The 57,671-nt window shown below is 55.3% G+C and carries 58 protein-coding genes (2 of these 58 only partly in view); 11 read left to right on the top strand and 47 right to left on the bottom strand.

What is annotated here, in order from left to right; translation table 11 throughout:
* The 7 genes from menC to BM373_RS01345 form a co-directional block, all read right to left on the bottom strand.
* Positions 1-143, bottom strand: the beginning of a protein-coding gene (menC, locus tag BM373_RS01375; RefSeq protein WP_090458576.1) for an o-succinylbenzoate synthase. It extends 823 nt beyond the left edge of the window; the window shows 143 of its 966 coding nt (coding positions 1-143); its start codon is at positions 141-143; the stop codon falls past the left edge of the window.
* Entirely contained in the window at positions 143-1,000 is an 858-nt protein-coding gene (gene menB, locus BM373_RS01370; RefSeq protein WP_090458573.1) for a 1,4-dihydroxy-2-naphthoyl-CoA synthase, read from the bottom strand. Before menB ends, menC begins: the two co-directional genes overlap by 1 nt.
* Positions 997-1,776, bottom strand: coding sequence for a 2-succinyl-6-hydroxy-2,4-cyclohexadiene-1-carboxylate synthase (gene menH, locus BM373_RS01365; protein WP_090458571.1), 780 nt, complete (start codon positions 1,774-1,776; stop codon positions 997-999). Before menH ends, menB begins: the two co-directional genes overlap by 4 nt.
* Positions 1,773-3,443, bottom strand: a complete 1,671-nt coding sequence (gene menD, locus BM373_RS01360) for a 2-succinyl-5-enolpyruvyl-6-hydroxy-3-cyclohexene-1-carboxylic-acid synthase (protein ID WP_090458569.1) — start codon at positions 3,441-3,443, stop codon at positions 1,773-1,775. The genes menH and menD overlap by 4 nt, the downstream gene beginning before the upstream one ends.
* Before the next feature lie 88 nt (positions 3,444-3,531).
* Positions 3,532-4,827, bottom strand: a complete 1,296-nt coding sequence (menF, locus tag BM373_RS01355; protein WP_090458566.1) for an isochorismate synthase MenF — start codon at positions 4,825-4,827, stop codon at positions 3,532-3,534.
* A gap of 107 nt (positions 4,828-4,934) precedes the next feature.
* Positions 4,935-5,237 carry a stress response protein ElaB gene (gene elaB / locus BM373_RS01350; protein WP_090458563.1) on the bottom strand — a complete coding sequence of 101 codons (303 nt, stop codon included), beginning with the start codon at positions 5,235-5,237 and terminating at the stop codon, positions 4,935-4,937.
* A 53-nt stretch (positions 5,238-5,290) separates the two neighbouring features.
* Entirely contained in the window at positions 5,291-5,752 is a 462-nt protein-coding gene (locus BM373_RS01345) for a GNAT family N-acetyltransferase (RefSeq protein WP_090458561.1), read from the bottom strand.
* A gap of 73 nt (positions 5,753-5,825) precedes the next feature.
* On the opposite strand from BM373_RS01345, the gene rbn reads away from it, so the two are divergent.
* On the top strand, positions 5,826-6,743 hold the full coding sequence (gene rbn / locus BM373_RS01340) for a ribonuclease BN (RefSeq protein WP_090458560.1): 918 nt from the start codon (positions 5,826-5,828) through the stop codon (positions 6,741-6,743).
* Between the two features lie 75 nt (positions 6,744-6,818).
* On the top strand, positions 6,819-7,826 hold the full coding sequence (locus BM373_RS01335; RefSeq protein ID WP_090459942.1) for a chemotaxis protein: 1,008 nt from the start codon (positions 6,819-6,821) through the stop codon (positions 7,824-7,826).
* A gap of 93 nt (positions 7,827-7,919) precedes the next feature.
* Here BM373_RS01335 and nuoN read toward each other — a convergent pair whose 3' ends face one another.
* The 14 genes from nuoN to lrhA form a co-directional block, all read right to left on the bottom strand.
* Positions 7,920-9,377, bottom strand: a complete 1,458-nt coding sequence (nuoN, locus tag BM373_RS01330; RefSeq protein WP_090458558.1) for an NADH-quinone oxidoreductase subunit NuoN — start codon at positions 9,375-9,377, stop codon at positions 7,920-7,922.
* 6 nt (positions 9,378-9,383) lie between these two features.
* Complete coding sequence (nuoM, locus tag BM373_RS01325) at positions 9,384-10,913, bottom strand: NADH-quinone oxidoreductase subunit M (RefSeq protein ID WP_090458556.1); 1,530 nt, start codon at positions 10,911-10,913, stop codon at positions 9,384-9,386.
* 197 nt (positions 10,914-11,110) lie between these two features.
* Positions 11,111-12,952: an NADH-quinone oxidoreductase subunit L gene (gene nuoL / locus BM373_RS01320; RefSeq protein ID WP_090458553.1), complete on the bottom strand. Its 1,842-nt coding sequence runs from the start codon at positions 12,950-12,952 to the stop codon at positions 11,111-11,113.
* A complete protein-coding gene (gene nuoK / locus BM373_RS01315) occupies positions 12,949-13,251 on the bottom strand; it encodes an NADH-quinone oxidoreductase subunit NuoK (protein WP_090458551.1) in 303 nt (100 codons plus the stop codon). Before nuoK ends, nuoL begins: the two co-directional genes overlap by 4 nt.
* Positions 13,248-13,799 carry an NADH-quinone oxidoreductase subunit J gene (gene nuoJ / locus BM373_RS01310; protein WP_090458550.1) on the bottom strand — a complete coding sequence of 184 codons (552 nt, stop codon included), beginning with the start codon at positions 13,797-13,799 and terminating at the stop codon, positions 13,248-13,250. The genes nuoK and nuoJ overlap by 4 nt, the downstream gene beginning before the upstream one ends.
* An 11-nt stretch (positions 13,800-13,810) precedes the next feature.
* Positions 13,811-14,353, bottom strand: a complete 543-nt coding sequence (gene nuoI / locus BM373_RS01305; RefSeq protein WP_090458548.1) for an NADH-quinone oxidoreductase subunit NuoI — start codon at positions 14,351-14,353, stop codon at positions 13,811-13,813.
* Positions 14,354-14,367: 14 nt separating this feature from the next.
* The gene (nuoH, locus tag BM373_RS01300) at positions 14,368-15,345 is read right to left on the bottom strand and encodes an NADH-quinone oxidoreductase subunit NuoH (protein WP_090458545.1); all 978 of its coding nucleotides are present in this window, start codon (positions 15,343-15,345) and stop codon (positions 14,368-14,370) included.
* Complete coding sequence (nuoG, locus tag BM373_RS01295) at positions 15,342-18,068, bottom strand: NADH-quinone oxidoreductase subunit NuoG (RefSeq protein WP_143102608.1); 2,727 nt, start codon at positions 18,066-18,068, stop codon at positions 15,342-15,344. Before nuoG ends, nuoH begins: the two co-directional genes overlap by 4 nt.
* Before the next feature lie 156 nt (positions 18,069-18,224).
* Positions 18,225-19,562 carry an NADH-quinone oxidoreductase subunit NuoF gene (gene nuoF / locus BM373_RS01290; RefSeq protein ID WP_090458539.1) on the bottom strand — a complete coding sequence of 446 codons (1,338 nt, stop codon included), beginning with the start codon at positions 19,560-19,562 and terminating at the stop codon, positions 18,225-18,227.
* The gene (gene nuoE / locus BM373_RS01285; protein ID WP_090458537.1) at positions 19,559-20,059 is read right to left on the bottom strand and encodes an NADH-quinone oxidoreductase subunit NuoE; all 501 of its coding nucleotides are present in this window, start codon (positions 20,057-20,059) and stop codon (positions 19,559-19,561) included. Before nuoE ends, nuoF begins: the two co-directional genes overlap by 4 nt.
* A 2-nt stretch (positions 20,060-20,061) precedes the next feature.
* Entirely contained in the window at positions 20,062-21,864 is a 1,803-nt protein-coding gene (gene nuoC, locus BM373_RS01280) for an NADH-quinone oxidoreductase subunit C/D (protein ID WP_090458535.1), read from the bottom strand.
* Between the two features lie 87 nt (positions 21,865-21,951).
* Positions 21,952-22,626, bottom strand: coding sequence for an NADH-quinone oxidoreductase subunit NuoB (nuoB, locus tag BM373_RS01275; RefSeq protein WP_090458534.1), 675 nt, complete (start codon positions 22,624-22,626; stop codon positions 21,952-21,954).
* 15 nt (positions 22,627-22,641) lie between these two features.
* Positions 22,642-23,085, bottom strand: coding sequence for an NADH-quinone oxidoreductase subunit NuoA (gene nuoA / locus BM373_RS01270; protein ID WP_090458531.1), 444 nt, complete (start codon positions 23,083-23,085; stop codon positions 22,642-22,644).
* 627 nt (positions 23,086-23,712) lie between these two features.
* Entirely contained in the window at positions 23,713-24,651 is a 939-nt protein-coding gene (lrhA, locus tag BM373_RS01260) for a transcriptional regulator LrhA (RefSeq protein ID WP_090458527.1), read from the bottom strand.
* Positions 24,652-25,580: 929 nt separating this feature from the next.
* On the opposite strand from lrhA, the gene alaA reads away from it, so the two are divergent.
* Both alaA and yfbR read left to right on the top strand, forming a co-directional pair.
* A complete protein-coding gene (gene alaA, locus BM373_RS01255; protein ID WP_090458523.1) occupies positions 25,581-26,795 on the top strand; it encodes an alanine transaminase AlaA in 1,215 nt (404 codons plus the stop codon).
* Positions 26,796-26,875: 80 nt separating this feature from the next.
* Positions 26,876-27,475 (top strand): 5'-deoxynucleotidase, encoded by a 600-nt coding sequence (gene yfbR / locus BM373_RS01250; protein WP_090458521.1) that lies wholly within the window; start codon positions 26,876-26,878, stop codon positions 27,473-27,475.
* Positions 27,476-27,561: 86 nt separating this feature from the next.
* Here the strand turns inward: yfbR and BM373_RS01245 are convergent, their stop codons facing one another.
* The 4 genes from BM373_RS01245 to yfbV form a co-directional block, all read right to left on the bottom strand.
* Positions 27,562-29,394 (bottom strand): SLC13 family permease, encoded by a 1,833-nt coding sequence (locus BM373_RS01245; protein WP_090458519.1) that lies wholly within the window; start codon positions 29,392-29,394, stop codon positions 27,562-27,564.
* A 77-nt stretch (positions 29,395-29,471) separates the two neighbouring features.
* Positions 29,472-30,149, bottom strand: coding sequence for a sugar phosphatase (locus BM373_RS01240; protein ID WP_090458517.1), 678 nt, complete (start codon positions 30,147-30,149; stop codon positions 29,472-29,474).
* Positions 30,142-30,636 carry a YfbU family protein gene (locus tag BM373_RS01235; protein WP_090458515.1) on the bottom strand — a complete coding sequence of 165 codons (495 nt, stop codon included), beginning with the start codon at positions 30,634-30,636 and terminating at the stop codon, positions 30,142-30,144. Before BM373_RS01235 ends, BM373_RS01240 begins: the two co-directional genes overlap by 8 nt.
* A gap of 81 nt (positions 30,637-30,717) precedes the next feature.
* A complete protein-coding gene (gene yfbV / locus BM373_RS01230; protein WP_090458513.1) occupies positions 30,718-31,173 on the bottom strand; it encodes a terminus macrodomain insulation protein YfbV in 456 nt (151 codons plus the stop codon).
* Between the two features lie 339 nt (positions 31,174-31,512).
* On the opposite strand from yfbV, the gene ackA reads away from it, so the two are divergent.
* Together ackA and pta are read left to right on the top strand one after the other, a co-directional pair.
* Positions 31,513-32,715, top strand: a complete 1,203-nt coding sequence (gene ackA, locus BM373_RS01225; protein ID WP_090458510.1) for an acetate kinase — start codon at positions 31,513-31,515, stop codon at positions 32,713-32,715.
* Between the two features lie 75 nt (positions 32,716-32,790).
* On the top strand, positions 32,791-34,932 hold the full coding sequence (gene pta, locus BM373_RS01220) for a phosphate acetyltransferase (protein ID WP_090458508.1): 2,142 nt from the start codon (positions 32,791-32,793) through the stop codon (positions 34,930-34,932).
* Positions 34,933-35,019: 87 nt separating this feature from the next.
* Here the strand turns inward: pta and BM373_RS01215 are convergent, their stop codons facing one another.
* From BM373_RS01215 to BM373_RS01195, 5 genes are all read right to left on the bottom strand, one after another.
* Positions 35,020-35,973, bottom strand: coding sequence for a transketolase family protein (locus BM373_RS01215; protein ID WP_090458506.1), 954 nt, complete (start codon positions 35,971-35,973; stop codon positions 35,020-35,022).
* The gene (locus tag BM373_RS01210; protein WP_090458504.1) at positions 35,966-36,799 is read right to left on the bottom strand and encodes a transketolase; all 834 of its coding nucleotides are present in this window, start codon (positions 36,797-36,799) and stop codon (positions 35,966-35,968) included. Before BM373_RS01210 ends, BM373_RS01215 begins: the two co-directional genes overlap by 8 nt.
* Positions 36,796-38,187, bottom strand: coding sequence for a PTS ascorbate transporter subunit IIC (locus tag BM373_RS01205; protein WP_090458502.1), 1,392 nt, complete (start codon positions 38,185-38,187; stop codon positions 36,796-36,798). The genes BM373_RS01210 and BM373_RS01205 overlap by 4 nt, the downstream gene beginning before the upstream one ends.
* A 22-nt stretch (positions 38,188-38,209) precedes the next feature.
* Positions 38,210-38,482, bottom strand: coding sequence for a PTS sugar transporter subunit IIB (locus BM373_RS01200; RefSeq protein WP_090458499.1), 273 nt, complete (start codon positions 38,480-38,482; stop codon positions 38,210-38,212).
* A gap of 80 nt (positions 38,483-38,562) precedes the next feature.
* Entirely contained in the window at positions 38,563-39,006 is a 444-nt protein-coding gene (locus tag BM373_RS01195) for a PTS sugar transporter subunit IIA (RefSeq protein WP_090458498.1), read from the bottom strand.
* A 250-nt stretch (positions 39,007-39,256) separates the two neighbouring features.
* Here BM373_RS01195 and BM373_RS01185 point away from each other — a divergent pair, with 250 nt between their 5' ends.
* Entirely contained in the window at positions 39,257-40,276 is a 1,020-nt protein-coding gene (locus tag BM373_RS01185) for a LacI family DNA-binding transcriptional regulator (protein ID WP_090458493.1), read from the top strand.
* Here the strand turns inward: BM373_RS01185 and yfcD are convergent, their stop codons facing one another.
* Positions 40,277-40,822, bottom strand: coding sequence for an NUDIX hydrolase YfcD (yfcD, locus tag BM373_RS01180; RefSeq protein ID WP_090458490.1), 546 nt, complete (start codon positions 40,820-40,822; stop codon positions 40,277-40,279).
* A 196-nt stretch (positions 40,823-41,018) separates the two neighbouring features.
* Positions 41,019-41,657 (bottom strand): glutathione transferase, encoded by a 639-nt coding sequence (gene yfcF, locus BM373_RS01175; protein WP_090458487.1) that lies wholly within the window; start codon positions 41,655-41,657, stop codon positions 41,019-41,021.
* Positions 41,658-41,791: 134 nt separating this feature from the next.
* Between yfcF and yfcG the strand changes: the two genes are divergently transcribed.
* From yfcG to BM373_RS01155, 4 genes are all read left to right on the top strand, one after another.
* On the top strand, positions 41,792-42,421 hold the full coding sequence (gene yfcG / locus BM373_RS01170) for a GSH-dependent disulfide bond oxidoreductase (RefSeq protein WP_090458485.1): 630 nt from the start codon (positions 41,792-41,794) through the stop codon (positions 42,419-42,421).
* 51 nt (positions 42,422-42,472) lie between these two features.
* Positions 42,473-42,835 (top strand): dihydroneopterin triphosphate 2'-epimerase, encoded by a 363-nt coding sequence (folX, locus tag BM373_RS01165; RefSeq protein WP_090458483.1) that lies wholly within the window; start codon positions 42,473-42,475, stop codon positions 42,833-42,835.
* An 18-nt stretch (positions 42,836-42,853) separates the two neighbouring features.
* Complete coding sequence (locus BM373_RS01160; RefSeq protein WP_090458481.1) at positions 42,854-43,747, top strand: TIGR01777 family oxidoreductase; 894 nt, start codon at positions 42,854-42,856, stop codon at positions 43,745-43,747.
* 76 nt (positions 43,748-43,823) lie between these two features.
* Positions 43,824-44,357 carry a GNAT family N-acetyltransferase gene (locus BM373_RS01155; RefSeq protein WP_090459940.1) on the top strand — a complete coding sequence of 178 codons (534 nt, stop codon included), beginning with the start codon at positions 43,824-43,826 and terminating at the stop codon, positions 44,355-44,357.
* A gap of 119 nt (positions 44,358-44,476) precedes the next feature.
* On the opposite strand, the gene hisP is transcribed toward BM373_RS01155, so the two are convergent.
* From hisP to pdxB, 15 genes are all read right to left on the bottom strand, one after another.
* On the bottom strand, positions 44,477-45,250 hold the full coding sequence (gene hisP / locus BM373_RS01150; protein ID WP_090458480.1) for a histidine ABC transporter ATP-binding protein HisP: 774 nt from the start codon (positions 45,248-45,250) through the stop codon (positions 44,477-44,479).
* A 7-nt stretch (positions 45,251-45,257) separates the two neighbouring features.
* Complete coding sequence (gene hisM, locus BM373_RS01145; RefSeq protein ID WP_090458478.1) at positions 45,258-45,974, bottom strand: histidine ABC transporter permease HisM; 717 nt, start codon at positions 45,972-45,974, stop codon at positions 45,258-45,260.
* Complete coding sequence (locus BM373_RS01140) at positions 45,971-46,657, bottom strand: histidine ABC transporter permease HisQ (RefSeq protein ID WP_090458477.1); 687 nt, start codon at positions 46,655-46,657, stop codon at positions 45,971-45,973. The genes hisM and BM373_RS01140 overlap by 4 nt, the downstream gene beginning before the upstream one ends.
* 78 nt (positions 46,658-46,735) lie before the next feature.
* Complete coding sequence (hisJ, locus tag BM373_RS01135) at positions 46,736-47,518, bottom strand: histidine ABC transporter substrate-binding protein HisJ (RefSeq protein WP_090458475.1); 783 nt, start codon at positions 47,516-47,518, stop codon at positions 46,736-46,738.
* 228 nt (positions 47,519-47,746) lie between these two features.
* Positions 47,747-48,529 (bottom strand): lysine/arginine/ornithine ABC transporter substrate-binding protein ArgT, encoded by a 783-nt coding sequence (gene argT, locus BM373_RS01130; protein WP_090458472.1) that lies wholly within the window; start codon positions 48,527-48,529, stop codon positions 47,747-47,749.
* A gap of 275 nt (positions 48,530-48,804) precedes the next feature.
* Positions 48,805-49,386: a UbiX family flavin prenyltransferase gene (locus BM373_RS01125; protein WP_090458470.1), complete on the bottom strand. Its 582-nt coding sequence runs from the start codon at positions 49,384-49,386 to the stop codon at positions 48,805-48,807.
* Between the two features lie 210 nt (positions 49,387-49,596).
* A complete protein-coding gene (purF, locus tag BM373_RS01120) occupies positions 49,597-51,114 on the bottom strand; it encodes an amidophosphoribosyltransferase (protein ID WP_090458467.1) in 1,518 nt (505 codons plus the stop codon).
* Between the two features lie 33 nt (positions 51,115-51,147).
* A complete protein-coding gene (gene cvpA / locus BM373_RS01115) occupies positions 51,148-51,636 on the bottom strand; it encodes a colicin V production protein (RefSeq protein WP_072569236.1) in 489 nt (162 codons plus the stop codon).
* Between the two features lie 325 nt (positions 51,637-51,961).
* Positions 51,962-52,609: a cell division protein DedD gene (gene dedD / locus BM373_RS01110; protein ID WP_090458464.1), complete on the bottom strand. Its 648-nt coding sequence runs from the start codon at positions 52,607-52,609 to the stop codon at positions 51,962-51,964.
* Complete coding sequence (folC, locus tag BM373_RS01105; RefSeq protein ID WP_090458461.1) at positions 52,599-53,867, bottom strand: bifunctional tetrahydrofolate synthase/dihydrofolate synthase; 1,269 nt, start codon at positions 53,865-53,867, stop codon at positions 52,599-52,601. Before folC ends, dedD begins: the two co-directional genes overlap by 11 nt.
* A 66-nt stretch (positions 53,868-53,933) precedes the next feature.
* Positions 53,934-54,848: an acetyl-CoA carboxylase, carboxyltransferase subunit beta gene (gene accD, locus BM373_RS01100; RefSeq protein WP_090458459.1), complete on the bottom strand. Its 915-nt coding sequence runs from the start codon at positions 54,846-54,848 to the stop codon at positions 53,934-53,936.
* Between the two features lie 103 nt (positions 54,849-54,951).
* The gene (locus tag BM373_RS01095) at positions 54,952-55,611 is read right to left on the bottom strand and encodes a DedA family protein (RefSeq protein WP_090458457.1); all 660 of its coding nucleotides are present in this window, start codon (positions 55,609-55,611) and stop codon (positions 54,952-54,954) included.
* A 25-nt stretch (positions 55,612-55,636) separates the two neighbouring features.
* Positions 55,637-56,449 (bottom strand): tRNA pseudouridine(38-40) synthase TruA, encoded by an 813-nt coding sequence (gene truA, locus BM373_RS01090; RefSeq protein ID WP_090458455.1) that lies wholly within the window; start codon positions 56,447-56,449, stop codon positions 55,637-55,639.
* Entirely contained in the window at positions 56,449-57,462 is a 1,014-nt protein-coding gene (locus tag BM373_RS01085) for an aspartate-semialdehyde dehydrogenase (protein ID WP_090458453.1), read from the bottom strand. The genes truA and BM373_RS01085 overlap by 1 nt, the downstream gene beginning before the upstream one ends.
* Positions 57,463-57,528: 66 nt before the next feature.
* Positions 57,529-57,671 carry the 3' end of a 4-phosphoerythronate dehydrogenase PdxB gene (pdxB, locus tag BM373_RS01080; RefSeq protein WP_090458451.1) on the bottom strand. 994 nt of this gene lie beyond the right edge of the window, so only the last 143 of its 1,137 coding nucleotides appear in the window; the start codon falls outside the window, past its right edge — the gene reads right to left on this strand; the stop codon is at positions 57,529-57,531.

Below are 57,671 nucleotides of genomic sequence, written 5' to 3'. Positions count from 1 at the left end.
AGTGGGGAAATTTCCCCAAAGCCTTCGCGATCGCCTTCCTGTAAGTGAACCAGCAGGCCGTCGCGGGTTTTAAGTCGCTGATTACGCAGCACCACCCCCGCGTCCATGGGGATTTGCCAGCGGTACACCTGCGCCCGACGCATTACGGATTCCGTTTGAATTTGCTGAAGTCAGGCTGGCGTTTCTGGTTGAAGGCGTTGCGGCCTTCCTGCCCTTCTTCGGTCATGTAGAACAGCATGGTGGCGTTGCCCGCCAGTTCCTGCAATCCGGCCTGGCCGTCGCAGTCGGCGTTGAGTGCGGCTTTCAGGCAGCGCAGCGCCATCGGGCTGTTTTGCAGCATTTCACGGCACCAGCGCACGGTCTCTTTTTCGAGATCGGCCACCGGCACAACGGTGTTGACCAGGCCCATATCCAGCGCGGCTTTGGCGTCGTACTGGCGGCACAGGAACCAGATTTCACGCGCTTTTTTCTGCCCGACGATACGCGCCATGTAGGATGCGCCCCAGCCGCCATCAAAAGAGCCGACTTTTGGCCCGGTCTGACCGAAGATGGCGTTTTCCGCTGCAATGGTCAGGTCGCACATCATGTGCAGTACATGACCGCCGCCGATGGAATACCCCGCGACCATCGCCACGACCGGTTTCGGACAGGTGCGGATCTGACGCTGGAAATCGAGCACGTTGAGATGGTGAACGCCGGAGTCATCCTGGTAACCGCCGTAGTCGCCGCGCACTTTCTGGTCGCCGCCTGCGCAGAACGCCTGCTCCCCTTCCCCGGTGAGGATAATCACGCCGATGTTGTCATCGTAGCGGGCGTCAGCCAGCGCCTGGATCATCTCTTTGACGGTGACAGGACGAAACGCGTTACGCACCTGCGGGCGATTAATGGTGATTTTGGCAATCCCATCGACAGATTTTTGATAACGGATATCGCTGTAGCCTTCGGAGCAGTCAAGCCATTCAACCGGGGCGTAAAGCATTGTTTCATCAGGGTAGATCATAAGGGTTCCTTGGGTCGGTAACGCAGAATTTGTGCCAGAGCATCGACAACGCCTGCGGGGTTTTCCCGGTGCGCGTTATGTCCGGCGTGTTGAATCACATGGCAGGGCATATCAAGCTCTTGGGCTATCGCCATGAACTTGCTGTCGCGCTCGCCACATAAGTAATGAAAAGGGACATTGCTGTCGCGAAGAGAAGGACGGAAATCCTCTTGCCTGGCGAGGGATGTCGCCAGAAGTATTTGCGCCAGCGCTTCACCGTTGTTTTTTTGGCGCAGTGTCACCAGCGCTTGCCGCTGCTCTGCACTCAGGCTGGCAAATACCGGCTGTTGATACCAGTCGGTAAAAACCTGATCCAGCGGTTCGTTACGAAAGCGCCCGGCCCAGCGTGAGTCAGCGCGCCAGCGGGCAGCGGCTGCTATGGGATCCTGTAACCCGGGATGTGCACCTTCGACAATCACCCCTTTCAGTCCCGTATGACGAAAGTTACAGGCGTACTGCATGGCGACTCTGCCTCCCATCGAATAGCCCACCAGCCAGTAATCAGGGACGTCGTAACTCTCCAGAGAGTCCGCCAGTGAGCCAGCGAGCGCAGAGAAGATCTCCGCGCGTATTGCGACCGATCCGCCGTGGCCGGGTAAATTAAGGTACAACCGGGAGAACGCCGGGAACTGCTCGCCCACTTCCTGCCATTCCCGGCAATCGCCGGCAAAACCGTGCAGAAAAACTAACCACGGGCGGCCTGGTTCGCCGTGTTTCACAACGGCGTTGAGTTTCATAGCTGGCTCACCTGCGCCAGAAGCTGCTGGAGCGTTTGCGCGCCGTCAGTGTCATTAACCACCAGTTCAATAAGCGTCGCCTGAGTGGTGTGCCATGCCCCTGCGAGTGCCTCTTCAAGCGCCAGCCAGTCTTCCGGGCGATGGTAGTTCAGGCCAAACATCGCCGCCGCATGGTCAAAATGGACGTTCTGCGGCATCTGGTAAAAACGCTCGCGCTCGCTTTGCGGCGTCGGCAGCAGGGAGAAAATCTGCCCGCCGTTGTTGTTTACCACGATCAGCACAAAGGGTGCGGGCACCTGGCGCAGCAACGCCAGCGCGTTAAGATCGTACAGCGCTGACAGATCGCCAACGATGGCCAGCGTCGGCTTCGCGCTGCCCCGTTGCACGCCCGCGGCGGTGGAAAGCAGGCCGTCGATCCCGCTGGCCCCCCGGTTGCTGTATACCGGATAGCCCGCCGGCAACTGGCCTAATGCATCCACCAGACGCACCACCAGGCTGTTGCCTAAAAAGAGTTGCCCCTGCTCCGGCAGGTATTCTGCCAGCCGGTGCGCCAGTTGCGCTTCGCCAAAGGTTTCACGCATGGCCGCCACCGCCTGCCACGCCTGCTGTGAGATGTCAGGAATGGCGGTACACCAGGGCTGACGCGGCTGGGCCGGGTGCTGTTCCAGCCAGTCGGCTACCGTCGAGACAAGCCGGCGTCCGCGATGATGCGCCGGGTCCAGCCGCCCTTGCAGGTTATCCACCAGCCAGTACTCCTCCGGCTCGCAGGTGGCCTGCCACTGCAACAGGCGTTTACCGGTCAGGCTGCTGCCGAGCTGAATGACTATTTGCGCCTGCGCCAGCTCGGTGACCGTACGGGCATTCCCCAGCCAGAGATCGGCGCACGGCAGCGGCTGCCCGGTTTGCGACAGCACGTCGCCAATCAGCGGCCAGCCGAGGGTTTGCGCCCATTCCGCGACCCGTTTGCCTTCGTCGGCGCTCATTCGTCCGGCGACGATCACCCCGCGCTTTTGCCGCCAGAAAAACCAGTCGCGCTGGGTTTCACTCATCAGGCGCGAACTCTCACGCAGCCAGGGTTTATCGCTTTGCCACCAGTCGCCAAGCGTCTGCTGCCAGCTAAGCCCGGTATCATCGAGTTCGCCATACAGCGGTTCAGCAAACGGGCAGTTGATATGCACCGCGCCGCTGTGCAGCGATCCCAGCATATTATCGAGCGTGCTCACCAGCCAGCGGGCGGGAATATCCTGCGTCGGACGCGGTAATGACAACGTTTGAGAGGGGTGTGAGGCAAACATGCCGGGCTGACGGATGGCCTGATTCGCGCCGCAGTCAATCAGTTCCGGCGGGCGGTCAGCGGTTAACAGGATCAGTTTTTCGCCCGTCAGACCCGCTTCAATCAACGCCGGATAGAGGTTTGCCACCGCCGTGCCGGAGGTGACAATCACCGCCACCGGGGCCTGGCTGACCTTCGCCAGCCCAAGGGCGAGGTGCCCAAGGCCGCGCTCATCAAAATGAGTGTGATGCACAAAGGCGCGGTTTTCGGCCGCCGCCAGCGTCAACGGCGTGGAGCGCGAACCCGGTGCGATGCAAACGTGGCTGACACCATGGCGGCTTAAGGCCTCAAGAATGACCTCTGCCCAGCGTCGGTTGAATGAGCTTACTGACATGAGTTTGTCCGGTATCAATATTGCGACACAGTATAAAGAATACGGAACGATGGATTTTTGATATGAATCGGTAATGCGTGAGTCTGTATTAATCCATCAGGAGTAATGAGCGCAATCCGGCGGCTTTGTTTTCGATCTCCTGCCACTCTTCTCCGGCATCAGAGCCGCGAACGATCCCCGCCCCGGCATACAGGCGCACCACGTTTTGGTTAACCCGCGCCGATCTGAGCGACACGCAAAATTCGCTTTGCTGCAAAGAGAGATACCCTGCCGACCCGGCGTACCATTCACGGGCAAAAGGTTCATGCTGGTGGATGAAATGCTGGGCTTTATCGCGCGGCAGTCCGGCGACAGCAGCGGTAGGCTGAAGCTGTCTGAGACAGGTTTCGTCGTCGGCATCTCGCAGTTGCGTCCAGATGCAGCGGCGCAAATGCTGCACTTTCCGCAGTCGCACCACCTGCGGGGGAAGGACATCAACCAGCGCCACGTGGGCCTGTAAACGCTGGCAGATATCCTCCACCACCAGCATATTTTCGCGCTGATTTTTGTCATCTTTCATCAGCCAGTCGCCGAGGGCGCGGGCGCGATCGTCGCAGGCGTCGTTTGCCACCGTTCCCGCCAGCGCTTCGGTGCGCAAATCCAGCCCCCGCCGCCGCCATAACCGCTCCGGCGTCGATCCGAGAAAGGCCTGTTTCGCGTCGAAGGCCATAAAGAAATGAAAACAGTGATGATTCAGCCGACGGCTGGCCGCCATCAGCGCGGCGGCATTCACCGGTTGGGCAAAGGTGTAATCGGTGGCGCGCGCCAGCACGACTTTATCAAGCAGCCCTTGTTCAATGGACTCAAGCGCCTGCTGGATTAACTTCTGCCAGCCCTGTTGATCGGGGGAATGCTGTTGCTGGATTAACACCGGATGCAGCCGGGCAGCAGGTGTGGGCGGCATGAGCGAAGCCAGAGAATGTCGCGCGTTCAGAGCGTCATCGCGCAACGACTCCGCGCTCCACAAATAAACGCGCAAGGTGGCGACACTGCCCGCCCGTCGCCATTCCAGACGCGGTAAAAAAAGCGCACCGGCATTAGGATCAAAGGCGTTCAGGCCGCTGATGCGCACATCCGTAAGGGTGGAATACGCGCGCAAAAAGTGTTGCGCCAGCGCCAGCGAAGGGAAATTCCGGGCACAGCCGAGTGCCGCAAGCTCTTCATCGCCGTTGCGTTGCTGCCAGTAAAATTGCGGGTAATGAAGCTGAGAGGCCAGCCAGCCTAAGGGATCAAAGCTGTCGTTTAACGGGAAAGTGGTGTCCAGATAGCGTAAACCTGGCGCGTGAGGAAAGTCGTTGGTTAACTGGCGTTGCAGGTCTGCAAGGGCTGTAGTGATGGAATACACGCGAACTCCTCCCCCAAAAGGCTGCATTATACGGGGTACTGTATGTAAAAAGCAGTACCCACGTTTTTAAGCAGGATTTTAAGGGGGAGAGGTCAGGCTGGCCGGGATTAACGACGCAGCAACAGACCCAGAATCAGGCCCGCAGCCGCACCTACACCGATACCCTGCCACGGTTTTTCGTGCACATAGTCATCAGCACGGTAAACCGCCTGCTTCGCGCGAACGTAGTAGGTGTCAGACGCCTGGCTTACGCGTGCTTTAACATCGGTCAGCGCCTGTTCCGCACGGGCTTTCAGTTCAATGTATTTCTGATCGGCAGGATCGCCTGAGGAGCGTAAAACTTCTTCCAGCGTATCGCTTAGCAGAGCCAGATCGTCATCGATTCGTGTATCAGTAAATTGATTAGTCATACGTTTTCTCCATGTTTTTCACCTGTCCGCTAACTATAGTCAATGACTTGCGGTTACGCCTGGCGAACTTCTCGCGCCATGCCGATGTGCGGAATGCCGTCTTCATCGTAAACATCGGTGACGGGCACAAAGCCAAAGTGCGCGTAAAAAGGTTGCAGATGAGCCTGCGCACCCAGATACAGCGCGCTCTGCGGCCAGTGTTGCTGGCAACTGGCGACGGCGCGTTCCATCAGTTGATACCCGAGTTTTTCGCCGCGTACGGCCGGGCTGACGATGACCCGACCAATCACTACCGGCTCCAGTTCGTCGTCACTTTTCAGAATCCTCGCATACGCCACCAGCTCATTATCCTTCCAGCCGAGCAGATGGCGGTTGTTGCCGACCAGATCGTCCCCGTCCACATCCAGATAGGGGCAGGTTTGCTCAACGACAAAGACTTCGCAGCGCAATTTCAGCAGCGCGTAGAGTTCAGGGACGGTCAGTTCGGAGTGATGAATGTCTTGCCAGCGGATCATGATCGGTTCCTTATTCATTTTCTATCCCGCTATACTAATGTCTTTTCATGGATCGCAAAGGTGCAAAACGCCTATGGAATTGATTTTTCTTGGCACCTCCGGCGGCGTGCCGACGCGCACGCGTAACGTGACCGCCATACTGCTCAATCTTACCCACCCAACCCAGCCCGGCGTATGGCTGTTTGACTGCGGCGAAGGCACGCAGCATCAGCTCCTGGAAACCTCATACCATCCGGGAAAAATAGAGCGAATTTTTATCACTCATTTGCACGGCGATCATCTGTTCGGCCTGCCGGGGCTGATTTGCAGCCGCTCGATGGCGGGCATTGCCCATCCCCTGACGATTTATGGACCAAAAGGCCTGCGGGAGTTTGTCGAAACCGCCCTGCGTCTGAGCGGCTCCTGGACCGACTTTCCGTTAACCATCGTGGAAATCACCGGGGGCATGGTGCTGGATGACGGGCTGCGGACGGTGACAGCCGTGCCGCTTAATCATCCGCTGGAATGTTATGGCTACCGCATTGAAGAGCACGACAAACCGGGCACTCTGGATGCGAATGCGCTGGTGGCTGCGGGTGTAACGCCGGGACCGCTGTTCCAGCGTCTGAAAGCGGGTGAAACCGTGACGCTGGAAGATGGGCGCACGATTGACGGCGCACAATATGTGTCTGCGCCAATTCCGGGTAAAAAGCTGGCGATTTTCGGTGATACCTCCCCCTGCCCGACGGCCCTGACGCTGGCGAAAGAAGTGGATTTGATGGTGCATGAAACCACGCTGGAAACCGCCATGGAGGAGAAAGCCAACAGCCGGGGGCACAGCTCGACGCGGCAGGCGGCACAGCTTGCACGCGACGCGGGCGCAGGCCGGCTCATCATGACCCATTTCAGTTCGCGCTACGATGCCGACGGTTGTAAGCAGTTGCTCGACGAGTGCCGGGCCATTTTTCCTGACAGTTTTCTGGCTGAAGATTTCGCCGTCATCACACTTTGATGAAAAAGGCACCTCCATTTTTCCCTCTGCGTGCCGATAACCTCATTAACGCAGGCATTCCACTCCGAGGGCATGATGGATAGTTTCCAGAAAGATATTGATGACAGGGCCAATCTGACCCTGTCCAACCGCTTCGAGCTTTTGCTGTTTCGTCTTGGCACGTCAGTGCATGATGCGAAGTCAGAGCTTTTTGGTATTAACGTTTTTAAACTGCGTGAAATCGTCCCTATGCCCACTTTCACGCGCCCTGCCGGGATGAAAGCACCGCTGCTCGGCATGGTTAATATTCGCGATCAGATTATCCCGGTGATTGACTTACCGGCGGTGGCAGGCTGTAAGCCGACGACGGGTCTGAATATTTTGCTGATTACCGAATACGCCCGTAGCGTGCAGGCCTTCGCCGTGGAATCAGTGGAAAACATTATTCGTCTCGACTGGAAGCAGGTGCACACAGCGGAAAAAGCGGTGAACGGGCGCTACATCACCAGCATCGCCTGTCTCGATGAAGATAAGGATTCCAACAATCTGGCCCTGGTGCTGGACGTTGAGCAGATCCTGTATGACATCGTGCCTTCCGATCATGAGATGCACGCCAAAAATCTCAAAAACGCCAAGAAATTTAATATTAAAGAAGGTGCGGTTGCCATCGTGGCCGAAGACTCAAAAGTGGCGCGCGCCATGCTTGAGAAGGGTCTGGAGTCGATGAACATCCCGAATACGATGCACATCACCGGCAAAGATGCGTGGGAAAGAATTCAGCTTCTGGCACAACAGGCTGAAACGGAAGGCGTACCGGTGAGCAGTAAAATCTCCATGGTGCTGACCGATCTGGAAATGCCGGAAATGGATGGCTTTACCTTAACGCGCAAAATCAAAACCGATCCGCGCCTGAAGAACATTCCGGTGGTGATCCACTCTTCCCTGTCCGGCAGCGCCAACGAAGATCACGTGCGTAAAGTGCAGGCTGACGGCTACGTAGCGAAGTTTGAAGTCAACGAGCTTTCGTCGGTGATTCAGGAAGTGCTGGATCGCGCGACGCAGAACATCAGTGGTCCGCTCATCAGCCATAAGCAGTTTGTGTAACCGGTAAATCGACGTAATCATAGGTCGTCATAGCCAGGTCGCAAGCATAAAAAAACCGCCGAATATTCGGCGGTTTTTTATTGGCTTAACGTCTTACATCAGCGGCTTCGCCAGTTGAACAATGTCAATCAGCGGCTGCGGATAGACACCTAACAGCAGTACCAGCAGCGCGGAGATCAGTACTACGATACCGCCTGCGCTGTATTGCCAGTTAGATGGCGCATCGCGGTTAAGTTGCTGCGGCGCGCTTAAGTACAGGCTCACTGCCACACGCAGGTAGTAGTAAAGACCAATCGCCGAACCTAATACCACGCCCGCCGTCAGCCACCACAGGTGTGCCTGCACACCGACCGCCAGCACGTAGAACTTACCGATAAAGCCGAGCGTCATCGGGATACCCGCCAGCGACAGCATCATAACTGTCATTACCGCCGACAGCACCGGACGGTGCCAGAACAGGCCGCGATAGGAGAACAGCGAGTCGGCATCCGGGCCACGGTACGGGCTGGACATCAGACTCACCACACCGAACGCGCCGAGGCTGCTGAACAGGTAACCGGCCAGGTAAACGCCCACGGTTTCCATCGACATCTCGCCGCTTTGCAGCGCAATCAGCGCCACCAGCAAATAGCCGAGGTGCGAGATTGAGGAGTAACCGAGCAGACGCTTGATGTTGGACTGGCTCAGTGCCATCAGGTTACCGAAGATGATCGACGCGAAGGCAATAACGCCCAGCACGACGCGAACGGCTTCGCTGTCACCCACCGGTGCGTACATAAACAGACGCATCACCACGCCAAAAATGGCGATCTTGCTGGCCGTTGCCAGGAAGGTGGAGACCGGCGCAGGCGCACCCTGGTAAACGTCTGGCGTCCACAGGTGGAACGGCACCAGAGAGAGTTTAAAGCCCAGACCCACGATCATCAGACCCAGACCAGTGAGCAGCAGCGGCTCGTGCAGCATCCCGTCACCCAGGCTCTTACCGATAGCCAGGAACGACAGGTTGCCGGTCTGCGCGTACACCAGCGCAATACCGAACAGCAGGAACGACGACGCTGCGGCAGACAGAATGGTGTATTTGATGCTCGCTTCAAGGGAACGCTTCTGACGGAAGGCGTAACCAATCAGGCCGAACAGCGGCAGTGAAATCAGTTCAATACCGAGGAACAGCGACGCCATATGGTTTGCGTTCGCCAGCAGAATGCCACCCAGGGCCGCAATCAGCACCAGCAGGTAGAACTCTTCTTTGTTGTCGGTATAGCCTTCAAGCCACGGATAAGCAAAGGTACAGGTCGCGAGGCTCGCCAGCAAAACCAGCCCGGTGTAAAGCATCGCATACCCGTCAACGCGCATCAGCGGTGTGACATCCATGGCTCCGGCCTGGCCTACGAACCAGAGCGAAAGTAACGCGGCGTTAAGCCCAAGTACCGACAGCGTGGCATTGAAAAAGTGATTGCGTCGCCACGCAATGGAGAGCATCACAACCACCACCGTCAATCCGACGATCAGCAGCGGTAGCAGCGCAATCAGGTGTTGTGGAGTTATTGTCATGGCGATTTACGGCCTTGTAGTAGAAGCAGAATTAACAAACCACTGCTGGATATTGCTCATCGCGGAATGCGATGTATCCAGAATCGGCTGCGGATAGAAGCCAAGCAGTACCAGAAGCACGACCAGCAACAGAATGATAAACAGTTCGCGCAGTGACATCCCCGGCATTTCTTTGCTGGCGATTTCACTTTTCGCCGGGCCGAAATACGCACGGTGCAGCATCGCCAGCGAGTAAACCGATGCGAAGACCAGACCGAACGTGGAGATCACGGTGATGACCGGTACCACTTTGTAGCTGCCGAACAGGATCATGAATTCGCCGACGAAGTTACCGGTGCCCGGCATCCCGAGGGTTGCCACAGCAAAGAACATCGACAGCGCTGGCAGCCATTTAATTTTGCTCCACAGACCGCCCATCATACGCATGTCACGGGTATGCATACGCTCGTAGAGCTGACCGCAGATGATGAACATCCCGGCGGCAGACAGACCGTGTGCGATCATCTGGATCACCGCACCCTGGTACGCCAGTTGGTTGCCCGTATAAATGGCGATCAGGACAAAGCCCATGTGCGAAACGGAGGTGTAAGCAATCAGACGTTTGATATCGGTCTGCGCGAACGCCATCCATGCACCGTAGAAAATGCCGATAACGCCAAGCCACATAGCGATAGGTGCGAACTCGGCAGACGCATTCGGGAACAGCGGCAGCGAGAAGCGCAACAGACCATAAGCAGCGGTTTTCAGCAAGATACCTGCGAGGTCAACAGAACCTGCGGTCGGTGCCTGGGAGTGTGCATCCGGCAGCCAGCCGTGCAGCGGAACCACCGGCATTTTCACCGCAAAGGCGATGAAGAAGCCCAGCATCAGCAGGTATTCGATACCGTGAGACATCGGGGTTTTCAGCAGAGCCGGATAGTCGAACGTCCAGACGCCGGTGGCGTTGTAATGCACGAACACCAGGCCCAGAATCGCAATCAACATCACCAGACCGCTCGCCTGGGTATAGATGAAGAATTTGGTCGCCGCCGTGATACGCGTTTTACCGTCAGAAGCCTTATGGCCCCAGAGCGCGATCAGGAAGTACATCGGTACCAGCATCATCTCCCAGAAGAAGAAGAACAGGAACATATCGATGGCCAGGAACACGCCGATGACGCCGCCCAGGATCCACATCAGGTTGAGGTGGAAGAAGCCCTGATATTTCTCGATTTCACGCCAGGAGCAGAGTACCGCCAGCACGCCGAGGAAGCCGGTCAGCACCACCATCAGCAATGACAATCCATCCAGCGCCAGGTGAATGCTGATGCCGAAACGTGGGATCCACGGCAGCAGGAACTCAGATTGCCACTGCGGCAGGCCTGATGCTTGAGTCAGAGAGTAGCCACCCTGCAACCAGAGTTGCAGAGAAAGCGCCAGCGTCAGTCCCATGGTGATCAGCGCGATCCAGCGCGGCATCTTCACGCCAAAGCGTTCGGTCTGCCAGCACAGGAAACCGCCAATAAAGGGGATTAGTATTAGCCAGGGTAATAACATGGCGATATGTGTTCCTTGTTTAAGTCCGGCTCAGGCTATCTTGCTCGTCATAGCGAACCCCGGCTGTGCTCGCAATCCTCACGTACTTCAGTACGCTCCGGTTACTGCGCGCAGACGGTGTTCACTCTGACTTCACCGATAACGCCTGTCCTTTTGGACCTGATTTTCAACGAATTCGAATTAAATTCACTTAATGATCAACGCAATACCATCAGCAGTGCCAGCACAACCACCGCACCGATGCTCATGGAAGCCACATACCAGCGCAGATAACCGTTTTCGCTAAACAGCAGCCCTTTGCCCGCAACGCGTGACAGGATAGCCGGAATGTTCATTACCGCGTTCAGTGGATCGCGCTTCAGCAGCCACGCAATACCGAGGAACGGCTTCACGAAGATCATGTCATACAGCCAGTCGAAGCCCCAGGCGTTGTACCACCAGGTCCCCAGCAGACGGCCCGGCGCGCTGTTGGCGATAGAGGTCACCAGCGTGCGTTTGCCCAGCCACAGCCATGCGGCAAGCAGAATGCCGACGATAGCAACCACGCCTGAGGTGATTTCCAGCATCAGAACGCGGCCATGCTCAAGCTCGGTCGTTTCCGGCAGTACGCCATGCAGCGGCGGGACGATCATTGCGCCGATAAAGGTCGACAGCACCAGCAGCACAATCAGCGGCAGGTGATGAGTGATGCCTTTAACTTCATGAGCGTGAATCTGCTCTTTACCGTGGAAGACGATGAAGATCATGCGGAAGGTATAGAGGGAAGTCATAAACGCCCCTACCAGGCCCGCAACCATCAGGTTGATGTGACCATTCGCCATCGCACCGGCAAGGATTTCGTCCTTACTGAAGAAGCCTGCGGTAATGAGCGGCAGTGCAGCCAGCGCCGCGCCCCCGACCAGGAAGCAAACATAGACCAGCGGAATGGATTTACGCAGGCCACCCATCTTGAAGATGTTCTGCTCATGATGACACGCGAGGATCACCGAACCGGATGAGAGGAACAGCAGCGCTTTAAAGAACGCATGCGTCATCAGATGGAAAATCGCCGCATCCCACGCCTGAACGCCCAGCGCCAGGAACATGTAGCCGATCTGGCTCATGGTGGAGTAAGCGAGAACACGTTTGATATCGGTCTGCACCAGCGCGGCAAAGCCTGCCAGCACCAGCGTCACCGCACCGACAATACCCACCAGATGCAGAATTTCCGGGGTCATCAGGAACAGGCCATGAGTACGGGCAATCAGGTAGACGCCCGCGGTTACCATGGTCGCGGCGTGGATCAGCGCGGAAACCGGCGTTGGGCCTGCCATTGCATCAGCAAGCCAGGTCTGCAACGGCAACTGCGCCGATTTACCGACCGCACCGCCGAGCAACATTAGCGTCGCCCAGGTCAGCATGTTATTGCCTGCTTCGAAGTGCGCAGGTGCCAGCTCGACCATTTCGCGGAAATTCAGCGTGCCCAGTTCGTTGTAAAGAATGAACAGTGCAAAGGCCAGGAACACGTCACCTACACGGGTTACCACGAAGGCTTTCATCGCGGCAGCGCCATTCTTCGGATCGGTGTAGTAGAAGCCGATCAGCAGATAGGAGCAGAGGCCCACGCCTTCCCAACCGAGGTACATCAGCAGCAGGTTGTCGCCCAGCACCAGCACCACCATGCTCGCGATGAACAGGTTGGTGTAGGCGAAGAAGCGCGAATAACCTTCTTCACCGCGCATGTACCAGGATGCGTACATGTGGATCAGGAAACCAACGCCTGTGACCACTGACAGCATGGTCAGCGACAGACCATCCAGCACCAGGTTGAAGCCGATGTTGAAATCACCGACCGCCATCCACGTCCACAGCGGTTGGCTGTACGCCTGCTGGCCGTTACTGAAGAAGTCGACGCCAACAATGGCCGTTACCAGCGCAGCCAGTCCAATGGAACCCATCCCCACGGCGGCGGAGAGGTTTTCCGACCAGCGCCCGCGGGAGAAGGAGAGCAGTAAAAAGCCAATCAATGGCAGAATAATGGTTAAGGCAAGCATGTTCATCCACGCAACTCACTTACTGAATCGATATTCAGGTTCTGGCGACGGCGATGCAGTTGCAGTAACAGCGCAAGGCCGATACTGGCTTCCGCTGCCGCAAGGGTAATTGCGAGGATATACATCACCTGACCATCCGTCTGGCCCCAGTAGCTACCGGCAACCACAAACGCCAGCGCAGCCGAGTTAATCATGATTTCCAGCCCAATCAGCATGAACAGCAGATTACGGCGGATAACCAGACCCGTCAGACCGAGAACAAACAGGATCGCGGCGAGGATCAGTCCATGTTGTAAGGGGATCATGCGTGCTCCTCCGTTTTTCTTTTCGCATCGCCTGGACGATTGCTAAGGACTTCACCGGCACGATCTTCACGACCGACATGGAAGGCCACAACCAGACCGGCAAGCAGCAGCATTGACGCCAGTTCAACAGCCAGAACGTAAGGCCCGAACAGCGAAATGCCCACGGCTTTAGCGCTAATTGGCGTACCGTCAATGCCCTGATCGTTCACACCCAGAATGGCGTAAATCATTACGCCCAGCAGCACGGCAGACAAAATCGCCGGGCCAATCCAGATTTGCGGCGTTAACCACTGGCGTTCCCGTTCAATTTCAGCACCGCCAAGGTTCAGCATCATCACCACGAACACGAACAGAACCATAATGGCCCCGGCGTAAACGATGATTTCCAGCGCCCCGGCAAAATGTGCGCCCAGTGCGAAGAACACCCCGGCAATCGCGAGAAGCGAAATGATCAGGTACAAGAGCGCATGTACCGGATTGGTGTGGGTGATCACCCGCAGCGTCGTCAGTACGGCGACCAGGCCACAGATATAAAAAGCGAACTCCATTGCCCCTCTCCTTACGGTAACAGGCCCTTGACGTCGATAGGTTTGGCTTCGTTTTCTGCGTCGCCTTTATCTTTGCCGTCGATTGCCATACCTGCCATCCGGTAGAAGTTATATTCCGGGTATTTGCCCGGACCGGAGATCAGCAGATCCTCTTTTTCGTAGACCAAATCCTGGCGCTTGTACTCGCCCAGTTCGAAGTCCGGCGTTAACTGAATCGCCGTCGTCGGACAGGCTTCTTCGCACAGGCCACAGAAAATGCAGCGTGAGAAGTTAATGCGGAAAAATTCCGGGTACCAGCGGCCATCTACCGTCTCGGCTTTTTGCAGAGAGATACAGCCTACCGGACACGCTACCGCACACAGGTTACAGGCAACGCAGCGCTCGGAACCGTCAGGATCGCGGGTTAACACGATACGGCCACGATAACGGGGAGCCAGATAAACCGGCTCTTCCGGGTACATTCGCGTTTCGCGTTTCGCAAACGCATGCAGGCCGATCATCCAGATACTGCGCACCTGGGTGCCGAAGCCCACCAATAATTCTTTTAAAGTCATGGTCTTTTCACCCCTTATTGCGCCTGCCAGAGAATGACAGCCGCGGTGCCCAGCAAGTTGAGTAGCGTCAGCGGCAGGCACACTTTCCAGCCGAAGGACATCACCTGGTCATAACGTGGACGAGGTAATGCTGCGCGAATCAAAATGAACATCATCATGAAGAACGCGGTTTTAATGGCGAACCAGATGAAGGGCGGTAAGAACGGGCCATGCCAGCCACCGAAGAACAGGGTAACCATCAGCGCGGAAATGGTGACGATACCGATGTACTCACCCACGAAGAACAGACCGAATTTCATGCCGGAATATTCAATGTGGTAACCGTCGGCCAGTTCCTGCTCGGCTTCCGGCTGGTCAAACGGGTGACGGTGACACACTGCAACGCCCGCGATAGCAAAGGTAATGAAACCAAAGAACTGCGGGATGACGTTCCAGATGTCTGCCTGGTTGTTGACGATGTCGGTCATGTTAAATGAACCCGCCTGCGCCACAACGCCCATCAGCGACAGACCGAGGAACACTTCGTAGCTCAGCGTCTGGGCAGATGCACGCATCGCCCCGAGCAGTGAGTATTTGTTGTTACTCGACCAGCCCGCGAACAGCACGGCGTAAACCGCCAGGCCTGCCATCATCAGGAAGAACAGGATACCGATGTTCAGATCGGCCACCACCCACGACGGGCTGACCGGCACAATGGCGAAGGCCAGCAGCAGCGAGGTGAAGGCGATCATCGGAGCCAGGGTGAAGATCACCCGGTCGGTGAATTTCGGGATCCAGTCCTCTTTGAAGAACATCTTGATCATGTCGGCGACGATCTGCAGCGATCCGCCCCAGCCGACACGGTTTGGTCCGTAACGGTTCTGGAAAAGACCGAGCAGGCGGCGCTCGCCGAAACTCATCAGCGCGCCGCATGTCACCACCACCAGCAGGATAACGACCGCTTTGAGAATGCTGAGCAGGATGTCAATCAACTCCGGGGTAAACCAACTCATTGCTGTGCCTCCTGCAGATCCTCAAGACGCGCACCCGCCAGCACTGGCGCGATGCCTGGCATACCCATCGGTAAGCCCACCTGCCCTGCCGTCAGCCCTTCGGAAATCACCAGCGGTAAACTGACCGTCTGACCTTCGTAGCTGAAGGCCACTTTCGCGCCGACGTTCACGCCAAGTTTCGCGGCGTCTGCCGGGTTCAGCTTGAGGTAAGGTTCCGGCATCCGGGTCTGGAAGACCGGCGAGCGCTGGGACATTTCGTCACTGCCAAACAGGTGGTAGTACGGTGCCACACGCCATTTGCCCTCTTCCGCCTGGAAGCCAGCCGGGATCAGGTCGAAGTAATCCAGACCGTTTTCGGACGCTTCAATCAGACGCACGCCCGGATCGCCATGACGCAGTTTGCCACCCACTTCGGCCTGGAATTTGTTCCATGCCTGCGGTGAGTTCCAGCCCGGTGCCCAGGCAAACGGAATTTGCGAGCGCGGTGCGGACGGCTGGTTGTTCCCTTCCATTGAGAAGGCAAACATGGTGTCTTTGTCCTGCGGCTGACGCGGTTCATGCACGCTGATGTTGGCGCGCATAGCGGTACGGCCACTGTAACGATGCGGTTCACGTGCCAGTTTCTGACCGTGAATACGGAAGCTCGCATCCGGTGCGGCATCTTTGATGCCTGTCAGTTGCGGCAGCGCTTCGATAGCTGCGTCGATGACATGATCAAGCTGCGTCCAGTCCACTTCGCGGCTTAGCACGGTGCTGTGCAGCGAGTGCAGCCAGCGCCAGCTTTCCAGCATCACAACTTTATTGTCGTAATAGGCCGGATCGTAAACCTGGAAGAAACGCTGGGCGCGGCCTTCGTTGTTGATGACCGTGCCATCGCTTTCGGCGAAGCTGGCGGTGGAGAGCACCAGATGGGCATTGTCCATGATCGCCGTGCGCTGATGGTCGATAACCATAACCAGCGGCGCTTTCGCCAGCGCTGCGTCAACGCGCGCGGCAGAAGCATGACGGTGCAGATCGTTTTCCAGGATCACCACGGCATCCGCGCGCCCGGTTTCAAGTTCAGTCAGCGCTTCATCAAGCGAACCGCCGCCGATCATACCGAGGCCAACGCTGTTCACCGCGCGGGCAATCATCGTCACGCCAACATCCGCGCCGCGACCTTTCAGGGCTTTGGCTACGTTTGCCGCCGCCTGAATCACCGCCGTGCTGCCGGCGTTGGTGCCGGAAATAATCAGCGGTTTTTTCGCGCCGCTCAGGGCCTGAACGATAACGTCAATTTTGTTTTGCAGGTCGCGGTCAATGCCTTCAACCGCCGGGGCGCTGTTATCAAGCGCATGGGCGATGGCAAAACCTAAGCGCGCCTGATCTTCAACCGGTGCACGGTAAGTCCATGCCGCGATGTCGTCCATACGCGTGCTGTCAACGTTGGTGACAAACAGCGGATGTTTGGCGCGCTGGCCGATGTTAAGGATCGCGGCAATCTGCCAGTCAGCCACTTTCTGGGCTGCGGCCATTTCACGCGCTTTACCTTTCACCGCCTGACGTACCGCCAGCGCAACGCGCGCACCGGTCTGGGTCAGATCTTCGCCGAGCACCAGTACGGCGTCGTAGGATTCAATTTCGCGCAGTGCCGGAGTATGGATACCCCCTTCACGCAGCACTTTCAGCATCAGCTCCAGGCGCTCTTGTTCGCCGCTCGCGATGCCGGTGTAGAAGTTATCGGCACCCACCAGTTCACGCAGCGCGAAGTTGCTTTCAACGCTGGCACGCGGGGAACCGATACCGATCACTTTCTTCGACTGGCGCAGAATATCTGCCGCGCCCTGCATCGCCTGCTCGGCGTTCAGCGTGATCAGGTCATCGCCACGGCGCTGAACCGGCACACGCGGACGGTCTTTCAGGTTCACATAGCCATAGCCGAAACGACCGCGATCGCAGAGAAAGTAGTGGTTAACGGTGCCGTTATAACGGTTTTCGATACGACGCAGTTCGCCGTAGCGCTCACCCGGGCTGGTGTTACAGCCTAAAGAACATTGCTGGCAGATGCTTGGTGCAAACTGCATGTCCCATTTACGGTTGTAACGCTCGGAGTGCGTTTTATCGGTGAACACGCCGGTCGGGCAGATTTCCACCAGGTTACCGGAGAACTCGCTTTCCAGCACGCCGTCTTCCGGGCGACCGAAATAGACGTTATCGTGCGCGCCGTATACCCCGAGATCGGTACCGTCTGCATAATCTTTGTAGTAACGCACGCAGCGATAACAGGCGATGCAGCGGTTCATTTCATGAGAAATGAACGGCCCCAGATCCTGATTACGGTGGGTACGCTTGGTGAAGCGGTAACGACGGAAGCTGTGACCGGTCATCACGGTCATATCCTGAAGGTGGCAGTTACCGCCTTCTTCACAGACCGGGCAGTCGTGCGGGTGGTTGGTCATCAACCACTCAACGACGCTTTCGCGGAACTGTTTTGCTTCTTCGTCATCAATGGAAATAAACGTACCGTCGGTGGCAGGTGTCATACATGACATCACCAGGCGGCCACGTGTGTCTTCCGCGTTCTGATATTGCTTCACCGCACACTGGCGGCAAGCACCGACGCTACCAAGCGCCGGATGCCAGCAAAAATACGGAATATCAAGACCTAACGAGAGACAAGCCTGTAGCAGGTTGTCCGCCCCGTTGACCTCGTAATCTTTGCCGTCTACATGAATCGTAGCCATTAGCATGCTTCCAGTTGGCCCGAAAAATCCCGGGCGTTAATCAAAATTCCTTCCGATGCCTTTTCACCCTCACCCCGGCCCTCTCCCCAGGAGAGGGAGAAGTCCGGCGATCCCCTCTCCCTCAGGAAGAGGGTCAGGGTGAGGGTGATAAAACAATTACCAGCGCGCTTTTAACAGGTTCGGCTGAATACCATTGATCGAATGGGTATTGCTGAACGGCTGTTTGATGCCAGCTTCGAATTCTTCGCGGAAATATTTAATCGCACTTTGCAGAGGCTCAACCGCGCCTGGCGCGTGTGCACAGAAGGTTTTACCCGGCCCAAGGAAACGACACAGTTGCTCAAGTGTTTCGATATCCCCAGGCTGGCCTTCGCCACGCTCAATGGCGCGCAGAATTTTCACGCTCCACGGCAGTCCGTCACGGCACGGCGTACACCAGCCGCACGATTCGCGGGCGAAGAACTCTTCCAGGTTACGCACCAGCCCCACCATGCCAATTTCATGGTCAACGGCCATCGCCAGCGCAGTACCTAAACGGCTGCCTGCTTTACCGATGCTTTCAAATTCCATCGGCAGATCAAGGTGCGATTCGGTCAGGAAGTCGGTCCCTGCCCCGCCTGGCTGCCAGGCTTTGAATTTCAGGCCATCGCGCATACCACCCGCGTAATCTTCGAGGATCTCACGCGCGGTGGTGCCAAACGGCAGTTCCCAGAGGCCTGGGTTTTTCACGCGGCCTGAGAAGCCCATCAGCTTGGTACCAGCATCTTTGCTTTTCGAGATGTTCTGGTACCACTCAACGCCGTTCGCGAGGATGGCCGGAACGTTGCACAGGGTTTCGACGTTGTTTACACAGGTCGGTTTACCCCATACGCCGGAGCTTGCCGGGAATGGCGGCTTGGAACGCGGGTTGGCGCGGCGGCCTTCCAGCGAGTTAATCAGTGCGGTTTCTTCACCGCAGATATAACGCCCTGCCCCGGTGTGCACGAACAGTTCGAAATCAAAGCCGGTGCCGAGAATGTTTTTGCCAAGCAGACCCGCTTCGGTGGCTTCAGCGATCGCGCGGCGCAGGTGCACAGCCGCTTCGATGTACTCGCCACGCAGGAAGATGTAGCCGCGATACGCTTTCAGCGCGAACGCGGAAATCAGCATGCCTTCCACCAGCAGGTGCGGCAATTGCTCCATCAGCAGACGGTCTTTATAGGTGCCCGGTTCCATTTCATCGGCGTTACACAGCAGGTAACGGATGTTCATGGATTCGTCTTTCGGCATCAGGCTCCACTTGAGACCCGTAGAGAAGCCCGCGCCGCCACGGCCTTTCAGACCGGAATCTTTTACCGCGTTGACGATATCATCCGGGGCCATGCCGAGGAGCGCCTTACGCGCGCCTTCGTAGCCGTTTTTGCTCTGGTATTCTTCGAGCCACACCGGCTGTTTGTCATCGCGCAGACGCCAGGTCAGCGGATGCATCTCGGGAGTACGGATAACGTTTTTCATTTATACCGCTCCAGCAGGTCAGGGATACCTTCCGGCGTCAGATGGCTGTGAGTGTCCTCATCAATCATCATGTTCGGGCCTTTGTCGCAGTTCCCCAGGCAGCAGGTCGGCAGCAGCGTGAAGCGACCGTCGAACGTGGTCTGCCCCGGCTTGATGTTGAGCTTTTGCTCAAGCGCTGCCTGAATGCCCTGATAACCGGTGATGTGACACACTACGCTGTCGCAGTAGCGGATCACATGGCGACCGACCGGCTGACGGAAAATCTGGCTGTAAAACGTGGCCACGCCTTCAACGTCGCTTGCCGGAATGTCCAGCACTTCAGCAATGGCATAAATCGCGCCATCCGGCACCCAGCCACGCTGCTTCTGGACGATTTTCAGCGCTTCAATGGAGGCCGCACGCGGATCTTCGTAGTGATGTTTTTCGTGCTCAATGGCGTCACGCTCTGCCGCACTCAGCTCAAAAGCCTCACTCTGTGGTTGTTGATTTTCGTGCATAATTAGCGGTCCACATCTGACATAACAAAATCAATACTACCCAGATAGACGATCAGGTCCGATACCAGGCTGCCGCGGATCGCCGACGGGATTTGCTGCAAATGCGCAAAGCTCGGCGTACGCACGCGGGTGCGGTAACTCATGGTGCTGCCATCGCTGGTCAGGTAGTAACTGTTAATACCCTTGGTTGCCTCAATCATCTGGAAGGATTCGTTGGCCGGCATGACCGGGCCCCACGATACTTGCAGGAAGTGAGTAATCAGGGTTTCGATATGTTGCAGCGTGCGCTCTTTCGGCGGCGGCGTCGTCAGCGGGTGATCCGCTTTGAACGGGCCTTCCGGCATGTTGCGGTAACACTGCTCAAGAATGCGCAGACTCTGACGCAGTTCTTCAACTTTCAGCATCACGCGGGTGTAGCAGTCGGATACCCCACCGCCCAGCGGCACTTCAAAGTCAAAGTTTTCATAGCCAGAATAAGGACGCGCTTTACGGATATCGAAGTCGATACCGGTTGCACGCAGGCCTGCACCGGTGGTGCCCCACTCCAGCGCTTCTTTCGCGCCGTAGGCAGCCACGCCCTGAGAGCGGCCTTTCAGAATGGTGTTACGCAGCGCCGCTTTCTCGTAAGAATCCAGACGCTTCGGCATCCAGTCGAGGAATTCACGCAGCAGGCGATCCCAACCGCGCGGCAGATCGTGCGCCACGCCGCCGATGCGGAACCAGGCCGGGTGCATACGGAAACCGGTGATCGCTTCGACCAGATCGTAGATTTTCTGACGGTCGGTAAACGCAAAGAACACCGGCGTCATGGCACCGACGTCCTGAATAAACGTGGAGATATACAGCAGGTGGCTGTTGATGCGGAACAGCTCAGAGAGCATGACGCGGATAACGTCAACGCGCTCCGGCACTTTGATGCCCGCCAGTTTCTCAACCGCCAGCACGTACGGCATTTCGTTCACGCAGCCGCCGAGATACTCGATACGGTCAGTGTACGGAATGTAGCTGTGCCAGGACTGACGCTCACCCATTTTCTCAGCACCACGGTGGTGGTAGCCGATATCCGGGACGCAATCGACAATCTCTTCGCCGTCGAGCTGAAGAATAATACGGAATGCACCGTGCGCAGACGGGTGGTTCGGGCCGAGGTTCAGGAACATGAAGTCCTCGTTCTCGGTGCCACGCTTCATGCCCCAGTCTTCCGGCTTGAAGGTCAGCGCTTCCATCTCCAGATCCTGCTTGGCTTTGGTCAACTCAAACGGATCGAATTCGGTGGCGCGCGCCGGGTAGTCTTTACGCAGCGGATGGCCTTCCCACGTTGGCGGCATCATGATGCGCGTCAGGTGCGGGTGGCCTTCGATATTGATGCCAAACATTTCCCATGTTTCACGCTCATACCAGTTAGCGTTGGGGAAAAGTTTGGTAAAGGTCGGCACGTTCAGGTCGTTTTCGGACAATGCCACCTTGAGCATAATGTCGCGATTACGCTCAATAGAAATGAGATGGTAGAAAACGGAAAAATCCGCGGCGGGTAAACCGTCACGGTGCGTGCGCAGACGTTCGTCCATGCCGTGTAGGTCATACAGCATGACGTAAGGTTTTGGTAATTTCTTGAGGAAATCACCCACTTCCAGTAACTGTTCGCGCTTCACCCAAACAACAGGTACCCCGGTGCGGGTAGGCTGAACGGTAAAGGCATCCGGCCCAAAACGGTTGCGCAATTCGCCGATGACCGGATCATCCAGGTGATCCCGAGTCTGCCATGTGGCTTCTTGCGCGGTTAAGTCGGTCATATTGTTCACCATTGCAAATGGTCCGTGGTGACTGTCGGGCGTGGCTTCGCGCTATAGGATTATTATGCGAAGGATCGTTCCACGGCCCGCAGGCGCAAATTAAATCTCGTCAGGTGTACGCAGATTGGTAACAGCAATGCGTTCGCCGCGTTTGCGCTCGCGCTCTGACTGCATGTTGGCGCGATACACGCCCTGATCGCCAACCACCCATGAGAGCGGACGACGTTCTTTACCAATGGATTCCTGTAACAGCATCAGCGCTTGCATATACGCTTCCGGGCGCGGCGGACAACCAGGGATGTACACATCCACCGGGATAAATTTATCAACGCCCTGCACTACCGAATAAATGTCGTACATACCGCCAGAGTTTGCACAGGCTCCCATCGAGATAACCCATTTTGGCTCCAGCATTTGATCGTACAAACGCTGAATAACCGGTGCCATTTTCGTAAAGCAGGTACCAGCGACGACCATCAGGTCAGCCTGACGCGGGGAAGCACGCAAAACCTCTGCACCAAAGCGCGCAACGTCATGCACCGCAGTGAATGACGTCACCATTTCAACGTAGCAGCATGAAAGGCCGAAGTTATAAGGCCAGATTGAGTTTTTACGGCCCCAGTTCACCATATCGTGCACGGCATTTTCGAGCTTGCCCATGTACACGCTTTTGTTGACTTCTTGCTCAAGGGGGTCGGTTACGATCTCCTGTTTTTGCAGGGGGTAACGGTCGTTCTCACCGTTAGGATCTATGCGGGTGAGCGTATAATCCATCTTATTGCCTCGCTGTTAGCGTTGACGGTTAGCGTTACTGTTGACTTCCGGATTGAGACGCTCACGACGTGAACGCGCAGGCGTCCAGTCAAGCGCACCAATGCGCACCAGATAAACCAGTCCGGCCAGTAGCACTAAAATGAAAATTGCGGCCTCAACAAAGCCGACCCAACCGCTTTCGCGAATGGAAGTTGACCATGCGTAGAGATAGAGCGCTTCAACGTCAAAGATGACGAAGAACATAGCTACCAGATAAAACTTGGCAGACAAGCGCAAACGGGCCGATCCGACGGAGTCGATACCCGACTCAAACGGCGTGTTCTTGTGCCTGGCGCGGGCTCTACCGCCTAAGAACCAGCCACCTACCAACATCAGGCAGCACAGGCCTATAGCAACAATAAGAAAGATAGCGAATGCCCAGTGATGAGCGATGATTTCAGTGGATGTTGACATACTCATTGCTTACTCATCAAAAGTAGCGCTAAAACCTCTGCTCTTTTCGGCAGATGAACGCCACATCGATTCATGGGGAGGAACAAAAAAAACCCTACACGTACTGTCTGAATTAGCCAGGCAGGTCAATGATGCGGTTTTTTACTCCTTTCTATAACCTTTTGTCAACTTAACAAAAGTTTCCTCACATTAGTTTACATCGGCAGCATTTCATTAACATTTAATGCTTTTTTCTTCTCCAGCGTGAAAACCTGAGTGCAGGCACGCGGCTGTTGAATCGTGTCCGTTGTGAGGATTAACAAGTATTACCCTCTTATTTTGACAGGATTTCCAAAGGATTCCTCCCCCTAAATGGGAGTATTTTCTTGATCTGTGACACGCTTTTGTTAATTCATACAAAAAATCGGCAACAAAACTACGCGTTTTTTAACATGAGTCAGGGCTAAGTATAACGTGAACGAATAGAAACAGCAGAAAGATTGGCAGAGGTTAACTCATTGAAAGTAAAAGGTAACCAGCAGAAAAATGAAAAATTTAGCGCCCGAAGAGCATTTATAATGCCAAAGGCAGCTTTTAGGCTGCCTTTGGTTACATCGCATGCTTACATTTTGTTACCAGTTAATGAAGCAGCGTTTATTCAAAATCACCTTCGACAATCAGCGAGCTGCCTCCCCCTTCGGGAGTAACATTGCCGTATTGCCAGGGATTTTGCCAGGTTTCCATTGCCTGAAAAATCACCTGCGCGAGTTCACTCTGGCTTTGCGGATTATGGCATAAAAAATATTCGGTATCCGGCAATGCCGGTAATCCGTCAGACTGTGCCAGTACGCGTAAATCAGGTCCCATCATTTCAACAGGCCGGGCGGTGACGCCCAGACCGGCCTTGACTGCCGCTTTAACCGCCGAAAGCGTTGACGCCGCATAAGCGATACGCCACGGAGTCTGCGCTGCATTCAATGCCTGAATCACCTTGTCACGGAACGGGCTTGGATCCTCCAGCAAGACCAGAGGAACAGGTTCACCCTTTTGCAGCATGTATTCTGCGGCACAATACCAGTGGGTCGGTGAATTACGCAGCGTCAGGCAGTCATAAGTACCCGGACGGTATGTCGTCACCACCAGATCCACCTTCTGCTCTTGTAGCATGTCGATGATGAAAGGACTGCGTTTCACCTGCACTTCCAGTGCCAGCTTCGGATAGACGGAACTGATGCGATTGAGGAGGAACGGCAGAATAGTATCTGCTGATTCATCTGACGCACCAATCGTCAGCACGCCCTGAAGGTTGCTGAACATGAGCGACGTACAGGCCTCATCATTAAAGCGTAAAATTTTTCTCGCGTAGCCTAAAAGCTGAATGCCGTGTTCGGTCAGGAGCTTATTACGACCATGGCGAGCAAACAGTTCCTTACCCACTAACTGTTCCAGACGTTGCATTTGCTGACTCACCGCAGACTGAGTACGGCAAACAGCGGTAGCGGCTGCTGCGAAGGTATTCAGATCGGCGACCGCAACGAACGTTCTTAGCAGATCGAGGTCGAGATTAATTATCGGACGATTTGCATTTATCATATGTTTTCACTTACAGACAGCAGGTGATTTGCTGACTGGTCTTTGCTGTGTTCAGAAAATTGAAGCAATTCCATTTGAAACATGCATCCTGCAAGGTCAGAGCTCGCAACGCGAACAGACCCGTATTAAGTATCTATTTCACAGTTGGGATAAACCCTACTGCGTTACGATGTTATTTTGTCAATTCCTAAGCCTTTGATATTTACAAATCAACAGCGCGCTGTAAATGCTTATGCAAATTTACATTGTTATGAGGTTACATAGCCCATAACGGAAATTATATTGTGCTGTGACTTTGCTGGAGCCTTATGCCCTAAAAGCCATAGTTAACAATAAATTAAGCTGGAATGTTACAGAAAAAAGGACGCATTATGCAGCCTGGTCACATTTTCTGAGCTCTATCCTACCGCATTAACCGTATATTTATAAGTACCATTGCGGATAATCGGGACTCTACCGCCCAGGCATTGTAGCTAATTCTTATTAATATTTTCCATTACGAAGACCTCATAGATCGATATTAAATTATTATTAATACCTAATTACAGGAATGGTTAATATAATTTAACATTGCCTTTTCTACATCTGCTCACATAAGAGTGAAGGTAAAGCTATGACCGGGTTTACGCAAGCGTACTTTGTAAATGTTACGAGGCGCATCCCAAACGCCCGCTAAACGTAAGCACCCGTAGAGTAAATAAATCGATTAATAATAAAATTATTAGCATCAGGCACTACCAATTTGCCTTTAATGACGATTTTCACAGGTAATTCTTACCAAATACAGTGACCCGATGCTGCGCTATCGCGGGTATTAAGACAAAATCTTCTTCTGCAAAGCCTTCTAAACTGCCATCCGGGGGAGTACATTGTTCCGTGCTGACTTCCACGGCAGGGAGTGGCAATAACGGCTAAAAGGTTGAAGGTTCATGTCCCCCATTGAAAAATCCAGCAAATTAGAAAACGTCTGTTACGACATCCGTGGCCCGGTTCTGAAAGAAGCGAAACGCCTGGAAGAAGAAGGCAACAAAGTTTTAAAACTGAATATTGGCAATCCTGCGCCATTCGGCTTTGACGCCCCGGATGAAATCCTTGTGGATGTTATTCGTAATCTCCCTACCGCTCAGGGCTATTGCGACTCCAAAGGACTCTACTCGGCGCGTAAAGCGATCATGCAACATTATCAGGCGCGCGGGATGCGTGACGTCACCGTTGAAGATATTTATATCGGCAATGGCGTGTCTGAGTTAATTGTGCAGGCCATGCAGGCGCTGCTGAACAGCGGTGACGAAATGCTGGTTCCTGCACCGGACTACCCGCTGTGGACGGCGGCGGTATCGCTCTCTGGCGGCAAAGCCGTGCATTACCTGTGTGATGAATCTTCTGACTGGTTCCCGGATCTGGATGATATTCGCGCTAAAATCACCCCCCGCACGCGCGGCATTGTGATCATCAACCCGAACAACCCAACCGGCGCGGTGTATTCCAAAGAACTGCTGCTGGAAATCGTGGAAATCGCCCGCCAGCATAATCTCATTATTTTTGCTGATGAGATTTACGACAAAATTCTGTATGACGAAGCCGAGCACCACTCCATTGCGCCACTGGCTCCGGATCTGCTGACCGTTACGTTTAACGGTCTGTCAAAAACCTATCGCGTCGCCGGGTTCCGTCAGGGCTGGATGGTATTAAACGGCCCGAAAAAGCATGCGAAAGGCTACATTGAAGGGCTGGAAATGCTGGCCTCGATGCGCTTGTGCGCCAACGTACCGGCTCAGCACGCTATCCAGACGGCGCTGGGGGGTTATCAGAGCATTAGTGAATTTATCGTGCCGGGCGGCCGCCTGTATGAACAGCGTAACCGTGCATGGGAGCTGATCAACGATATTCCGGGCGTTTCCTGTACTAAACCGAAAGGTGCGTTGTACATGTTCCCGAAAATCGACGCGAAGCGCTTTAATATTCACGACGATCAGAAAATGGTGCTCGATTTCCTGCTCCAGGAAAAAGTACTGCTGGTACAAGGCACAGCCTTTAACTGGCCGTGGCCGGATCATGTGCGTATCGTCACGCTGCCGCGCATGGACGATCTGGAAATGTCCATCACCCGTTTTGGTCGTTTCCTGTCGGGTTATCACCAGTAACCGCCTCTCCGGGGAAGATTTGCATCTTCCCCGCTCTCTGCGCACAATGGCCTGAGTTGTCACCACTGACAGGGTCACTTATGAGTCAAAGTCATTTCTTCGCCCATCTTTCCCGCCTTAAATTAATCAACCGCTGGCCGCTGATGCGCAATGTGCGCACGGAAAACGTCTCTGAACACAGTTTGCAGGTGGCAATGGTTGCGCATGCGCTGGCCGCCATTAAAAACCGCAAATTTGGCGGTACGGTTAACCCGGAACGCATTGCGCTGCTGGCGATGTATCACGATGCCTCGGAAGTGCTGACCGGCGATCTGCCTACCCCGGTGAAATATTTCAACTCGCAGATTGCTCAGGAGTACAAGGCGATCGAGAAAATCGCCCAGCAAAAACTGATCGACATGGTGCCGGAGGATTTACGGGATATTTTTACGCCGCTGATTGACGAGCACCAGTACAGTGATGAAGAGAAAGCGCTGGTGAAACAGGCAGATGCGCTTTGTGCTTACCTGAAATGTCTGGAAGAGCTTTCCGCCGGTAATAACGAATTTTCACTGGCAAAATCGCGGCTGGAAAAAACGCTGGCTGCGCGCCGTAGTGAGGAGATGGACTATTTTATGACGGTGTTCGTACCGAGTTTTCATTTGTCGCTGGATGAGATTAGTCAGGATTCTCCGCTTTAGTTTATATCCCCTCACCCTGGCCCTCTCCCTAAGGGAGAGGGGATGGTTTTCTCCTTCTCCCCTGGGGAGAAGGCCGGGATGAGGGGTTAAAACGGAAACAGCATCGGGATCAGCACCACGCACACCACCATCACAATTAACGTAAACGGCACGCCGATCTTCACAAAATCACTGAACGAATAATTACCCGGTCCGAGCACCAGCGTGTTCACCGGCGAGGAAACCGGCGTCATGAACGCGGCTGAGGCAGCCATTGCCACCATCATGGCGAACGGGTACGGCGACAGTCCCATCGATTTTGCCGTGGCCAGGGCGATGGGGGCCATCAGCACGGCTGTGGCGGTATTAGAGATAAACAGGCCAATCGCCGCACAGAGGATAAACAAACACAACAGCATCATATAAGGCCCGTAGCCGCCGCCGAATTCCATCAGCCCTTTCACCACCAGAGCCACCCCACCCGTTTTTTGCAGCGCCAGCGCAAAAGGCATCATGCCGACAATCAAAATAATGCTCGGCCAGTGAATCGCTTTGTACGCGCTCTGGGCATCAATGCAGCGGAATTTCCCCATCAGCATACAGGCAATAATCGCCGCGATAGGGTTAGGGATTTCGTCGGTGAGCATCAGTGCCACCATCAGTACCAGGCAAAAAATGGCATGTGGTGCCTGGCTGTGCGCGGGCGACGCGTCGCTCTCTTCAATGGGCATATTCAGCACCACAAAGTCACGCCCCTTGTGGCCGAGCACGCCGATAAGTTTCCAGTTACCGACCACCAGAAAGATATCGCCCAGTTGCAGCGGCTCGTCCACCAGCGTTCCTTCGATTGCGCTGCCGTTACGTTTTATGCCCACCACGTTCAGGCCATAGCGGGAGCGAAAGCGGATCTCGCGCACCGTTTTGCCGATCAGTTCAGAATCGGGAATTAACGACACTTCCGCCATCCCTACGTCCAGCGCCTGATCGGAGAAATATTCGCCGCGCAGCACCATCGGCTCAAGCTGCTGCTCGCTGCAAAACTCTCTGAGATCGACATCCGCTGCGGACATATCGATAAGCAGTACGTCGCGGGCGCGGAATTCGGACACCCCGTTCACGTTAACAATCACCCGGCGAAAGCGCCGCCAGCGCTCCACGCCGATGACGTTCGCACCATAACGCTCGCGCAGTTTTAAATCATCCAGCCGCTGCCCGATCATTGGTGAGCCGGGGCGGATTGCCAGACGCCGCGCCCGCCCGGTCAGGCGGTATTCTTTGATCAGATCGCGAAACGTCCGCTGCTTCCAGCCGTCACGCTGCGGGCTGTGCTGCTCGCCCTTCAGCGCAAAGCGCATCACCAGCATGTACACAATACCGAGGACCAGCACGACCAGACCTATTGGCGTGACGCTAAAGAAATTGAATCCCTCTAACCCTTCGCGGAGCAGTTCGCTGTTTACCACGAGGTTAGGCGGCGTTGCCACCAGCGTCATCATGCCGCTGATCAGCCCGGCGAAGCTCAGGGGCATCATCAGGCGCGAGGGGGAAGTTTGCATCCGCATCGACACGCTCAGCACGACGGGAATAAAAATAGCGACCACGCCGGTGGAGCTCATAAATGCGCCCAGGCCTGCCACGGTGATCATCAGCAGCACCAACATTTTGGTTTCACTGCTGCCCGCCACTTTTACCAGCCAGGAACCCATGCTGGTGGCCACGCCCGTGCGCACCAGGCCATCGCCAATCACAAACAGGGCGGCAATAAGTATGACGTTAGGATCGCTGAATCCCGAAAAGGCTTCGGCAAGCGTCAGAGTACCACTGAGGACAAAAGCAATAATTACCAGTAAAGCAACAGCATCCATGCGAATTTTGCCGGTAGCAAAGAGCAGCACGGCAAATCCCAATAAGCACAGAACCCAAATCAGTTCTCCGTTCACCACGTATCCTTGTTAAATGAGGGAATCAAAGGATTTTGCCATAAAAAAACCCCGCCTGAGCGGGGTTACATCATTGTTCAGGTATTTCTTAACACATGCGCATGGCCATCGGGCTGGCGGGTGACGGTAATTTCGGTGAGGTTTTGCAGCACGAAATCGACCTCATCCAGACGCGGCGAATTTTCCGGGGCGCTGACGGAAATCACGTGGCAACCCGCCGCCAGGCCTGAGAGGATCCCGGCGGAAGCATCTTCCACCACCGTGCAATCCTCAGGTGCCAGCCCCAGCAGTTTTGCACCTAGCAGATACGCATCCGGCTCGGGTTTACCGCGCGTGACCTGCTCTGCCGTCACGAACACCTCAGGCAGCGGCAGACCGGCTGCTTTGTGGCGCGCCCGGGCGACCGGCATAGAACCCGAAGTCACAATCGCCCAGGGGATCGCGCTTTCATTTAAATGATTAAGCAAGGCGACCGCACCCGGCAGCGCAACAATACCGGTAGTATCGCTGGCCTCGATGCTTTCCAGGCGGGTAAATTCAGCGGCGATCTCGTCTTCGCTGTGGCCCGCCATAAAATGACGCAGCGAGGTGATGGCCTGTTTACCGTGGATGAAATTCAGCACCTCATCATGCGCGATACCGAACCGATCGGCCCAGTTACACCATGCCCGTTCTACCGCAGGCAGTGAGTCCACCAGCGTTCCATCCAGATCAAACAGAAATCCTTTACACAGCACGTGCAACTCCTCAGGCATTAATAATTTGGTTAATTTCATTGCTGCTCAGATGGTACTGGCGCGGGCAGGCGTGCCAGGCTCCCAGCATCCGCTGATATTTTTCCCACATTGGCGTTTGTGCGTTAAAGCCGTGCGTCCCGGCGTCAAAATGGGTATAGCGCCCTTCGGTATTGACCATAAAGCGCACATAGCTCAGGTAACGGGATTCGGTGGCGGCATCAAAGCCGAGGAAAGTGACGCGGCGCTCGTCGATGGACTGGGTGTCTTTCAGGTTAGCCCAGGAGACGTGAAGCGCGTGGTACATCTCCATAATGTCGATAACGGTACGGCACGTCTCTTCGGGCAACTGGCCAAATTCACGATCCAGCTCGCGCATTTGCAGGCCAAAACCACGTTCAACAATAGTTTGCAGGCGACGGTAGCGCTCTGCGTTATCCGGATCGAGCATGGTCATCATTTTGTACTGATTGGATAAAATCAGACGTTGAGCATTAGTCATTTCCATCTTTCTACTCCTGTTGCGTCGCGGCAAAAAAAAGAGGCACATAAATTATGTGCCTTCTTTATATGCGTAATCGCGGGCGAATTACAAATCATCCAGGAAAGTTTTATCCAGTTGTTTGAAGGCGCGCTTAAGCGTGTCAGCGAGCGCCTGATAATCGGGCTTGCCTTCAACCGGTGCCAGCGCCTGCCCCGCTTCCTGTAATTTACCGCGTACTTCGTAAAACCAGTTCAGGATAGTCGGCGGCAGCGGCGTGACCGAGCGTTTACCTAACCACCATAACCCCTGCATCGGCAGGCTTAGCGCAAACAGCGCAGTCGCAACCGCAGGCCCGAGTTGTCCACCGAGGGCGATTTGCCAGCACAGGGTAAAGACAGCGACGGGGGGCATAAAACGGATCGCATAACGCGTGGCGCGAATGACACGGTTTTCGACAAACATGGGGGCGAGGCGTTTTTCCATGGGCCAGGTTTTGGCGTAATGCTGTCCCCGGCGAAACAAACTGAAAAAGCTGACAGGGCGATTCTCAGGTGTGGACATGGCGTTACCTCAACTTCACATATAAAAATTAAAAAATTTGTGCAAAACAACAACTGTGTATGACAACGTTCAAAATATTTTGTCATACCAGGGTGGTATCAGGTATCCTGTGCCAGCCTGAGTTGGCCATAGACGACAACTGTCGCATCGTCAATTTGCCGCTTATTCTGCCATTGCCTGAAATTTGCGCAAAATGGCATAAAATAGTCTGTATTCCTTTTCATTATGCCAAAAAAGTTAAGCTGGCATGATGTTAATCATAAATGTCAGCCTCATCATGCGCTACGCTGAGAGACTAACTGACGTTTTTTTAGCCACGTATCAATAATAGGTACTTCCATGTCGAGTAAGTTAGTACTGGTTCTGAACTGCGGTAGCTCCTCACTGAAATTCGCGATCATCGATGCTGTGAACGGTGAAGAGTACCTCTCTGGTTTAGCCGAATGCTTCCATCTTCCTGAAGCCCGCATCAAATGGAAAATGGACGGTGGTAAACAAGAAGCTGCTTTAGGTGCAGGCGCTGCTCACAGTGAAGCACTGAACTTTATCGTTAACACTATTCTGGCACAAAAACCAGAACTGTCTGCACAGCTGACCGCGATTGGTCACCGTATCGTGCACGGCGGCGAGAAGTACACCAAATCCGTTATTATCGACGACACTGTGATTCAGGGCATCAAAGATGCAGCGCCGTTTGCACCGCTGCATAACCCGGCTCACCTGATCGGTATTCACGAAGCACTGAAATCCTTCCCGACTCTGAAAGACAAAAACGTGGCTGTATTCGACACCGCGTTCCATCAGACCATGCCGGAAGAATCTTACCTCTACGCCCTGCCGTACAATCTGTACAAAGAGCACGGCGTTCGTCGTTACGGTTTCCACGGCACCAGCCACTACTATGTGACGCAAGAAGCGGCCAAAATGCTGAACAAGCCGGTGGAAGAAGTGAACATCATCACTTGCCACCTGGGCAACGGCGGTTCTGTTTCTGCTATCCGTAACGGTGAGTGCGTTGACACCTCCATGGGTCTGACCCCGCTGGAAGGCCTGGTGATGGGCACCCGTACCGGTGACATCGACCCGGCGATCATTTTCTTCCTGCACGACAACCTGGGCATGAGCGTTGATGACATCAACAAAATGCTGACCAAAGAATCTGGTCTGCTGGGCCTGACTGAAGTGACCAGCGACTGCCGTTACGTTGAAGACAACTACACCGCGAAAGAAGACGCCAAGCGTGCGATGGACGTTTACTGCCACCGTCTGGCGAAATACATCGGCTCTTACACTGCGCTGATGGATGGTCGTCTGGATGGCGTGGTATTCACCGGTGGTATCGGTGAAAACGCCGCCATGGTGCGTGAACTGTCTCTGGGCAAACTGGCCGTACTGGGCTTCGATGTTGATCACGAACGCAACCTGGCTGCCCGCTTCGGCAAGTCTGGCTTCATCAACAAAGAACGCACCACCCTTGCGATGGTCATCCCGACCAACGAAGAGCTGGTCATCGCGCAAGACGCGAACCGTCTGACTGCCTGATTCCACACCGCCAGCTAAGCTGGCGGTGCTGTTTTGTATCCCGCCACATTCGGCGGTAACGAAAGAGGATAAACCGTGTCCCGTATTATTATGCTGATCCCGACCGGAACCAGCGTCGGTCTCACCAGCGTTAGCCTGGGCGTGATCCGTGCGATGGAACGTAAAGGCGTTCGTCTGAGCGTTTTCAAACCTATCGCCCAGCCGCGTGCTGGTGGCGATGCGCCAGACCAGACCACCACCATCGTGCGTGCCAACTCCAATCTGCCTGCGGCTGAACCGCTGAAGATGAGCTACGTTGAATCTCTGCTGTCCAGCAACCAGAAAGATGTGCTGATGGAAGAGATCATCGCCCGCTACCACGACAGCGCGAAAGATGCCGAAGTGGTTCTGGTTGAAGGCCTGGTGCCGACGCGTAAGCATCAGTTCGCCCAGTCCCTGAACTATGAAATCGCCAAAACCCTGAACGCGGAAATCGTGTTTGTGATGTCTCAGGGCACCGATACCGCTGAGCAGATCAAAGAGCGTATCGAACTGACCCGCAGCAGCTTTGGCGGCGCGAAAAACGCTAACATCACCGGCGTTATCGTCAACAAACTGAACGCCCCGGTTGATGAACAAGGCCGCACCCGCCCGGATCTGTCTGAGATTTTTGATGACTCCTCCAAAGCGAAAGTCAGCAACATCGATCCGGCGCAGTTGCAACATTCCAGCGCACTGCCAGTATTAGGCGCGGTGCCGTGGAGCTTCGATCTGATCGCCACCCGTGCCATCGACATGGCGCGTCACCTGAATGCCACCATCGTTAACGAAGGTGACATCAATACCCGTCGCGTGAAGTCCGTGACCTTCTGTGCGCGCAGCATTCCGCACATGCTGGAACACTTCCGTGCAGGTTCCCTGCTGGTGACGTCTGCTGACCGTCCTGACGTGCTGGTTGCCGCGTGCCTCGCAGCGATGAACGGCGTGGAAATCGGTGCGATCCTGCTGACCGGTGCTTACGAGATGGACCCGCGCGTTGCCAAACTGTGTGAACGTGCTTTCGCCACCGGCCTGCCGGTATTCATGGTGAACACCAACACCTGGCAGACCTCCCTGAGCCTGCAAAGCTTCAACCTCGAAGTGCCGGCGGATGACCACCAGCGTATCGAGAAAGTGCAGGAATACGTGGCAAGCTACATCAACGCCGACTGGATTGAGTCTCTGACCGCGACCTCCGAGCGCAGCCGTCGTCTCTCTCCGCCAGCTTTCCGCTACCAGCTGACCGAGCTTGCTCGTCAGGCAGGCAAACGTGTTGTGCTGCCAGAAGGCGACGAACCGCGTACTGTGAAAGCCGCCGCTATCTGTGCGGAACGCGGCATCGCCACCTGTGTGCTGCTGGGTAACCCGGATGAAATCACCCGCGTTGCGGCTTCTCAGGGCGTTGAACTGGGCACCGGTATCGAAATCGTTGACCCGGAAGTAGTGCGTGAAAGCTACGTTGCGCGTCTGGTTGAGCTGCGTAAGAGCAAGGGCATGACCGAAGCCGTTGCCCGCGAACAGCTCGAAGACAACGTGGTGCTGGGTACACTGATGCTGGAACAGGACGAAGTTGACGGTCTGGTTTCCGGTGCAGTTCACACCACCGCGAACACCATCCGTCCGCCGTTGCAGTTGATCAAAACCGCACCGGGCAGCTCGCTGGTTTCTTCCGTGTTCTTCATGCTGCTGCCGGAACAGGTTTACGTGTACGGCGACTGTGCGATTAACCCGGACCCGACCGCTGAGCAACTGGCTGAAATCGCGATTCAGTCCGCAGACTCTGCAACCGCATTCGGTATCGAACCGCGCGTGGCAATGCTCTCCTACTCTACCGGTAACTCCGGCGCGGGTAGCGACGTTGAGAAAGTACGTGAAGCGACCCGTATCGCGCAGGAAAAACGCCCGGATCTGGTTATCGACGGTCCGCTGCAGTATGACGCGGCTGTGATGGCTGACGTGGCAAAATCCAAAGCGCCGAACTCCCCGGTTGCCGGTCGTGCTACCGTGTTCATCTTCCCGGATCTGAACACCGGTAACACCACCTACAAAGCGGTACAGCGTTCTGCCGACCTGATCTCCATCGGGCCGATGCTGCAAGGCATGCGCAAACCGGTTAACGACCTTTCCCGTGGCGCGCTGGTTGACGATATCGTCTACACCATCGCACTGACGGCGATCCAGTCGTCCCAGCAGCAGTAATTACTTACTGCCTGTAAAAAGCCCCTGCATGCAGGGGCTTTTTTATTGGCGTTTATCTGGCAGGCACGCGCCACCGGGCAAGGTAGATCAGAGTAATTCCCGCGCCGCCGTGACGATATCGTGCGCCGTCAGGCCATACTCTTTTTGCAGGAAATCCTGCGTCCCGACCTGACCGTAACGCTCTTTCACCCCCACGCGACGCATCGGCACCGGGCAGGTTTCCACCAGCACTTCCGCCACCGCCGACCCCAGCCCGTTGTGAATGCTGTGGTTTTCGCAGGTCACTATCCGCCCTGTTTTTTCGGCATAGTTTTTCACCAGCATCCGGTCGATGGGTTTTAGCGTAAACATGTCGATCACCGCAGCGCTCACCCCCTCCTGCTCAAGCTGACGCGCCGCCTCCAGCGCCTGCGCCACCATGATGCCGTTGGCGATCAGGGTAATGTCGGTACCTTCCCGCAGCACGTTTCCTTTGCCGATGGTAAAGGTGGAGCCCGGCGCATAAATCGTCGCCGCCTGTTTGCGGATGGTGCGAACCCAGTAAAACCCTTTCAGATCGGCGAGCTGGTTGAGGATGTCCTTAAACATCACCGCATCGGTGACTTCCAGCACCACGGAATTCGCCAGCCCGCGCACGATACCCATATCTTCAAACGACATGTGCGTGCCACCGTTGTGGCAGGCGGTGACGCCCGCGTCCGAGGCGATCACTTTGACGTTATTACGCTGGTAATCGAGCGCCATAAATAACTGATCAAAGCAACGGCGGCTGGCGAACGCGGTAAAGGTATGCACAAACGGCGAGCGCCCGGTGAGCGATAGCCCCGCCGCTGTGCCAATCACGTTGGCTTCCATAATCCCGCAGTTAACCACCTGCTGCGGGTACTTTTTATGCACGCCATCCATCGCCATCGAACTCATCAGATCCGCTTCCAGGGCGATAATGTCGCCACCAGATTCAATCTGCTCTGTCACAAACGCCGCGTAAACCTTACGCATTTCGGTGTCGTCTGTGCCTCCAGCGGGTGCAACCTTAATCATGCGCGGCCTCCAGCGTTTTAATGGTCTGATCGAGCGCCTGCTTCATCTCTTCAGTCAGGCGAAGGTGGTGTGAATTGCCAAGCTGTTCAAGATACGGAACGCCCTGCCCTTTGATGCTGTCGAGGATCACCACCCGTGGGCGCGCCTCTGCCGCCGGGCGGGGTGCAACCACCTCCAGCAGTCCGGCGATGTCATCACCTTTAACGGTAAACACGTCATAACCAAAAGAGCGGAATTTCCCCTCCAGATCGAAGGCGCAGATGATTTCATCCAGTTCGCCATCCAGTTGCTGTTTGTTCCAGTCGATAAACACCGTCAGATTATTGAGCTTATGATGGGCAATGAACTGAAACGCCTCCCAGCACTGCCCCTCGTTCAGCTCGCCGTCGCCCACGATGCAGAACACCCGGTTATCGCGCCCGGCCAGCCGGTGCGAGAGCGCCATCCCGCCCGCGATTGAAATCCCCTGCCCCAGTGAACCGGTGGTGGCGTCCACGCCGCGCGTTTTCAGCCGATCCGGGTGGCTCGGCAGCCGCGTCCCGTTCTGGTTCAGCGTCTGCAACTCCTCGATCGGGAAGTAGCCTTTGATCGCCAGCGTGCTGTACAGCGCCGGACCTGCGTGACCTTTTGACAACACAAAGTAATCGCGTTGCGGCCAGTCGGGATCGGCAGGATCAATGCGCATCACCTCGCCGTACAACACCGCCAGAGTTTCAACCACCGACATGCTGCCGCCGTAATGCCCGAATCCGAGCGTGGTCAGTGATTTCAGCGTCGCAACACGGATGTCGCGCGCAAGCATCGTCAGTTCATCAATCTTTGTCATAACTTCGCTCCGGTATTTTCCTGCGAGCCGTTATTCACAGGTTTATGTTTCGCAAATCGGTTGTATGCCACCAGCACGGCAAACAGCGCGACCACCAGACCCGTTATCGCCAGCGGCGACAGATAGCGGGCCAGATTCCCCAGCACAATCCCGATAACGCCAAAATCCGCATCCGAGAAGGTGGTGTTAGCAAAGCCGATGGCACCGAGGACCGGCAGCAGCAGCACGGGCAAGAAAGTGATCAGCAAACCATTGGCAAACGCGCCCAGCATCGCGCCGCGTCGTCCTCCGGTAGCGTTACCAAAGACACCGGCCGTCGCCCCGGTAAAGAAGTGCGGCACCACGCCCGGCAGGATCAGCACCAGTTTCATCTGACCGAGCAGGAACAGTCCCACCAGCCCGCCGAGGAAGCTGAACAGGAAACCAATCAGCACCGCATTTGGCGCGTAGGGATAGACCACCGGGCAATCCAGCGCCGGGCGGGCGTTGGGCACCAGTTTTTCAGAGAAGCCGGTAAACGCCGGGACGATTTCCGCGAGGATCAGGCGCACACCCTGCAGGATGATGAATACCCCGGCGGCGAAGGTAATGGCCTGAATGATGGCGTACACGAGGAAGTTCTGCCCGGCGCTCAGGTTGCTTTCGATGTACTCACGCCCGGCGCAGACCGCCATAATCAGGTAGATAATGATCATGGTCAGCGAAATGGAGATGGAACTGTCGCGCAGGAAACTTAAGTTTTTCGGCAGGTTCATCTCTTCTGTTGAGCGTGAACCTTTCCCGCAGACGCTGCCTATCCAGCCAGACAGCACATAACCCAGGGTGCCGAAGTGCCCGAAGGCGATATCGTCGTTGCCGGTGATGCGCTTCATATAACGCTGGGCAATCGACGGGAAGAAAGCCATCACCAGGCCCAGGATCAGCGAGCCGGTAAACACCAGTCCGACGCCTTCAAAGCCCGCCACCGTCAGGATCACCCCGATCATGCACGCCATATAGAAGGTGTGATGCCCGGTCAGGAAGATGTATTTCAGCCGGGTGAAGCGGGCCACGATAATGTTCGCCACCATGCCGAACGCCATAATCAGCGCGGTCGAGGCACCGTATTTTTCCAGCGCAATAGAAACGATCGCTTCATTGTTCGGAATAATGCCCTGGATATTAAAGGCGTGCTCAAACATGCCGCCGAGAGGATTAAGCGAGCCGACTAATACCGTCGCCCCGCCGCCGAGAACAATAAACCCCAGAATGGTTTTAACTGTGCCTTTCACGACGTCGGAAAACGATTTTTTCTGTGCCACAAGGCCAATCAGCGCAATTAAACCTACCAGCACTGATGGCACTTTCAGAATATCAACGACGAAATTCAGTGTATCGAGAATAAACATATTCGCCTCTTTCACTCAATAATTACCGGTTGGCAAAGAAAGCGGCTATTTTCGCTTCCAGCTCGTTAATATCGATAATGTTGTTGATAACCACTAACTGGCTTTCAGGCACGCTGGCGCTGGAGGCGATATCTTTCGCCATGACGAAGACATCAGCCGCACCGGGCGTGGCGGAGGAGAGATCCGAGTGCTCGACTTCAGCTTCGATATTCAGCTTTTTAAGCACTTTTTTAATATTCATTTCGACCATAAAACTGCTGCCCAGGCCGGAGCCGCAAATTGCCATAATTTTCATTATTGTCACCTTTTGTAGGGTAGAGTACAGGCGCATCACGCAGTAAATGCGTAATGTAAAACATGACTAATGCGTATAAATCAGAATCGTTGAATAATGTTTTTTATTTCCTCCCGGCTGTTTGCCTGGTGTAATTCCTCCATATCACTTTCGCTGGAAAATAATTCCGCAAGCGCGGCGATCATTTCGATATGGCTGTGTTTATCTGGCGCGGCAAGCATAATAATCAGATCGACCGGATCAAAATCCTCTGACTGGAATGCCACACCACGCTGTAATTTCAGCAGCGACAAACCTAATCCCACTGCGCCCTCTTCCGGGCGGGCATGTGGCATCGCCAGACCGGGAGCCAGAACGTAATACGGCCCCAGCGTCTCATGCTGCCTGACGATAGCGGGCACATAGTCTGCGGTGATCGTTCCGGCCACTAACAAGGGCTGTGCGCAGATTTCCAGTGCCTGTTGCCAGTCACTGACGCTCTCCAGGCATTGCAGCGTGGTGTCATTCAGCCATTTTTCCAGCACCTTGCTCTCCTCATGTTGCAGAAATGATGCACAAACTTTATGCAAGGAAAACCAAGTTAACCGTGACAATAATCACAAAGATAGCGCTATCAAAAGGCACATATCAGAAATGTGATAGCGCTATCAAATCAAAATCATTGTTGCAGATCTCAGCAAGTTCAGGGATTTCCGGCGTATACTTCGGACTACATGAGAGGATCAACTCAAAGAAAAAAACCTCTAAGATCATTGCGTTTAAGCAGGATAGAGAATGTCTATAATCCGAAAACGGCGTAATACCGGTAAAGTCACGCTGGCTGATGTGGCGCAGCTTGCGGGCGTGGGGACGATGACCGTCTCGCGCGCGATCCGCACGCCTGAGCAGGTGTCCGATAAACTGCGGGAAAAAATCGAAGCCGCCGTGCACGAGCTGGGATATATGCCGAATCTGGCCGCCAGCGCGCTGGCCTCAGCGTCGTCATGGACCATTGCGATGGTAGTGCCTAATCTCGCGGAGTCCGGGTGCTCTGAAATGTTTGCCGGGTTACAGCAGGTACTGCAACCGGCGGGCTATCAAATTATGCTGGCAGAGTCTCAGCACCGGCTGGAGCAGGAAGAAAAACTGCTGGAAACGCTGCTGGCGTCAAACCTGGCCGCCGCCATTTTACTGAGCGTGGAGCACAGCGAAACCGTGCGCCGCTGGCTGTCGAATGCCAGTATTCCGGTGATGGAAATTGGCGCAACCCGCGCCGATCCCATTGATATGAATATCGGGATTGATAACGTCGCCGCGATGCAGGAACTCACGCAGATGCTGATCCAGCGCGGCTATCAGAACATCGGTTTGCTGTGCGCTAATCAGGAACAGTGGATTTTTCAGCAGCATCTTCAGGGCTGGTATAAGGCAATGCTGCGGCATCATATGTCGCCCAACCGGGTGATTAACGCGGCGGCCCCGCCTACCTTCTCAACGGGGGCATCGCAACTGCCGGAGTTTTTGCTGGCGTGGCCGGAGCTGGACGCGCTGGTGTGCGTCTCCGATGAACTGGCCTGTGGTGCGCTGTACGAGTGTCAGCGACGGCGTATTAAAGTCCCGGATGATTTAGCGATTGTGGGATTTGGTGACAGCGATGTCAGCCGGGTGTGTCAGCCACCGCTGACGACTATTGCCGTGCCGCATCGTCAGATTGGTATTGAAGCAGGACGCGCGCTGCTGGCGCGCCTGAATGATGAGGTGTGGAGTAACAAAGCGCCGATTGCCTCAACGCTTTGTCTGCGTGAAAGTTGCTAGTTACTGCGCTTCTTCCAGCTTCGGCACGTCATTGTTGGCATTGCGGCTCATCCACAGTGCCAGCGCTTTGAGTGAATCAGGGGTGAACTCGTCACAGCGCGCGGTGATCTCTTCCGGCGTCATCCAGCTCACTTCGCTCACTTCTTCTTCCTGAAGGGCAAACGGCCCGTGTGAGACGCAACTAAACAGCGCGCCCCAGACGCGGCAGTGCTCATCTTCAAAGTAGAACTGCCCGTGCTCAGCCAGCGGTACGCCCGCAATACCCAGCTCTTCTTCCGCTTCGCGACGTGCGGAATCAATGAGCACTTCGTCAGACTGCACGACACCGCCCGCCGTGGCATCCAGCATACCCGGCATAAAGTCTTTAATTTCAGTGCGGCGCTGTACCAGGATCTTGCCCATCCCGTCGTGCACAACGATATAGGTCGCGCGATGACGCAGACACTGCGCACGCATTTGCGCGCGGCTGGCTTGCGCAATCACCTCATTGTCTTCACTGACAATATCCACCCATTCCGTACCAGCAATTTGACGTTGTTCCACCATCAGGAAATCATCTCTCTAAGCGCTCTTATGGCGCGTTTTTGGTTGAGGGGTAAGTTACGTATTAATCACTACCTGTGCAATATCGCGTTGATCATTGAGTGCGATTACGCGTAAAACGTTTTTCCCGTTGCAGACGAAGCGCTGCGATTGTCTGAACCTGCCAAAAATCCCGTCTAATAATAGCGGAATTACGGCGCTAACGCGCGCCTGAAAGCGCCACAAAACGCTGTACGGAGGAGCGCTGCCACTGGAATGCGGCGTACTCCGCCAGACGCTCTGGCACGTCATCGCCATTAAGCACCAGCCGGTTAAGCATCAGCGCCAGATCGGTATCTGCAATACACCATTCGCCGAACAAATTTGGTTTACCGTGGGCCAGTAAAAGATTCGCTGTATCAAAGAGTTTTGCTGCACTCGCCAGGCCTGCGGAACTTAACGGCGCTTTTTTAGCACCCGCGAAGACGACGTCCGTTGAGCGTTCCTCGCGGATCGGCATCAGGTCGCTGCGCAGCCACGCCTGAATTTGCCGGGCGCGGGCGCGATTTTGCCGATCGTGGGGATAAATCCGCTCCCACTCCGGCGGGGCAAATGTCTCTTCCAGATATTCAGCGATAGCCGAGGATTCACTTAATTCAAAATCGTCTACTGCCAGCACCGGTACACGACGGGTCAGCGTGTAGCCCTCCCAGCCGGGGCGCAGGTTTTCTCCCCCGGATAAATCCACGGTTTTGAGGGTAAACGGCAGCGCTTTTTCATGCAGGGCTACATAGACAGACATGACATACGGAGAAAAGTAATCCGCATCTGACCACAACGTAATTTTCGGCTCGCTCATGACTTCCTCGTTAAATGTTCGGGTTTATTTTCAAAAGTATAATGTCTTGTGCACGCTGTCACCTGCGGAAAACTCATACAGCGACGAGTGCGCCTATACTTCTTTGCAAGGCTTTTGCCATGACAGGAGTTGACATGATCGATCTCTATTACGCCCCAACGCCAAACGGACATAAAATCACGCTTTTCCTCGAAGAAGCGGAGCTGGATTATCGCCTGATCCGCGTGGATATCAGCAAAGGCGATCAGTTTCGCGCCGACTTTCTCGAAATCTCCCCGAACAACAAAATCCCGGCCATTGTCGATCACACCCCTGCCGACGGAGGTGCGCCGCTGAGTCTGTTTGAATCCGGGGAAATCCTGCTTTATCTGGCGGAAAAAAGCGGCAAGCTGTTAAGCGGCGAATTGCGTGAGCGCCACCGCACACTCCAGTGGCTGTTCTGGCAGGTCGGCGGGCTGGGGCCGATGCTTGGGCAAAATCATCATTTTAATTACTTTGCGCCGAAACCCATTCCCTACGCCATTGAGCGTTTTCAGGTGGAAACCCAGCGACTTTACAGTGTGCTGAACGCGCGACTTGAGCGCGTACCCTGGCTTGGCGGCGAGCATTACAGCATCGCAGATATCGCGGCCTGGCCGTGGGTCAACGCCTGGGAGCGCCAGCGCGTCGATCTCAATAATTACCCGGCGGTCTATAACTGGTATGAGCGCATCCGCACGCGCCCCTCAACAATACGCGCCATGCAAAAAGCACAGCAAATTTAGGCGCAAACCTCGTGTATGATAGCGCGGCTTATTACAAGAAGGAGCTATTCAATGTCACAGCCTGACGCCATTATCCGTATCAAAAATTTGCGCCTGCGTACCTTTATCGGCATTAAGAATGAAGAGATCGCCAATCGCCAGGACATCGTGGTGAATGTGGTGATCCACTATCCGGCCGATAAAGCCCGCGCCAGCGAAGACATCAACGATGCGCTGAATTACCGGACGATCACCAAAAGCATTATCCAGCACATTGAAAATAACCGTTTTTCGCTTCTGGAAAAATTAACTCAGGATGTGCTCGACATCGCGCGGGAACACCACTGGGTAACCTATGCTGAAGTGGAAATCGATAAACTTCACGCGCTGCGTTACGCCGACTCCGTTTCGATGACGATGAGCTGGCAACGCTAAGCGCAACCGGGAGGTTGCATGCGGATCTTGATTACCGGCGGCACGGGCCTGATAGGCCGCCATCTTATTCCACGTCTGCTGGATCTGGGGCATACGGTTACCGTGGTAACCCGAACCCCGGACAAGGCGCAGGGGGTGCTGGATGCCCGCGTTGTGCTGTGGAAGGGGCTGAATGACCGGCAAAACCTGAATGATATTGACGCGGTGATCAATCTGGCGGGCGAGCCTATCGCGGATAAACGCTGGACGGAAGCGCAAAAACAGCGTTTATGTAACAGCCGCTGGCAGATCACGCAGAAGCTGGTCGATCTGTTTCATGCCAGTGAGACGCCGCCCGCCGTGCTGATTTCCGGTTCCGCCGCAGGCTACTACGGCGATCTGGGCGAAGTGGTGGTGACGGAAGAAGAACCGCCGCATAACGAGTTCACCCATAAACTCTGTGCCCGCTGGGAGCAAATTGCCTGCGGTGCACAGAGCGATCGCACCCGCGTCTGCCTGCTGCGCACCGGGGTGGTGTTTTCCCCGAAAGGCGGGATCCTCGCCAAAATGCTGCCGGTTTTTCGCTTAGGTCTGGGTGGCCCTATCGGTAGTGGCCGACAATATCTGGCGTGGATCCATATCGACGATATGGTTAACGGCATTCTCTGGCTGCTGGATAACGATCTGCGCGGCCCGTTCAATATGGTTTCACCCTACCCGGTGCGTAATGAACAGTTTGCCCACGCGCTGGGCCATGCGCTGCACCGCCCGGCGTTTATGCGCGCGCCAGCCACCGCCGTGCGCCTGATGATGGGCGAATCGGCGGTACTGGTGCTCGGCGGCCAGCGCGCGCTGCCCAAGCGTCTCGAAGATTCCGGCTTTGGCTTCCGCTGGTACGATCTGGAAGAAGCGCTGACGGACGTGGTGCGTTGACCTGCTAATATTCGTAGCGCCCTGCCCGCCATTCCGGTGTTAAGGTATAACCCTGTTCACCGGAATGGCGATGGCAATGATCACTCTGACAACTCCGCGACTGACTCTCTCCCCTTTTCAGGAAGCCGACTGGCCGTTCTTTTTACGCCTGCGTCAGGACAGCGCCATCATGCGGTATATGGCTGACATCACCTCTGAAGACGCTATTCGCCAGGTATTTAACAGCCGTCTGCTGGATGGGGGCGCGTTTGTGATCCGCCGGAAAGACGAGGAGACACCGCTGGGGGATATCGGCCTGCGTATCAGTACGCAAAACCCGCAGGAAGCGGATGTGGGTTACAGCGTGGCGACTCACGCTCAGGGCTCAGGCATCGCCAGCGAAGCGCTACACGGCATCTGCCAGTATGCGTTTGCTGAGCGCGGCGTGACGGCACTTAACGCCTGGGTGCTGGCGGAGAACACCGGCTCAAAGCGGGTGCTGGAGAAACAGGGATTTGTGCAGGTGGATGTGCTGCATAAAGTGTACCGGGTGAATGGGGTGTTTCATGACGATTGCGTGTACCGGCTGGTGGCGTGCGATTTTAAAGGCGTGCTTTCACCCTCACCCTAACCCTCTCCCTGAGGGAGAGGGGACAGATTGAGCGCGATCCCGGCTTTCGCTCTCCCTGAGGGAGAGGGAATAGAGCCGCCCTTCTCCCTCTCCCATGGGGAGAGGGCCGGGGTGAGGGGTTACTTCAACGACCCTTTCAAAAACTGCTGCAAACGCGGGCTTTGCGGATTATCGAACACCGCTTCCGGTCTGCCCTCTTCTTCAATCTTGCCCTGATGCAGGAAAATCACATGGGTAGAAACGTGGCGGGCAAAGCCCATCTCGTGCGTTACCACCACCATGGTTTTCCCCTCTTCCGCCAGTTGCTGCATGATGCGCAACACTTCGCCCACCAGCTCAGGATCCAGCGCCGAAGTCGGCTCATCAAAGAGTAAGACTTCCGGCTCCATCGCCAGCGCGCGGGCAATGGAAACACGCTGCTGCTGACCGCCAGAGAGATGCACCGGGTATTTCGCCTGAGCGCGCTCGTCGATGCCGACTTTCGCCAGATACTTCACTGCCCGGTCGCGGGCTTCCTGCTTGCTTAGCCCCAGCACCTGAATCGGCGCTTCCATGACGTTTTCCAGCACCGTCATGTGGCTCCACAGGTTGAAATGCTGGAACACCATCGTCAGGCGCGTGCGCAACAGACGCAGTTGATGCTTATCCGCCACCTTGAGCTGGCCGTCTTTATCCCGCACCAGGGTAATGTTCTGGCCGTTCACAACAATCGTGCCTTCGCTCGGCTTTTCGAGGAAGTTTATGCAGCGCAGAAACGTACTTTTCCCGGAACCGGACGAGCCGATAATGCTGATCACATCCCCCGCGTTCGCCTGCAACGAGACGCCCTTCAGCACTTCGTGTTCGCCGTAGTGTTTGTGCAAATCAGTTACGTTTAATTTGTTCTCAGACATCGTTTTCTCAGTGCGTCGAAGAAGGTTTCACATGCTGCAACCAGCGCTTTTCCGCCTTGCGGAATAAGCTAATCAGCACATAAGAGATAATCAGATACAGCACCGCCGCAATGCCAAACGCGGTAAAGGGCTGATAGGTCGCCGAGTTAATATCACGGGCGATTTTCAGCAAATCCGGCACCGTGGCGGTAAACGCCAGCGCCGTGGAGTGCAGCATCAGGATCACTTCGTTGCTGTAGGCGGGCAGCGCAATGCGCAGCGCCGACGGCAGAATAATAGAGCGGTACATTTTGAATGACGAGAAGCCATACGCCCGCGCGGCTTCAATCTCGCCATGCGGCACCGAGCGGATGGCACCGGCAAAAATTTCCGTGGTGTATGCGCAGGTGTTGAGCGTTAGCGCCAGCACCGTACAGTTCAGACCGCTGCGGAAAAAGGCGTTGAGCAGCTCCGTGCCTTTGACAATCTCAAGGGTGTACATGCCGGAGTAAAACACCAGCAACTGCACGTACAGCGGCGTGCCGCGAAAAATATAGGTAAACAGCCAGATGGGGAACCAGACAAATTTATTGCTGGAGACGCGCCCGATAGCCAAAAAGACCGCCAGGATGCCCCCCATTATCACGGAGGTGATCAGCAGCCACAGGGTGATCGCCACCCCGGTAAAACGGTAGCCATCGGTCCACAACAGGGACTGCCAGTACTCCTGAATAATCTCGATCACAGGTCAGCCCTCTTCACACCCACGGAGTAGCGACGTTCGAGAAGAAGCAGCACACCATTGGACACCGTCGTAAAGACCAGATAAATCAATCCGCACACCACCGCAAAATAGAACGGCTCCCAGGTGCTTTTCCCGGCAAGCTGGGTAGCTTTGACCACATCTTCCAGTCCGAGCAGCGACACCAGCGCGGTGGCTTTTAAAATCACCTGCCAGTTGTTGCCAATGCCTGGCAGCGCATAGCGCATCATGGCGGGGAACAGGATCCGACGAAACGTCTGCCCGCCGGTAAAACCAAACGCCGTCGCCGCTTCAATATGGCCTCTCGGCACCGCCATAAAAGCGCCGCGAAAGGTTTCCGTGAAGTACGCGCCGTAGATAAAGCCGAGCGTAATAATACCGGCCACCATAGGATCGATATCAATTTGCCCCATGCCAACGGCATCGGTCAGGGTGTTGAGCACGATTTGCAGACCGTAAAAAATCAGCAGCATTAACACCAGATCCGGCACGCCACGGATAAGCGTGGTGTAACCCTCAAAGATGATACGCAGCAGACGGTTGCCGGACAGCTTTCCGCCCGCCCCGATAAGGCCTATCAGCACCGCCAGCACCACGGAACTGAGCGCCAGTTCCAGGGTGACCAGAGCACCTTGTAAAATAACTTGAGAAAACCCGTACAGCATGCTGCCTGTCCTGTGTGTTGTCTGCCGTGTCTGTTCCCCTCCTGGCGAGGAGGGGCTGCACGTTATCCTGCGTGGTGATTAGCCACCGTAAACATCAAAATCAAAATACTTTTTCGCCAGTTTTTCGTAAGTGCCGTCAGCGCGCATGTCCGCAAAGGCTTTGTTCAGTGCTTCACGCAGTTCAGTGTCGTCTTTACGCAAGCCCATGCCGGTGCCGACGCCAAACAGTTTTTCATCTTTGATCGACGGGCCGCCAAATTTGTATTCTTTACCCATCGCGGTTTTCAGGAAACCTTCGCTGGCGGCGACTTCATCCTGAAATGCGGCGTCGATACGGCCTGCGGTCAGGTCCGAATAGATATTGTCCTGGCCCTGATAGGAAACGATTTCCACGCCTTTCGGTGCCCAGTGCACGTTGCCGTAGGTTTCCTGTGTGGTGCCCTGCAGAACGCCGATACGTTTACCTGCCAGTTTCGCCAGATTCGGCTCAACATCAGAATTTTTCGCCACGACCAGACGGGAATCCGCCGCGTAGAGCTTGTCGGTAAAAGCAATTTCCTGCTGGCGTTTTTCAGTAATCGATAGCGATGACATGATGGCGTCAATTTTCTTCGCTTTCAGCGAAGGAATAAGGGCATCCAGCGGGTTCTCAATGAAAGTACATTGCGTATTAATTCGCTTACACAGCTCTTTTGCCAGATCAATGTCAAAACCAACCAATTCACCCTGTGCATTCTTTGATTCGAAGGGAGCATAAGTCGGATCGGTACCAATGCGAAGTTTTTGCGGGATGGCAGCGAATGCACCGGAGATACTGGAAACAGCGAACACCAGAGAAAGAGATAACACCAGTTTTTTCATAATTATCCTCAACAGACTGTCTTTCCTACGGGATTTAATAAAGAAGGCTGCTGGTATCGTGCCATTATTCGCCCCGGCAAGGCAAAATATTCTGTCTCAGGTCACGCTTTTTTTTGCATCAGTTTTGCTTAACTATGCATGAATGCCCCGTTTCGGTGCATCGATTGCACCACCACGAAGCATTCATACAATCTATGCACCACATCGGCTGACGTGGTGCACCGTGGCTTAGTCGCCGTAGACGTTAAAGTTGAAATACTTCTTCGCCAGCTTGTCGTAGGTACCGTCTTTGCGGATTTCATCGAACGCTTTATCGAACGCCGCTTTCAGCTCGGCATCGTCTTTGCGCAGACCAATACCGGTGCCGTCACCAAAGTATTTTTTGTCTTTAACGGCCGGACCTGCAAAGTCATATTCTTTACCGGCAGGCTGTTTTAAGAAGCCTTCGCTGGCGGCCACTTCGTCCTGGAAAGCAGCATCCACGCGCCCGGCAGCCAGGTCAGAGTAGATCAGATCCTGGTTCTGGTAGGCCACCACATCCACCCCTTTGCTGCGCCAGTTGTCATTGGCATAGGCTTCCTGAGTAGAGCCCTGCAACACGCCCACATGCTTGCCTTTCAGCGAGTCGGTGGTCGGCTGGATTGGGGAGCCTTTCACCGCGATCAGACGCGCGTTAGCGGCATACAGCGGTTGCGAGAAGGCGATTTCCTGGAGGCGTTTTTCCGTAATGGAGAGCGAAGAGATAATGGCATCAATTTTTTTCGCTTTCAGGGACGGGATCAGCGCGTCGAAGTCACTGCCCACCCAGGTACATTTGACCTTAATGCGGCTGCACATTTCGTTGCCCAGATCGATATCGAAGCCAACAAAGTCCCCTTTCGCATCCTTGGATGAAAAAGGTGCATACGTCGCGTCTGTACCAATGCGCACGGTCTGAGGCAGTGCGGCGTAGACACTGGCGGCACTGGACAGTCCCAGCAGTAAAGACAGAGCAACAACCGTCTTCTTCATACATTCCCCTCAAGTTTTCTGATTTTATTATGTATTGCGTGGTGTTGTGTGTTTGCTACTCGTTCATGCTTGCATGTCTTATGCCAGTTTGACGCCGCGCAGAATTTACAGCGTTAAATATGTTAATAAAACGTTGCAACATTAACTTACAGTGAAAGATAGCAGGTCTGCCCAACAGATTTGCAGGTTAAAAAGAGAAAACAGGGATTAAATGTTGAGGATTTGATCGCGGTTGCAGAATTGCCCCTGAATGGGGCAACGAAGATTTTTCCGCACTAGTTTGAGGCATTGCCGCCCGACCAGCGGGTGAAGAGGTCAGCGGGGAGTTCAATATCAAACTGATCGACGATGCGATTGACGGTCTGGTTAATGATGTCATCCAGGGTTTGCGGACGATGATAAAACGCCGGAACCGGCGGCATGATGACCGCGCCGAGTTCTGCCGCCTGGGTCATCAGACGTAAATGCCCGAGGTGCAGCGGTGTTTCACGCACGCACAGCACCAGCGGTCGGCGCTCTTTCAGCACCACGTCCGCCGCGCGCGTGAGCAGATTATCGGTATAACCGTGAACGATGCCGGAGAGCGTTTTGATGGAGCACGGCAGAATCACCATGCCTGCGGTTTTAAACGAGCCGGAGGAGATGCTGGCGGCGATATCGCGCGCATCATGCACCACGTCAGCGAGCGACTGAACATCTCTGAGAGAGAGATCGGTTTCAAGAGAGAGGGTCTGACGAGCGGCATTGCTCATCACCAGATGGGTTTCGATATCCGCGACGTCACGCAGTACCTGTAGCAGGCGTACCCCATAAATGGCACCGCTGGCACCTGAGATCCCTACAATGAGTCGTTTCATGTCCGTCCCCTTTCGCTAATCAGGTGAGGACTTTGCAGGATTTTGGCAGGAGTTGCAACACCCCTCACCCTAACCCTCTCCCCGTGGGAGAGGGGACAGATCGAGCTCAGACTTGCGCTTCCCCCTCTCCCTGAGGGAGAGGGGACAGATCGAGCACAGACTTGCCCTTCCCCCTCTCCCTGAGGGAGAGGGCCGGGGTGAGGGTAAAACTTACCCTTCGTTATGCATCTCTAAATTTTCCACTTCATTTTGACGCTGTACCGCCTGGGCATCGTCATTACGCAGGGAGTCGAGATAATCGAGGTACTGCTGGTTTACGTCTTTAGTCACGTAAACGCCGTTAAACACCGAGCACTCAAACTGCTGGATGTCCGGGTTTTCAGCGCGCACCGCGTCGATCAGATCGTTCAGGTCCTGGAAAATCAGCCCGTCTGCGCCGATGATCTTGCGGATCTCATCCACTTCACGGCCATGTGCAATCAGCTCGTTAGCGGTCGGCATGTCAATGCCGTAAACGTTCGGGAAGCGGATTTCCGGGGCGGCAGAGGCCAGGTAAACCTTCTTCGCACCGGCTTCGCGAGCCATCTCGATGATCTGCTCGGAGGTGGTGCCACGCACGATAGAGTCGTCCACCAGCAGGACATTTTTATCGCGGAACTCAGCGCGGTTGGCGTTGAGCTTGCGGCGTACAGATTTACGACGCAACTGCTGGCCCGGCATGATAAAGGTGCGGCCAACGTAGCGGTTTTTCACGAAGCCCTGGCGATACGGTTTGTCCAGAATGCGGGCAATCTCAAGAGCGATATCGCAGGAGGTTTCCGGGATCGGGATAACCACGTCGATATCCAGATCTTCCCACTCGCGGGCAATCTTCTCGCCGAGTTTTTTACCCATATTCACGCGCGCGCTGTACACGGAAATCTTGTCGATAAAGGAGTCCGGGCGGGCGAAATAGACGTACTCAAACAGGCACGGATTGGTAACCGGGTTGTCTGCACACTGGCGGGTAAACAGCTGACCCTTTTCGGTGACGTATACCGCTTCACCCGGTGCGACATCGCGCAGGAATTCAAAGCCCAGGGTGTCCAGCGCCACGCTTTCGGAGGCCACCATGTATTCGGTGCGGCCATCGCCGAGATCGCGTTTACCGAGCACCAGCGGACGGATGCCGTTCGGATCGCGGAAGGCCACCATGCCATGACCGATAATCATCGCCACGCACGCATACGCGCCACGGATCAGACGATTGGTCGCTGCAACGGCTGCAAAAATGTTATCCGCTTCTAACGGGTAATGACGGAAGTTATCCAGCTCGCTGGCAAAGACATTGAGCAGGATTTCAGAATCGGAAGTGGTATTGATGTGGCGACGCTTCTCTTCGAACAGTTTTTTATGCAGTTCGTGCGCGTTGGTCAGGTTGCCGTTATGGGCAAGCGTAATACCGTACGGCGAGTTAACGTAAAAAGGCTGAGCTTCTGAGGCGCTGGAACTGCCAGCGGTCGGGTAACGCACATGTCCAAGGCCCATCGAGCCTTGCAGACGCTGCATATGGCGGGCTTCGAATACATCGTTCACCATCCCGTTCGCTTTACGCAAGCGGAAGCAGTTATTCTCATCAATAGTGATGATGCCAGCGGCATCCTGCCCACGGTGTTGTAACACCGACAGTGCATCATAAATGGACTGGTTGACCGGCGTGAAACCGGCGATACCGACAATACCGCACATACGTCTTTTCCTCGTTAAGCCACATCTCAGGGCTTACGCCCTGGGCAAGAAACTTGACGAGCTTTGCAGATAGTCAAAGAACCACCTGATGATGAAACTGAACTGAGGGATCAGCTGCGATTTTTGCCAGTCTTCACTTTTAGAAAAACCGGTAAAGGTATCGAGAAAGAACAGAATGGCGGCGACGATCAGCGCACCACGCAGCGCACCAAAGCAAATCCCCAACACCCTGTCAGTACCCGACAGGCCAGTTTTTTCTACAAGCTGACTGATAACGTAGTTAACAATCGCGCCGACGATGAGCGTCGCGATAAACAGCACCGCGATAGCAATCCCATTTCGAACCAGTTCGTCTTCAAAGCCCGTGAACCAAACTGACAGGTAAGTGTAGTAATGACTGGCAACAAAGAAAGCACAACCCCATGTCACCAGTGATAACGCTTCACGAACAAAGCCACGGATAAGGCTAACCAGACAGGAAAAACCAATCACCGCAATGATGGCGTAATCAATCCAGACCATATATGTCCCACGATTTTACGCCCTGTCGTCCAGTTCGGGGCGCATTCTAACAGAAAAAGAAAACGTTTGCGTAGGGATTTCCTTCCCATGCGTAAATAAAAATGGCGCTGAAAAAATATTCAACGCCAGGGGTACTTTGGCCTCTGATGGCACCTTTTTAGAGGGGGTCCCCTCACCCCGGCCCTCTCCCCAGGGGAGAGGGGGAAAGGCGAGTTCGTGCTCAATCTGTCCCCTCCCCCCAAGGAGAGGGAGAAAGGCAAACCCGCGCTCGATCTGTTCCCTCTCCCTCAGGGAGAGGGCCGGGGTGAGGGTAAAACCCGCCCCATCAATTCGCGGAATAATTCATCACCACGCCGCTCAAACCAGAGATCTGCTTAAGCTCGCCAAGGGAGTTCCTAAGCTTATCTTTCGAGGCATCCGGTCCCACCAGAATGCGGGTGATTTTACCCTGAACGGGTGTAGTGGGCGATGTATAAACGCGATAGCCCGCGCCACGCAGTTTACCCACCACTTCATTAACTTTATCCGCATTTTTCAGCGCGCCGAGCTGCACGACATACGCTTTACCGGTCGGTGCGGCGGGCTTCTCTTCTTCCACCTTTTTCGGCGGCTCTTCTTCACGCGGTTGAGGTTTGCTGACCGGCTTCGGTTTTGGGGTCACCACCGGCTCAGGCGCGACATCAATTTCGCTGTTGTTAGCGGCCTGCCGTGAGGCATCCAGCGAAGGTGCGGCGGCATCGCCTGCGCGAACCTCTTCGGCCGCGCCTTCAGGCGGCTGTGCCGGGAGTGCCTGCGTTGCCGCTGGCAGCATATCCGGCTCATCGCGATCGCCAGGCTTCGGCACCAGCGGGATCGCAGCGAACTCATCCTGATAATGTTTTTTTTGCCCGTCGAGCAGCCCGGGGAGCACAATCACCCCGAGCGCTACCAGCACAATTGTGCCCATTAAACGGTTCTGAAACTTACTTGCCACCGGCTCTCCCCGCGTCCATCGCTTCCATGACATGCGCTACGGTATGAAACGATCCACACACCAGCACGGTATCTTCAGGCTGTGCGTCTGCCATCGCAGCACGCCACGCCTGTTCGACGTTCTCAAAGGTGCGACCGCTTTGCAGATGCGCCAGCAGTTGTTCTGCTTTCGCACCGCGCGGCCCTTCCAGAGGGGCACAATACCAGCTATCGACCTCGCTCTCCAGACAGGCAAGCGTTCCGGCGATATCTTTATCGTGCAACATGCCGACCACCGCCAGCACGCGTCCGGTTTTGTTAAGTGCGTTCAGTCGTCCGGCGAGATACGCGGCGGCGTGGGGATTATGCGCTACGTCGAGGATGACGCGCGGCGACTGGCTCACCGTCTGAAAACGCCCCGGTAAAATTGCACTGGCAATGCCGTCGCGAATAGCCGTTTCACTGACCGGAAGCCCGCTTGCGCGCAGCGCCGCCAGCGCCGTGGCTGCGTTCGGCTGCGGTACCTGCGGGAGCGGTAAACCGGTCAGTTCGCCTGCCGCATCGCTAAAGCGCCAGCTGTCGCCCGTCACCGCAAAATGCCAGTCCACGTCACGACGTAACAGATTTGCGCCCTTCTCGCCCGCCACATCCGCGATGGTGTGCGGCATATCCGGCTCACCGACCACGGCCGGTTTGCCCGCGCGGAAAACACCCGCTTTCTCACGGCCAATACTTTCGCGATCCGGCCCCAGCCAGTCGGTATGATCCAGCGCGATGCTGGTAACCACTGCCACGTCAGCATCGACGATATTGGTGGCATCCAGACGACCACCCAGCCCGACTTCGAGGATCACCACATCCAGCCCGGCTTCTTTAAACAGCCACAGCGCGGAGAGCGTGCCGTATTCAAAATAGGTCAGCGAGGTGTCGCCGCGCGCGGCTTCAATAGCGGCAAAAGAGCGGGTGTGATCGGATTCATTCAGTTCCTCGCCCTGCACGCGCACGCGCTCGGTGTAGCGCACCAGATGCGGAGAACTGTAAACGCCCACGCGAAAACCCGCGCGGAGCAAAATGGATTCCAGAGTGCGGCAGGTCGTCCCTTTACCGTTGGTGCCTGCCACAGTGAAAACGAAGGGAGCGGGCTTTAACACATCGAGCGTAGCCGCCACTGTCTGGACGCGCGTAAGCCCCATATCGATCGTTTTACTGTGCAGATTTTCCAGATAAGAAAGCCACGCGGCCAGGGGCGACGTGGCTTGAGGAGTGCTTTTCGTTTCCATGATGCCCGGATTCAGTGCTGTTTGAAAAGTAAAAAGGCAGAGCCTGCTGGCCCTGCCTTCAGATTATCAGGCTTCGGCTTCCTGATCGGGTACCGGCGGCACGTCGATGCTTTCGCGCGGTGCATCCGGGTTTGGCGCAGGCAGATTCATCAGCTTCGCCAGAATGCTCGCCAGCTTCAGACGCAGTTCCGGACGGCGAATGATCATATCGATCGCGCCTTTTTCAATCAGGAACTCACTGCGCTGGAAGCCCGGCGGCAGTTTTTCACGCACGGTTTGCTCGATAACGCGAGGGCCGGCAAAGCCGATCAGCGCTTTCGGTTCCGCAATGTTCAAATCGCCAAGCATCGCGAAACTGGCAGAAACGCCGCCCATGGTCGGGTCGGTCAGCACGGAAATGTACGGCAGACCGCGCTCCTGCATCTTCGCCAGCGCTGCGGACGTTTTCGCCATTTGCATCAGCGACATCAATGCTTCCTGCATACGTGCGCCACCGGAGGCGGAGAAACAGATCAGCGGGCAATTATCTTCCAGCGCCTGTTCAACCGCGCGTACAAAGCGAGCACCCACTACCGAGCCCATGGAGCCACCCATAAAGGAGAACTCAAAGGCGGCAGCGACAACCGGCATGTCATGCAGCGTCCCTTTCATCACCACCAGCGCGTCTTTCTCGCCGGTTTCTTTCTGGGCGGACGCCAGACGATCTTTGTACTTTTTGGAGTCACGGAACTTCAGCAGATCTTTCGGCTCAAGCTCGCTACCCAGTTCCACCATCGATCCTTCGTCCAGCAGGCTGTGCAGGCGGTTACGCGCTGACATTCGCATGTGGTGATCGCATTTCGGGCAGACCTCAAGGTTACGCTCCAGTTCGGCACGGTAAAGCACCTGACCGCAGCTGTCACATTTGGTCCACACTCCCTCAGGAATGCTTGCCTTGCGGGTGGGGGTAATATTGCTTTTAATTCGTTCAATCCAGCTCATTGATAACCTTTATGCATGAACCTGGTAGCCCATAAATGGGGCACATTAAAACATAACAGTCGGCAACTTGGGACAAAAAAGTGGTCGAACCGTTGCCAGGTTCTTATTTTGCCTGTCGTGCTGCCGCCCGTCGATGGCGAATAATTTCGATAACGCCCGGCAGAATGGAGAGCACAATAATCGCCACAATCAGCAATTTTAGATTCTCCTGAACCACCGGCAAATCACCGAATAAATAGCCTGCGTAGGTGAAGAGTAACACCCAAAGCAGCGCGCCGATGACGTTATACGCCGCGAAATGACGATACGACATATGACTCATTCCCGCCACAAATGGCGCAAATGTTCTGACGATAGGGACAAATCGCGCCAGAATGATGGTCTTACCGCCGTGCTTGTCATAAAACGCATGGGTTTTATCAAGATAGCTGCGGCGGAAGATTCTGGAGTCCGGGTTACTGAATAATTTCTCACCAAACAGGCGACCAATGGTGTAGTTCACCGCATCGCCCACAATCGCCGCCACGACCATCAGCGCCACCATAAGGTGCACGTTCAGATCGTTACTCGGCAATGCGGAAATCGCCCCTGCCACGAACAACAGCGAGTCGCCGGGTAGAAAAGGGGTCACTACGAGGCCCGTTTCACAAAATAAAATCAGAAACAGAATGGCGTACACCCAGACGCCATATTGCGCGACCATCTCCGCCAGATGCACGTCAATGTGTAAAATGAAGTCGATGAGAAAGTAAATCAGATCCATGTCTTTTGCCTTTGTCTGAATGCATTTAGTCCGCTAAAAATAGCGGGCCCATTGGCGATGTGGGCAGCCCGAACCGGTCGGGGTAATCTACCGCCACCAGGTACAATCCTTCCGCTTTCGCCGTTGCTGCCGCGAGCGTTCTGTCCTTTGCCGCCAGCAGTTCTGCTATCCAGCTCTCCGGCTGGTTGTGGGCACCTACTTCCATCAGGCTGCCAACAATATTCCTGACCATATGATGTACAAAGGCATTGGCTTTGATATCGACCACCACATACGCGCCAAAACGGGCCACGTTAATGTGCATCACGTTGCGCCACGGCGTGCGCGACTGGCACTGCACCGCACGAAACGAGGTAAAGTCATTTTCCCCTATCAGCACCTGCGCCGCCCGGTGCATCCGTTCGGCATCAAGCTCATGATAGTAATGGGTGACGCCCTGGCCTAAAACCGCCGGGCGCAAACGATGATTGTAGATGACGTAGCGGTAACGGCGAGCCGTGGCGCTAAAACGGGCATGAAAATCATCGGGCACATTCTTGACCCAGCGCACCGCAATGTCTTTAGGTAAATTCGCATTTACCCCCAGCGTCCAGGCGGCGTCTTTTCGCAGGGCGCGGGTTTCGAAGTGCACCACCTGCCCCGTGCCGTGAACGCCCGCATCGGTGCGCCCGGCGCAAAAGACGCTAACAGGTTCAGCAGCAACCTGCGAGAGCGCTTTCTCAAGCTTCTCCTGCACGCTGCGCACTTCGTTCTGCCGCTGCCAGCCGTAATATTTGCTGCCGTCGTACTCAATGCCGAGCGCAATTTTGTAAACCGGGCTTTCCTGCGCGTCGGACATTAGTACATATACTCCTGCACCAGTTTTTCAGCGATTTTCACCGCCATCAGTGCGCCGCCAAAACGGACGTTATCGGCCACCGACCAGAACTGGATTTGCTCCGGCATACCGTAGTCGTTACGCACGCAGCCGATAGAGAGATGCGGATTGCCGGAGGCATCGCCTACCTGGGTCGGGAAGTCACTGGCATCGGAGAGTTCGATGTCACTGGTACGGATAAATGCATCGCGGGCTTCTTCAGCCGCCAGCGGGCGCAGCGCTTCAAAGCTGACCATCTGCGCGAGACCGTAGAAGACCGGTGAACGCACGCAGCTTACAGAAATCATCAGGCCGTCGTCCTGCAACACTTTGCGCACCTGATCGACCACGCGACGCTCTTCGCGCACGCTGCCTTCGCTGTCCGGCAGTAAAGGAAGCATGTTGAACGCGAGCTGACGACCAAAGAAATCGTCATCATCCACCGGAATGCCGTTGAGCAGTTTGGCGCTCTGCCCTGCCAGCGCGTCGACGGCCACTTTCCCCTGCGCGGACACAGAAAGCATATTGGTGACCGCAATGCGCGACAGGCCGCCCTCTTCGATCAGCGGTTTCAGCGCGGTAAGCAACTGGCTGGTGATGCTGTCCGGCACGGCAATAATATTGCGGTTGCGGTAATCGGCCAGCACGTACGGGTTCACGTCCGGCACCACCAGCGGAACGTCCGGTTCCATGTCGAACAGGCCGCTGGTGTCAATCACCAGGCAACCTGCGTTAGTCGCTTCTTCCGCATAACGGGCCGAGGCTTCAACGCCGCCGACAAAAAACGCCAGTTGTGCCTGCGTCCAGTCAAACGCTTCGGCGTCCTGGACATAGACGGTTTTGCTGTTAAAACGCAGCGATTTACCCGCACTTTCGTTGCGTGCCAGAGCATACAGATCGCCTACCGGGAATTCGCGCTCGGCCAGCGTGTCGAGCAGCGCTTCGCCTACAGCACCTGTTGCGCCCAGGATGGCAATATTCCAGCCTTCAGACATGGTGATTTACTCCAGTAAAAGCGCGTCCCTGCCAGACCTGCTGGCAGAGAGCGTGAGAAGATGAAATTAACGAGCCGGGGTATGTACGGCGCTAAAACCCAGTTTTTGTAACAGCGCGGCGGCATCGGCGTCATCGCACTGAATATAGAGCGACGACCACTCGCGGCGCTCAAGATAGTTTTTACGCAGCTTGTCAAACTCGCCCGGTA

It is taken from the genome of Enterobacter sp. kpr-6 (assembly GCF_900116015.1).
Classification (GTDB): Bacteria; Pseudomonadota; Gammaproteobacteria; order Enterobacterales; family Enterobacteriaceae; genus Enterobacter_D.
The sequence above is the reverse complement of the archived record's forward strand: the minus strand, read 5'-3'. Positions and strand labels throughout refer to the sequence as shown.

Bases quoted from the DNA above. Each gene is read 5' to 3' on its own strand.
- nuoL (WP_090458553.1), bottom strand. From the start codon at position 12,952: ATGAACATGCTTGCCTTAACCATTATTCTGCCATTGATTGGCTTTTTA.
- yfbR (WP_090458521.1), top strand. From the start codon at position 26,876: ATGAGTCAAAGTCATTTCTTCGCCCATCTTTCCCGCCTTAAATTAATC.
- yfcD (WP_090458490.1), bottom strand. From the start codon at position 40,822: ATGGTGGAACAACGTCAAATTGCTGGTACGGAATGGGTGGATATTGTC.
- hisJ (WP_090458475.1), bottom strand. From the start codon at position 47,518: ATGAAAAAACTGGTGTTATCTCTTTCTCTGGTGTTCGCTGTTTCCAGT.
- BM373_RS01085 (WP_090458453.1), bottom strand. From the start codon at position 57,462: ATGTCTGAAGGCTGGAATATTGCCATCCTGGGCGCAACAGGTGCTGTA.
- nuoA (WP_090458531.1), bottom strand. From the start codon at position 23,085: ATGAGTATGTCAACATCCACTGAAATCATCGCTCATCACTGGGCATTC.
- hisP (WP_090458480.1), bottom strand. From the start codon at position 45,250: ATGTCTGAGAACAAATTAAACGTAACTGATTTGCACAAACACTACGGC.
- BM373_RS01125 (WP_090458470.1), bottom strand. From the start codon at position 49,386: ATGAAACGACTCATTGTAGGGATCTCAGGTGCCAGCGGTGCCATTTAT.
- alaA (WP_090458523.1), top strand. From the start codon at position 25,581: ATGTCCCCCATTGAAAAATCCAGCAAATTAGAAAACGTCTGTTACGAC.
- BM373_RS01185 (WP_090458493.1), top strand. From the start codon at position 39,257: ATGTCTATAATCCGAAAACGGCGTAATACCGGTAAAGTCACGCTGGCT.
- nuoF (WP_090458539.1), bottom strand. From the start codon at position 19,562: ATGAAAAACGTTATCCGTACTCCCGAGATGCATCCGCTGACCTGGCGT.
- nuoM (WP_090458556.1), bottom strand. From the start codon at position 10,913: ATGTTATTACCCTGGCTAATACTAATCCCCTTTATTGGCGGTTTCCTG.
- nuoI (WP_090458548.1), bottom strand. From the start codon at position 14,353: ATGACTTTAAAAGAATTATTGGTGGGCTTCGGCACCCAGGTGCGCAGT.
- elaB (WP_090458563.1), bottom strand. From the start codon at position 5,237: ATGACTAATCAATTTACTGATACACGAATCGATGACGATCTGGCTCTG.
- BM373_RS01215 (WP_090458506.1), bottom strand. From the start codon at position 35,973: ATGATTAAGGTTGCACCCGCTGGAGGCACAGACGACACCGAAATGCGT.
- BM373_RS01210 (WP_090458504.1), bottom strand. From the start codon at position 36,799: ATGACAAAGATTGATGAACTGACGATGCTTGCGCGCGACATCCGTGTT.
- nuoN (WP_090458558.1), bottom strand. From the start codon at position 9,377: ATGACAATAACTCCACAACACCTGATTGCGCTGCTACCGCTGCTGATC.
- lrhA (WP_090458527.1), bottom strand. From the start codon at position 24,651: ATGATAAATGCAAATCGTCCGATAATTAATCTCGACCTCGATCTGCTA.
- argT (WP_090458472.1), bottom strand. From the start codon at position 48,529: ATGAAGAAGACGGTTGTTGCTCTGTCTTTACTGCTGGGACTGTCCAGT.
- yfbV (WP_090458513.1), bottom strand. From the start codon at position 31,173: ATGTCCACACCTGAGAATCGCCCTGTCAGCTTTTTCAGTTTGTTTCGC.
- purF (WP_090458467.1), bottom strand. From the start codon at position 51,114: ATGTGCGGTATTGTCGGTATCGCCGGTTTCACGCCGGTCAACCAGTCC.
- BM373_RS01160 (WP_090458481.1), top strand. From the start codon at position 42,854: ATGCGGATCTTGATTACCGGCGGCACGGGCCTGATAGGCCGCCATCTT.
- BM373_RS01140 (WP_090458477.1), bottom strand. From the start codon at position 46,657: ATGCTGTACGGGTTTTCTCAAGTTATTTTACAAGGTGCTCTGGTCACC.
- BM373_RS01240 (WP_090458517.1), bottom strand. From the start codon at position 30,149: ATGCCTGAGGAGTTGCACGTGCTGTGTAAAGGATTTCTGTTTGATCTG.
- nuoB (WP_090458534.1), bottom strand. From the start codon at position 22,626: ATGGATTATACGCTCACCCGCATAGATCCTAACGGTGAGAACGACCGT.
- yfcG (WP_090458485.1), top strand. From the start codon at position 41,792: ATGATCGATCTCTATTACGCCCCAACGCCAAACGGACATAAAATCACG.
- BM373_RS01345 (WP_090458561.1), bottom strand. From the start codon at position 5,752: ATGATCCGCTGGCAAGACATTCATCACTCCGAACTGACCGTCCCTGAA.
- menD (WP_090458569.1), bottom strand. From the start codon at position 3,443: ATGTCAGTAAGCTCATTCAACCGACGCTGGGCAGAGGTCATTCTTGAG.
- BM373_RS01335 (WP_090459942.1), top strand. From the start codon at position 6,819: ATGGATAGTTTCCAGAAAGATATTGATGACAGGGCCAATCTGACCCTG.
- nuoC (WP_090458535.1), bottom strand. From the start codon at position 21,864: ATGGTGAACAATATGACCGACTTAACCGCGCAAGAAGCCACATGGCAG.
- yfcF (WP_090458487.1), bottom strand. From the start codon at position 41,657: ATGAGCGAGCCGAAAATTACGTTGTGGTCAGATGCGGATTACTTTTCT.
- nuoH (WP_090458545.1), bottom strand. From the start codon at position 15,345: ATGAGTTGGTTTACCCCGGAGTTGATTGACATCCTGCTCAGCATTCTC.
- nuoK (WP_090458551.1), bottom strand. From the start codon at position 13,251: ATGATCCCCTTACAACATGGACTGATCCTCGCCGCGATCCTGTTTGTT.
- BM373_RS01095 (WP_090458457.1), bottom strand. From the start codon at position 55,611: ATGGATCTGATTTACTTTCTCATCGACTTCATTTTACACATTGACGTG.
- menH (WP_090458571.1), bottom strand. From the start codon at position 1,776: ATGAAACTCAACGCCGTTGTGAAACACGGCGAACCAGGCCGCCCGTGG.
- nuoG (WP_143102608.1), bottom strand. From the start codon at position 18,068: ATGGCTACGATTCATGTAGACGGCAAAGATTACGAGGTCAACGGGGCG.
- BM373_RS01155 (WP_090459940.1), top strand. From the start codon at position 43,824: ATGATCACTCTGACAACTCCGCGACTGACTCTCTCCCCTTTTCAGGAA.
- rbn (WP_090458560.1), top strand. From the start codon at position 5,826: ATGGAATTGATTTTTCTTGGCACCTCCGGCGGCGTGCCGACGCGCACG.
- folX (WP_090458483.1), top strand. From the start codon at position 42,473: ATGTCACAGCCTGACGCCATTATCCGTATCAAAAATTTGCGCCTGCGT.
- truA (WP_090458455.1), bottom strand. From the start codon at position 56,449: ATGTCCGACGCGCAGGAAAGCCCGGTTTACAAAATTGCGCTCGGCATT.
- BM373_RS01200 (WP_090458499.1), bottom strand. From the start codon at position 38,482: ATGAAAATTATGGCAATTTGCGGCTCCGGCCTGGGCAGCAGTTTTATG.
- ackA (WP_090458510.1), top strand. From the start codon at position 31,513: ATGTCGAGTAAGTTAGTACTGGTTCTGAACTGCGGTAGCTCCTCACTG.
- nuoJ (WP_090458550.1), bottom strand. From the start codon at position 13,799: ATGGAGTTCGCTTTTTATATCTGTGGCCTGGTCGCCGTACTGACGACG.
- nuoE (WP_090458537.1), bottom strand. From the start codon at position 20,059: ATGCACGAAAATCAACAACCACAGAGTGAGGCTTTTGAGCTGAGTGCG.
- menB (WP_090458573.1), bottom strand. From the start codon at position 1,000: ATGATCTACCCTGATGAAACAATGCTTTACGCCCCGGTTGAATGGCTT.
- BM373_RS01235 (WP_090458515.1), bottom strand. From the start codon at position 30,636: ATGGAAATGACTAATGCTCAACGTCTGATTTTATCCAATCAGTACAAA.
- BM373_RS01205 (WP_090458502.1), bottom strand. From the start codon at position 38,187: ATGTTTATTCTCGATACACTGAATTTCGTCGTTGATATTCTGAAAGTG.
- folC (WP_090458461.1), bottom strand. From the start codon at position 53,867: ATGGAAACGAAAAGCACTCCTCAAGCCACGTCGCCCCTGGCCGCGTGG.
- cvpA (WP_072569236.1), bottom strand. From the start codon at position 51,636: ATGGTCTGGATTGATTACGCCATCATTGCGGTGATTGGTTTTTCCTGT.
- accD (WP_090458459.1), bottom strand. From the start codon at position 54,848: ATGAGCTGGATTGAACGAATTAAAAGCAATATTACCCCCACCCGCAAG.